This is a genomic window from Daejeonella sp., assembly GCF_049655485.1.
Taxonomy (GTDB): Bacteria; Bacteroidota; Bacteroidia; order Sphingobacteriales; family Sphingobacteriaceae; genus Daejeonella.
The window spans coordinates 1-48,616 of sequence record NZ_JBASJU010000152.1 but is presented as its reverse complement, the minus strand read 5'-3'; the positions used below and the strand labels follow the sequence as shown (position 1 = coordinate 48,616).

General features: G+C 42.5%; 47 protein-coding genes, 1 pseudogene and 1 riboswitch. Of the genes and pseudogenes, 16 read left to right on the top strand and 32 right to left on the bottom strand.

Going from position 1 to position 48,616, the window contains the following annotated elements:
- Window positions 1-29 precede the first annotated feature (29 nt).
- Complete coding sequence (locus tag WBJ10_RS06375) at window positions 30-560, top strand: DUF6580 family putative transport protein (RefSeq protein WP_424288687.1); 531 nt, start codon at window positions 30-32, stop codon at window positions 558-560.
- A 49-nt stretch (window positions 561-609) separates the two neighbouring features.
- Here WBJ10_RS06375 and WBJ10_RS06370 read toward each other — a convergent pair whose 3' ends face one another.
- Together WBJ10_RS06370 and WBJ10_RS06365 are read right to left on the bottom strand one after the other, a co-directional pair.
- A complete protein-coding gene (locus WBJ10_RS06370) occupies window positions 610-1,299 on the bottom strand; it encodes an SIR2 family NAD-dependent protein deacylase (RefSeq protein ID WP_424288686.1) in 690 nt (229 codons plus the stop codon).
- Window positions 1,300-1,597: 298 nt separating this feature from the next.
- Window positions 1,598-3,496: a TonB-dependent receptor plug domain-containing protein gene (locus WBJ10_RS06365; protein WP_424288685.1), complete on the bottom strand. Its 1,899-nt coding sequence runs from the start codon at window positions 3,494-3,496 to the stop codon at window positions 1,598-1,600.
- 102 nt (window positions 3,497-3,598) lie between these two features.
- Window positions 3,599-3,797: riboswitch (cobalamin riboswitch) on the bottom strand.
- Between the two features lie 168 nt (window positions 3,798-3,965).
- On the opposite strand from WBJ10_RS06365, the gene WBJ10_RS06360 reads away from it, so the two are divergent.
- Complete coding sequence (locus WBJ10_RS06360) at window positions 3,966-5,105, top strand: AI-2E family transporter (protein ID WP_424288684.1); 1,140 nt, start codon at window positions 3,966-3,968, stop codon at window positions 5,103-5,105.
- 97 nt (window positions 5,106-5,202) lie between these two features.
- Here the strand turns inward: WBJ10_RS06360 and WBJ10_RS06355 are convergent, their stop codons facing one another.
- The 5 genes from WBJ10_RS06355 to proS form a co-directional block, all read right to left on the bottom strand.
- On the bottom strand, window positions 5,203-6,006 hold the full coding sequence (locus WBJ10_RS06355; RefSeq protein ID WP_424288683.1) for a phosphatase PAP2 family protein: 804 nt from the start codon (window positions 6,004-6,006) through the stop codon (window positions 5,203-5,205).
- Window positions 6,003-6,932, bottom strand: a complete 930-nt coding sequence (locus tag WBJ10_RS06350; RefSeq protein WP_424288682.1) for a TIGR02757 family protein — start codon at window positions 6,930-6,932, stop codon at window positions 6,003-6,005. The genes WBJ10_RS06355 and WBJ10_RS06350 overlap by 4 nt, the downstream gene beginning before the upstream one ends.
- A 14-nt stretch (window positions 6,933-6,946) precedes the next feature.
- Window positions 6,947-8,089 (bottom strand): cystathionine gamma-synthase, encoded by a 1,143-nt coding sequence (locus tag WBJ10_RS06345; RefSeq protein WP_424288681.1) that lies wholly within the window; start codon window positions 8,087-8,089, stop codon window positions 6,947-6,949.
- A gap of 131 nt (window positions 8,090-8,220) precedes the next feature.
- Window positions 8,221-8,934 carry a hypothetical protein gene (locus WBJ10_RS06340; RefSeq protein WP_424288680.1) on the bottom strand — a complete coding sequence of 238 codons (714 nt, stop codon included), beginning with the start codon at window positions 8,932-8,934 and terminating at the stop codon, window positions 8,221-8,223.
- An 83-nt stretch (window positions 8,935-9,017) separates the two neighbouring features.
- Entirely contained in the window at window positions 9,018-10,490 is a 1,473-nt protein-coding gene (gene proS / locus WBJ10_RS06335; RefSeq protein WP_424288679.1) for a proline--tRNA ligase, read from the bottom strand.
- 157 nt (window positions 10,491-10,647) lie between these two features.
- On the opposite strand from proS, the gene WBJ10_RS06330 reads away from it, so the two are divergent.
- Together WBJ10_RS06330 and WBJ10_RS06325 are read left to right on the top strand one after the other, a co-directional pair.
- On the top strand, window positions 10,648-11,583 hold the full coding sequence (locus tag WBJ10_RS06330; RefSeq protein ID WP_424288678.1) for a hypothetical protein: 936 nt from the start codon (window positions 10,648-10,650) through the stop codon (window positions 11,581-11,583).
- A gap of 17 nt (window positions 11,584-11,600) precedes the next feature.
- Window positions 11,601-13,088: an OmpP1/FadL family transporter gene (locus tag WBJ10_RS06325; protein WP_424288677.1), complete on the top strand. Its 1,488-nt coding sequence runs from the start codon at window positions 11,601-11,603 to the stop codon at window positions 13,086-13,088.
- A gap of 152 nt (window positions 13,089-13,240) precedes the next feature.
- On the opposite strand, the gene WBJ10_RS06320 is transcribed toward WBJ10_RS06325, so the two are convergent.
- On the bottom strand, window positions 13,241-13,720 hold the full coding sequence (locus tag WBJ10_RS06320) for a Dps family protein (RefSeq protein WP_424288676.1): 480 nt from the start codon (window positions 13,718-13,720) through the stop codon (window positions 13,241-13,243).
- Between the two features lie 119 nt (window positions 13,721-13,839).
- On the opposite strand from WBJ10_RS06320, the gene WBJ10_RS06315 reads away from it, so the two are divergent.
- The 3 genes from WBJ10_RS06315 to WBJ10_RS06305 are packed head-to-tail and all read left to right on the top strand — an operon-like array spanning window position 13,840 to window position 16,138.
- Window positions 13,840-14,598: a DUF4905 domain-containing protein gene (locus WBJ10_RS06315; protein ID WP_424288675.1), complete on the top strand. Its 759-nt coding sequence runs from the start codon at window positions 13,840-13,842 to the stop codon at window positions 14,596-14,598.
- Between the two features lie 27 nt (window positions 14,599-14,625).
- Entirely contained in the window at window positions 14,626-15,507 is an 882-nt protein-coding gene (locus WBJ10_RS06310) for a LysM peptidoglycan-binding domain-containing protein (protein WP_424288674.1), read from the top strand.
- Window positions 15,500-16,138 (top strand): uridine kinase family protein, encoded by a 639-nt coding sequence (locus tag WBJ10_RS06305; RefSeq protein WP_424288673.1) that lies wholly within the window; start codon window positions 15,500-15,502, stop codon window positions 16,136-16,138. The genes WBJ10_RS06310 and WBJ10_RS06305 overlap by 8 nt, the downstream gene beginning before the upstream one ends.
- 55 nt (window positions 16,139-16,193) lie before the next feature.
- Here the strand turns inward: WBJ10_RS06305 and WBJ10_RS06300 are convergent, their stop codons facing one another.
- The 4 genes from WBJ10_RS06300 to WBJ10_RS06285 all read right to left on the bottom strand — a co-directional run bounded on the left by WBJ10_RS06300 (window position 16,194) and on the right by WBJ10_RS06285 (window position 20,548).
- Window positions 16,194-16,850: a CoA transferase subunit B gene (locus tag WBJ10_RS06300; protein ID WP_424288672.1), complete on the bottom strand. Its 657-nt coding sequence runs from the start codon at window positions 16,848-16,850 to the stop codon at window positions 16,194-16,196.
- Window positions 16,851-16,883: 33 nt separating this feature from the next.
- Window positions 16,884-17,585, bottom strand: coding sequence for a CoA transferase subunit A (locus WBJ10_RS06295; RefSeq protein ID WP_424288671.1), 702 nt, complete (start codon window positions 17,583-17,585; stop codon window positions 16,884-16,886).
- Window positions 17,586-17,804: 219 nt separating this feature from the next.
- Entirely contained in the window at window positions 17,805-20,171 is a 2,367-nt protein-coding gene (locus tag WBJ10_RS06290) for an endonuclease MutS2 (RefSeq protein ID WP_424288670.1), read from the bottom strand.
- Entirely contained in the window at window positions 20,168-20,548 is a 381-nt protein-coding gene (locus WBJ10_RS06285) for a DUF4296 domain-containing protein (protein ID WP_424288669.1), read from the bottom strand. The genes WBJ10_RS06290 and WBJ10_RS06285 overlap by 4 nt, the downstream gene beginning before the upstream one ends.
- A 119-nt stretch (window positions 20,549-20,667) precedes the next feature.
- On the opposite strand from WBJ10_RS06285, the gene WBJ10_RS06280 reads away from it, so the two are divergent.
- Genes WBJ10_RS06280 through WBJ10_RS06265 form a run of 4 tightly spaced genes read left to right on the top strand, consistent with a single transcriptional unit; the run spans window position 20,668 to window position 24,308 of the window.
- Window positions 20,668-21,354: a YggS family pyridoxal phosphate-dependent enzyme gene (locus WBJ10_RS06280; protein WP_424288668.1), complete on the top strand. Its 687-nt coding sequence runs from the start codon at window positions 20,668-20,670 to the stop codon at window positions 21,352-21,354.
- A gap of 26 nt (window positions 21,355-21,380) precedes the next feature.
- The gene (locus WBJ10_RS06275) at window positions 21,381-21,851 is read left to right on the top strand and encodes an N-acetyltransferase family protein (RefSeq protein ID WP_424288667.1); all 471 of its coding nucleotides are present in this window, start codon (window positions 21,381-21,383) and stop codon (window positions 21,849-21,851) included.
- A gap of 11 nt (window positions 21,852-21,862) precedes the next feature.
- Complete coding sequence (locus WBJ10_RS06270; RefSeq protein ID WP_424288666.1) at window positions 21,863-23,119, top strand: aspartate kinase; 1,257 nt, start codon at window positions 21,863-21,865, stop codon at window positions 23,117-23,119.
- Between the two features lie 4 nt (window positions 23,120-23,123).
- Window positions 23,124-24,308, top strand: coding sequence for a class I SAM-dependent methyltransferase (locus WBJ10_RS06265; protein WP_424288665.1), 1,185 nt, complete (start codon window positions 23,124-23,126; stop codon window positions 24,306-24,308).
- Window positions 24,309-24,348: 40 nt separating this feature from the next.
- Here the strand turns inward: WBJ10_RS06265 and WBJ10_RS06260 are convergent, their stop codons facing one another.
- The 6 genes from WBJ10_RS06260 to WBJ10_RS06235 form a co-directional block, all read right to left on the bottom strand.
- On the bottom strand, window positions 24,349-24,552 hold the full coding sequence (locus tag WBJ10_RS06260; RefSeq protein ID WP_424288664.1) for a cold-shock protein: 204 nt from the start codon (window positions 24,550-24,552) through the stop codon (window positions 24,349-24,351).
- Between the two features lie 90 nt (window positions 24,553-24,642).
- Window positions 24,643-25,278 (bottom strand): peroxiredoxin, encoded by a 636-nt coding sequence (locus tag WBJ10_RS06255; RefSeq protein WP_424288663.1) that lies wholly within the window; start codon window positions 25,276-25,278, stop codon window positions 24,643-24,645.
- A gap of 238 nt (window positions 25,279-25,516) precedes the next feature.
- A complete protein-coding gene (locus tag WBJ10_RS06250) occupies window positions 25,517-27,085 on the bottom strand; it encodes a S41 family peptidase (protein WP_424288662.1) in 1,569 nt (522 codons plus the stop codon).
- Window positions 27,086-27,131: 46 nt separating this feature from the next.
- Window positions 27,132-27,746: an HAD hydrolase-like protein gene (locus tag WBJ10_RS06245; protein ID WP_424288661.1), complete on the bottom strand. Its 615-nt coding sequence runs from the start codon at window positions 27,744-27,746 to the stop codon at window positions 27,132-27,134.
- Window position 27,747: 1 nt separating this feature from the next.
- Complete coding sequence (locus WBJ10_RS06240) at window positions 27,748-28,224, bottom strand: hypothetical protein (protein ID WP_424288660.1); 477 nt, start codon at window positions 28,222-28,224, stop codon at window positions 27,748-27,750.
- Window positions 28,225-28,226: 2 nt separating this feature from the next.
- A complete protein-coding gene (locus WBJ10_RS06235; RefSeq protein ID WP_424288659.1) occupies window positions 28,227-28,880 on the bottom strand; it encodes an ABC transporter ATP-binding protein in 654 nt (217 codons plus the stop codon).
- Between the two features lie 143 nt (window positions 28,881-29,023).
- Here WBJ10_RS06235 and sucC point away from each other — a divergent pair, with 143 nt between their 5' ends.
- A complete protein-coding gene (gene sucC / locus WBJ10_RS06230; RefSeq protein ID WP_424288658.1) occupies window positions 29,024-30,220 on the top strand; it encodes an ADP-forming succinate--CoA ligase subunit beta in 1,197 nt (398 codons plus the stop codon).
- A 230-nt stretch (window positions 30,221-30,450) separates the two neighbouring features.
- On the opposite strand, the gene WBJ10_RS06225 is transcribed toward sucC, so the two are convergent.
- Complete coding sequence (locus WBJ10_RS06225) at window positions 30,451-30,663, bottom strand: GDCCVxC domain-containing (seleno)protein (RefSeq protein ID WP_424288657.1); 213 nt, start codon at window positions 30,661-30,663, stop codon at window positions 30,451-30,453.
- Window positions 30,664-30,697: 34 nt separating this feature from the next.
- Window positions 30,698-31,726 carry a hypothetical protein gene (locus WBJ10_RS06220; protein WP_424288656.1) on the bottom strand — a complete coding sequence of 343 codons (1,029 nt, stop codon included), beginning with the start codon at window positions 31,724-31,726 and terminating at the stop codon, window positions 30,698-30,700.
- A 174-nt stretch (window positions 31,727-31,900) separates the two neighbouring features.
- On the opposite strand from WBJ10_RS06220, the gene WBJ10_RS06215 reads away from it, so the two are divergent.
- The gene (locus WBJ10_RS06215) at window positions 31,901-32,479 is read left to right on the top strand and encodes a hypothetical protein (RefSeq protein WP_424288655.1); all 579 of its coding nucleotides are present in this window, start codon (window positions 31,901-31,903) and stop codon (window positions 32,477-32,479) included.
- A 96-nt stretch (window positions 32,480-32,575) separates the two neighbouring features.
- Here WBJ10_RS06215 and WBJ10_RS06210 read toward each other — a convergent pair whose 3' ends face one another.
- The 4 genes and pseudogenes from WBJ10_RS06210 to WBJ10_RS06195 form a co-directional block, all read right to left on the bottom strand.
- Window positions 32,576-33,235, bottom strand: coding sequence for a DUF305 domain-containing protein (locus WBJ10_RS06210; protein ID WP_424288654.1), 660 nt, complete (start codon window positions 33,233-33,235; stop codon window positions 32,576-32,578).
- Window positions 33,236-33,383: 148 nt separating this feature from the next.
- Entirely contained in the window at window positions 33,384-34,595 is a 1,212-nt protein-coding gene (locus WBJ10_RS06205) for a sialidase family protein (protein WP_424288653.1), read from the bottom strand.
- A complete protein-coding gene (locus WBJ10_RS06200; RefSeq protein ID WP_424288652.1) occupies window positions 34,592-35,095 on the bottom strand; it encodes a TlpA family protein disulfide reductase in 504 nt (167 codons plus the stop codon). Before WBJ10_RS06200 ends, WBJ10_RS06205 begins: the two co-directional genes overlap by 4 nt.
- A 290-nt stretch (window positions 35,096-35,385) precedes the next feature.
- Window positions 35,386-35,739, bottom strand: a pseudogene (locus WBJ10_RS06195) (HAD-IC family P-type ATPase); the annotation flags it as partial.
- A gap of 136 nt (window positions 35,740-35,875) precedes the next feature.
- Here WBJ10_RS06195 and WBJ10_RS06190 point away from each other — a divergent pair.
- Both WBJ10_RS06190 and WBJ10_RS06185 read left to right on the top strand, forming a co-directional pair.
- A complete protein-coding gene (locus WBJ10_RS06190; RefSeq protein ID WP_424288651.1) occupies window positions 35,876-37,138 on the top strand; it encodes a TonB-dependent receptor domain-containing protein in 1,263 nt (420 codons plus the stop codon).
- A gap of 9 nt (window positions 37,139-37,147) precedes the next feature.
- Window positions 37,148-37,705, top strand: a complete 558-nt coding sequence (locus tag WBJ10_RS06185; RefSeq protein ID WP_424288650.1) for a hypothetical protein — start codon at window positions 37,148-37,150, stop codon at window positions 37,703-37,705.
- An 87-nt stretch (window positions 37,706-37,792) separates the two neighbouring features.
- Here WBJ10_RS06185 and WBJ10_RS06180 read toward each other — a convergent pair whose 3' ends face one another.
- From WBJ10_RS06180 to WBJ10_RS06155, 6 genes are all read right to left on the bottom strand, one after another.
- A complete protein-coding gene (locus WBJ10_RS06180) occupies window positions 37,793-39,064 on the bottom strand; it encodes a zinc dependent phospholipase C family protein (protein WP_424288649.1) in 1,272 nt (423 codons plus the stop codon).
- A 116-nt stretch (window positions 39,065-39,180) separates the two neighbouring features.
- Window positions 39,181-40,359: a TolC family protein gene (locus tag WBJ10_RS06175; protein ID WP_424288648.1), complete on the bottom strand. Its 1,179-nt coding sequence runs from the start codon at window positions 40,357-40,359 to the stop codon at window positions 39,181-39,183.
- Window positions 40,343-43,444, bottom strand: coding sequence for an efflux RND transporter permease subunit (locus WBJ10_RS06170; protein ID WP_424288647.1), 3,102 nt, complete (start codon window positions 43,442-43,444; stop codon window positions 40,343-40,345). The genes WBJ10_RS06175 and WBJ10_RS06170 overlap by 17 nt, the downstream gene beginning before the upstream one ends.
- Window positions 43,445-43,453: 9 nt before the next feature.
- Entirely contained in the window at window positions 43,454-44,974 is a 1,521-nt protein-coding gene (locus tag WBJ10_RS06165; protein ID WP_424288646.1) for an efflux RND transporter periplasmic adaptor subunit, read from the bottom strand.
- Window positions 44,975-44,985: 11 nt separating this feature from the next.
- On the bottom strand, window positions 44,986-45,216 hold the full coding sequence (locus WBJ10_RS06160) for a hypothetical protein (RefSeq protein ID WP_424288645.1): 231 nt from the start codon (window positions 45,214-45,216) through the stop codon (window positions 44,986-44,988).
- 157 nt (window positions 45,217-45,373) lie between these two features.
- A complete protein-coding gene (locus WBJ10_RS06155; RefSeq protein ID WP_424288644.1) occupies window positions 45,374-45,742 on the bottom strand; it encodes a hypothetical protein in 369 nt (122 codons plus the stop codon).
- Between the two features lie 214 nt (window positions 45,743-45,956).
- On the opposite strand from WBJ10_RS06155, the gene WBJ10_RS06150 reads away from it, so the two are divergent.
- Window positions 45,957-47,228 carry a hemolysin family protein gene (locus WBJ10_RS06150; protein WP_424288643.1) on the top strand — a complete coding sequence of 424 codons (1,272 nt, stop codon included), beginning with the start codon at window positions 45,957-45,959 and terminating at the stop codon, window positions 47,226-47,228.
- Between the two features lie 17 nt (window positions 47,229-47,245).
- Here the strand turns inward: WBJ10_RS06150 and WBJ10_RS06145 are convergent, their stop codons facing one another.
- Window positions 47,246-47,848 carry an HD domain-containing protein gene (locus WBJ10_RS06145; RefSeq protein ID WP_424288642.1) on the bottom strand — a complete coding sequence of 201 codons (603 nt, stop codon included), beginning with the start codon at window positions 47,846-47,848 and terminating at the stop codon, window positions 47,246-47,248.
- Window positions 47,849-47,917: 69 nt separating this feature from the next.
- A complete protein-coding gene (locus tag WBJ10_RS06140) occupies window positions 47,918-48,073 on the bottom strand; it encodes a hypothetical protein (protein ID WP_424288641.1) in 156 nt (51 codons plus the stop codon).
- Window positions 48,074-48,616 lie beyond the last annotated feature (543 nt).

Sequence of the window (48,616 nt, the reverse complement as noted above, 5' to 3'; positions counted from 1 at the left end):
AGAATTAATAATTTTCCTATTTTTGGACTATGAAAATCGACTCAACACGTTTTATTGTTTTAACTCTGATAGTTATTCTTGCGGCGCTCAGCCGCGCCCTCCCACTGGTGATTGATCATACATGGAATTTCACAGCGGTTGGTGCTTTAGCCATTTTTGCTGGTGCTCAGTTCAGCGACAAACGCCTTGCATTCATCATGCCTTTAGCAGCGATGGCACTTTCAGACCTTTTGTTCCTCAACAATGGTTTTAGTTTACTCGTTTACACAGGATTTATCGCAATGGTTGCCTGCGGGTTCTTAATAAGAAACAAGGTAAATACGATGAATGTAATACTGGCTTCGTTTATCAGTGCATCTGTATTTTTTCTGATCACCAATTTCTCATTCTTTTATCCGGTTACCATGTACCCGCGTAATATTGAAGGAGTTTTAGCATCATATACGGCTGCTTTGCCATTCTTCAGGAATATGCTTATCGCTAATCTGGTTTACTCAGCGGTAATGTTTGGAAGTTTCTATCTTCTGGGAAAACGTTTTCCGGTTCTTGCCAAAGTATAATTAAAAGATAATTGTAAAAGCCCGTCCCTTTAAATGGCGACGGGCTTTTTTATGCCTGAGATTTAAGTAGCTGCTCAACCAATTTGGGAACTCCTACCGAGGCCGGTTCATTTATCCTCACTACATCACGGGAAACAGTCGAGTCATTGAGGTCGACGATGAATTTTGAAGCATTGTGGGGAACCATATCGATCAGCCCCGCCGCGGGATAAACCTGCAGAGATGTACCTATCACAATAAACACATCGGCTTGCATGCAGATCTCTACTGCCTTTTCGATCATCGGTACAGTTTCACCGAACCACACCACATGGGGCCGTAGCTGGGTACCCAATTCACAAAGCTGTCCCATTTCTATTTCCCATCCTGGGATTTCGTAAGTCAGTTCCGGATTGATGCTGGATTGCGACCTGGTAATGATTCCATGCAGATGCAGGATATTTGAAGAACCCGCACGCTCATGAAGGTCGTCGATATTCTGTGTGATTATCGTAACATCAAACTTTTCCTCCAGCTTTACTAGAGCACGGTGGCCCTCATTCGGCTGCGCATCCCGTACAGATTTACGACGCTCATTATAGAATTGCTGAACCAGTTCCGGATTGCGCTGCCAGGCTTCAGGAGTTGCCACGTCGTATACATTATGTCCTTCCCAAAGGCCTCCTGCATCCCGAAAGGTTTTTAAACCGCTTTCGGCGGAGATGCCTGCGCCGGTGAGGATGACTGCTTTTCTTTTCATTTTGGAGGGTGTATTATGCGAAAATAGTGAAATAGGCAAAATTGTGGATGGAACAAGGAATAAGGAGCAAAGAATAAAGACTTACGGCAGACGTACGAAAGGGTGTCGGTGCGAGGAGGCACGACGAAGCAATCTCCGAAAAGTGTAAAAGAGATTGCTTCGCTATGGCTCGCAATGACAGAACGCCTAGGAAATGTTTATCGAACATCCATACGCAATAGCTTCAAAGGTAGCACGCAAATAATCTGCGCTCTTTGCGAAAACTCTGCGTCCTCTGCGGTAAAATAGTTTTCAAGTACTACCTAAAATCCAACCTAAACCCCGCATTAAAATTTAACCCTTTCGTAGTATACCCACTGAAATCAATATAATCCTCATCCAGCAGGTTCTTAATATCTGTAAACAAACTCAGTCTGGAGGATGCTTTATATTGCGCGTACAGATCCACCATATTGTAGGAATCCATATCCGTGTTAACGGTTTTGAAAGTAGAACTGTCAAAGTAGCGATCTTTACGATCACCGGTATATTTGTAGATCAGGTTGAAGCTGAAATCGCGGTTCACATTAAAACCTGCGTTTAGGCCAAACGAATCTTTGGGACGTCTGAACAGATTAAAAGTCTCGCTTGTTGGTGTAGTCACTTCCCCATTCACATGTGCGTAGAATGCCGTAAGATCGATGCGCGAAACAGGCTTAAAAGCCAGTTCCAGTTCGAATCCATTGTCTTTCTGGTTGTTCTGATTAATATACCCAAAAACACCCGGCCTTACCTGGCCGAAATCGATAACATTGTCAATGTCCCTTTTAAAATACGAGAATGCAAGATTCAATTTATCCGTCAAGTTGAAATCAAATCCAGCCTCATAAGATACTGAGGTCTCAGGCTCCAGAGTAAGATTTCCATACTGGGAAAACAATTGGTATAAAGATGGCACCCTATAAGCCGACGATAGGTTTACAAAAAGCTTGTACCTGTTGGAGATAAGATAGGAAGGGTTTATCGTGTAAGTAAAATTAGTGCCGTATTGGCTATGATCATTTACACGCCCCCCCAGTTCAGCCTGAAGACCAGAGTTCGACCGGAAAAACATAGAAGTAAACAAGCTTTTGATATTATTATCGGCAAATAAAGGAGGGCTGAATGAATTATGCTGATCGGTTTTTGAAAAACGATAACTCACACCGCTTGCAATATCAATAAACTTAGTGAAGGCAATGTTCAGATTGGATTCCAAATGGGAAATCTGCCCGCCATTATTCGTAACAGAACCCCTATTGTTATAGGTATTACGAACGCTATTCTGGCTGAGGTTAAACCCTAATGTGCCTTTATTGAACGAATACTTCCCTCCGATTCCAGCAAGAATCGCTGTTTTGTCATAGGTATAATCTTTAGCATCCGCGAAAGCGCCATTATCCAGGTCAGCCTGATTATTATTGCCCTGAAAGTTTCCCCTCAAACTAAATCTGCTGCTCAAATCCTGGCCTATATTCAGTGAAACCGACTTTTGATGGAAGCCATCCTTGTCGAAATCTGTTTCACCTTTCGCAGGAGCGGCGGTTGAGAAGGCTTTTGAATCCAGGTTCGAAGCACTGATTGCTACAGAAGTACTACCTATTTGGCCGTTCAAGCCCAATATCTGTTTAAAGGTGTCGTAACTGCCGCCAGTTGCAAGTAGATTAGCTCCAAGTTTTCCGCTGCCTTTTTTGGTGATGATATTGATGACACCGGCAACTGCATCTGAGCCATATAAAGTTGAATTACCACCTTTAAGGATCTCAACCCGCTCCACCTGATCAACGGGGATGGCCGAAATGTTATACTCCCCGGTAATTTCAGAGGCATCGTTGACGGGGATTCCATCAATTAGAATCAATGTATTTGCCGCTGATGCGCCTCGCATGTATACCGACTTGACATCCCCCGGATTATTTCCGTTGCCGCCGATGGTGATCCCTGCCACGTTGTTTAATACTTCCGGAAGCGTACGGCCCTGGCTTCGGGCAAGTGTTTCGGCCGTAATAACCCGCGCTACCTTACCAATTTCTGAGATTTTTTTGGGAGAGCGGCTGGCAGTTACTACTACTTCGCCAATAGTTTCAGAACCCCTGTCCTGCGCGATTGAATTGCTGTGAAGCAATAGTGATGGTAAAAGCCCCAGGCTTGCCATCAGGAATAATTTTGTTTTTTTCATTTTGTTGTGAGGTTTTTTATCCCACAGCAAACAGATAATGAAGGAATACAGAAATGGCCCTGTTGTACACCAATGCCATTCAAGCTTCAATCCCCGAAAGCTATGAATTGTTAAGCACAGGCAGGTCTTCTGACTTACTCCCGGCTTATCCGGCCTTCCCATCTCCGCCTTGGGCGGAAAAAGTGACCATTAGATTGGATAACCGTTGTGGAGAACACAGCAGCGGGACTGTCCGGGATTCTAACCCGGTTCCCTTTTAATCCCGATTGTGAAATCGGGAACCAAATGTGATGCAAATCTAATACAAGAATTATTAATTCCAAACCGGTTCGAAACACAACTTCAAATTTCTGGCAGAATGTTATATTTAATACCTGAAAGGGATGATAGCCGCTTGCTTTTTTATGGTAAAGCTAATATTCTATTAAGACAAACTTAAAATTGCCTTACGCGTTCAACGATTATATATATGAAAGATTTACCACTTACCGTAAGAAGATCCATTGAACTGCTCGGCCTTTTTCTGCTGGGCGCACTGCTTGTTTTAGGACAAGGTATAATAATGCCAGTACTCATGGCATTTTTCATCAGCATTATGCTGCTTCCAGTTTATCGTTTCTTACGCAAGTGGAAAGTTCCGGAGGTCCTGGCTATTTTTCTTCCCATACTGATGGTAGCCATATTCATTGCGCTTATTGTCTGGTTTTTCTCGGCGCAGGTGAGCATGCTGGTCGCAGATTTCCCCTCGATACAAAGAAATGTTTCTATTCATTTAAAATCTTTAAGCGATTGGATTAACCAAAAAACTGACTTTAGCACTCAGGAACAGGTCAAGTTTCTACAGCAGCAGAGTGCCAAGATGTTTGCAAATGCTGGCTCAATGGCTGGCGGTGCAGCCGGTTCTGTCAGTTCTGTATTTATATTTATGGGTTTAGTCCCTATATACATTTATCTATTCCTTTTCTATAAGAACCTCCTTCTCCGTTTTGTATTTATCTGGTTTGAAACAAGTCAGCACAAAAAGGTCGAGGAAGTGATGAAAGAAACTGAGGTAATCATCAAAAGCTACCTTATAGGATTGGTAATCCAGATCAGTTATATCACCATCCTTTTGGGTGGGATACTGATGCTGATCGGAATCGAACATGCGCTTCTGATCGGAGCCATATTTGCCGTGCTGAACCTTATACCTTATGTCGGCGCACTGATTGGAAATCTGATTGGTGTCCTTCTTACCCTGACCTCTTCCCCGGAGATAGGGCCGATTTTTACAGTACTCGGAGTTATAGCATTTGTTCAGTTTCTGGACAATAACATATTAATGCCCAGGATTGTAGGCTCGAAAGTAAGAATCAATGCCTTTGCTGCCATTCTTGGTGTATTCATCGGAGGAACGCTTGCAGGTATTTCCGGAATGTTCCTGGCTCTGCCAATGATCGCTGTGCTGAAAATCATATTCGACCGGTCTGATATATTTAAACCCTGGGGAGTTCTTTTGGGCGATGAAAGGCCAATCAGAAGCCCGATGTCATTCCTGCGATTAAGGAAAAAGAGTAAGAAGGTTACAGAGGAAATTCAGAAGGAAGATCATATCACCCCCGTAAAATAATTAGCAAATGAGCAAATTTGAGAATTAGCAAATCGGGAGGGCGTTTTCATCGGTTAAATACGTCCCCAATTTTCTAATTCTCTAATTCTCAAATTTTCTAATTCAGTGTATATACCATCGACGCTCCTTTATAATTTGGATTCATCGAAGGACTCAGGCTGAAGTTATTTTTGCTTCCCTTTTTGTGTAAGTGTGGTACCAAAACACCAACACCCGCTCCCAGGGCATATCCGATTAAATTGTCACTCAGGAAGTGTTGTCCTGCACGTAATCTTAAATATCCAACAGAAGCCGGAACAAGTGCTGCGGCCGCCCATACATAAGGCTTTGCTTTTGAATCAGGGTTAAAATCCTGGAATACTTTAGCAAGGAAGAAAGTTGCGGTTGCAGTTGCAGCTGTGTGACCAGCATAGAATGAACGCTGGGAGTCGCTATCCATGCGTTTCTCTAAAGGGGCAGCTGAGCCATAAACCAGAGGCCGGCTATTTTGCACAGCACCAGCAGTCAGACTAAACATAGCACCCGTAATTGCCATTGATTCAGTAAAAAGAACCATGATCTGTCCTGCCTTTTTGCTTTCATTTTTATTTAAAAGCATAACAACCGGAGCAACGAATGACGCATAGAAAGGTATGTAACTGTCTTTATCAGCTTTTTCAGAAAAATTACCGGCACTAAAACGGTCGAAGCCATTTACATCCTCAGATGATTTAGCAAGAGCTTCTGCTGCGGTTAAACCTTCCTTGTTTTTAATCATGTTAACCCCAAGATAACCCAGCCCGAGGCTTCCGAGAATAATCGGGGCTTCAACTTTAAGCGAAGTCTCATAAGGAGAATCATTTTGTGCGAATGCAGTGCAGGAAATAAGCACTGCAAGTAGAAAAGTAATGGTTTGTTTCATATCGTTTTTTGAAACTGTTCTTCAATTCCCAAGCCAAATAATGCGAAATCGTATTTTACTGGGTCACTTGGGTCGAACTGACGGAGGTTTTGTGTAAGCTCAAGTGCCGTTTGCCAATCTACCTGTTTACGTGTAATTAGTTTTAGTTTTCGGGCTACTCGTTCTACATGGAGGTCTGTCGGACAAATAAGATCTGCCGGCCTTATCGACTTCCAGATACCAAAGTCTACTCCATTATCATCATCACGTACCATCCAGCGCAAAAACATATTTAAACGCTTACAAGTCGATTTCTGTAAGGGAGAAGACACATGTTTGACGGTTCTTCGCGGGAAATCTGGTAGTGAAAAGAAGTAAGCTCTGAAATAATTCAGGGATTTCTCTACAGTGCGTGAGCCGATTTCAGCGGCGTAACAAGGTGCGGAAGATGGAATATTTGAAGTCGTATGTCCCGGTGGACTGACTATAAAATTATCCCGAAACTCTTGTGTATTGCCTCCATCAGCAAGTGGCATAAAGGCATTTTCGAGGCTATCAAATTTTTTATAGTGCTGTTTGAAAAACTCAACAAAATATAAAGTGTCCGTATCGTTAAACGTACGATGTTTAAACCCCAGGAGACGTTTCAGATCTGAATCCTCATGATTGATAATAAAATCATAAGGAGCACTATCCATCAGGCGGATGAGTTCCGTGCATTTGTTTATGATGGTTTTTCTTTGTCCCCAGGCCAGCATTGCCGACCAAAACCCCATGATCTCTATATCCTGTTTACGAGTGAACCTATGCGGAATACAAATCGGATCGTTTTCAATAAAGCCCGGGCGGTTATAGAGATCAACCTTCAGGTCCAGAAAATCCTTCAGATCCTGGAAAGAAGTATTAGATTGGAGTATTACTTCGTTTGCTAATTTACTGATTCCCAAATTTGTTTATTTTGCTAATTTGATAAGGCTTGTTTAATATCCTCCAAAAGATCCTCAATATCTTCAACCCCCACACTTAACCTAAGCAAATTTTCCGTCACCCCCACTTTCTCCCGTTCTTCCTTAGGGATCGACCCATGTGTCATAGAAACAGGGTGATTGATCAATGACTCGACACCACCGAGCGATTCCGCAAGGGCAAATACTTTAAAGGATGAAGCAACCCGATAAGTTTCTTTGAGATCGGCACCTTTCAGTGTGATAGAAATCATCCCGCCAAAATCACGCATCTGCTTCTTCGCGATATCATGATTAGGGTGGTCAGTAAAACCCGGCCAGTATATCTTATCTACTTTCGGATGATCCTTAAGAAACTCAGCAATTTGCCTTCCGTTTTCGCAATGAGCTTTCATGCGCAGATGAAGGGTTTTCAAACCACGCAAAACCAGAAAACTGTCCATTGGCCCCGGAGTAGCGCCACATGCATTGTAAATGAACCAAAGTCGTTTATAAAGCTCATCGTCATTAAGCATTAAGGCACCCATTACCACATCCGAGTGGCCGCCAAGATATTTGGTAACTGAGTGCATAACGATATCTGCACCAAGATCCATTGGATTCTGTAGATAAGGCGAAGCAAACGTATTATCAACGGCAAGCAGTAAATCTTTCGCTTTCGCGATATCAGCCACTGCCGCGATGTCTACAATCTGCATAGTAGGATTGGTTGGAGTCTCAATCCAGATTAGTTTGGTGTTTGCATTGATATATTCCTTCACATTCTCTGCCCGGGTCATGTCAATAAAATGAAACTTCACCCCGTAATTGGCAAAAATCTTTGTGAATATGCGATATGAACCGCCATATAGATCGTTACCAGTAATAACCTCATCGCCAGGGCTCAGCAATTTCATCACAGCATCAGTCGCGCCCATGCCGCTTGAGAAAGCCAAAGCATGCTTTGCATTTTCCAAAGCTGCCAAACACGACTCCAAAGCCTTCCGCGTTGGGTTAGTACCCCGCGAATATTCATAACCCTTATTATCCCCAGGCGACTTCTGCCAGTAAGTAGACGTCTGATAAATAGGAGTCATAATAGCCCCTGTTGTTGGATCAGGCTCCTGGCCCGCGTGTATTGCTTTAGTCCCGAATTTCATTTTTATACTTTTTGAATGTATCTACTATACTCCTTTTAATATCCCTACCAATTACCGAATCCTCTTAACCGTCAACTGCCAATTCTCCAATTTCAACTTTCACCTATCACCTATCACCTATCACCCTTTTTTCAACTCTTCTCACTACTAACCACAACCCCCGTATCTAACTCCGTCCTAAACTTATACCCCATTCTTTTTCCCGTAGGATAACCCGAATTAGCTCCCATAAATTGCTTCTCTTGCAGGGAAATCTGTCTAACTGTTTCAAAAGGCGGCGTAAGCAGGTCAAAATCCATACAATATATAATAGCCAGTTCCAGGATCTCAACAATTTGGGCCGGTTTGATTTTTCCCTTTCCAAATGAATTAAACAAGAAGCCAAGCTGGCTTTGTCCCTCGACAAAGAAATGTTCCTCGTAATTGATGAAGATGCGCCCAAGCAAATAACCCACGTCAGAAGTGCGATTGTATTTCAGCGAGTCAGCTAAAAAATTATGGATGTGTATTACCCCGCAATATTTTCTGGTTGGCTCATCTTTGACGTACTTCAGCTGATTTACAGCATGTTCCGGAGGAAAGCTAAACACGTTACTGTGCATGGATATTACCAGTACATCGCCTGAAAACTTCAGCTGTGCTTCAAAATCACCTTTCTCGGAATATTGGATCTCGACATCCGGATCTTTATCCTTAAAATCGGTGTGCATTTTGTCACCGATTTCTTTCAGCTGAGCTTTAAATCTCTCAAATACCGAATGTGTTGTTCTGAAAATATCTTGTTTCAAGCAAGCTTTCTGTTCCAGGAGCTTTAGGATATGGTCATATGGGGTAAGGTCTGCCACGGTAATTGGATTAAATGTTTGGTTGGACGTAGAGATAAATTACGAAATAAGGATTAAAAATTAAGAATCACTAACACTAATCACTAATAAGCTCTAGCGAATAAAACCCGCTGTATAGAAGGTTTTCCGGTAACCATACATACCCCTTCCTCCTGCTTATTATTTAAAGGAATACACCTTATAGTAGCCTTCGTTTCATCTTTAATCTGTTTTTCAGTTTCCGGGCTTCCGTCCCAATGAGCTGAAACGAATCCTGCTTTCTCATCTAAAACTGTTTTAAACTCCTCATATGAATTCACTTCACGAGTGTTTTCTTCACGGAACTTTAAAGCTTTGTTAAACATGTTTTGCTGTATGTCAACAAGTAGAGTTTCTATGTGAGCTATTAATCCTTCTCTTGAAATGGTCTGCTTTTCCTTGGTATCACGTCTCGCGATTTCGATGGTACCGTTCTCAAGGTCCCTGCCCCCTATAGCCAATCTCACAGGAACACCCTTAAGCTCGTATTCTGCAAACTTAAATCCAGGACGCAAGGTGTCACGGTCGTCAAACTTGACAGAGATATTCTTGCTTTTGAGTTCAGCTGATATTTCCTTTGCAAGCAGAGAGATCTTTTCCAGTTCTTCATCTGAGCGATAGATAGGAACAATCACCACCTGGATTGACGCAAGCTTCGGTGGAAGCACCAGCCCGGAGTCGTCTGAATGGGCCATGATCAAAGCTCCGATAAGACGCGTTGAAACGCCCCATGAGGTAGCCCAAACATGATCAAGTTTACCTTCCTTGCTCGTAAACTTGACATCAAATGCTTTCGCGAAATTTTGTCCAAGGAAGTGGCTTGTGCCTGCCTGTAATGCTTTTCCATCCTGCATCAAAGCTTCAATGCAATAGGTATCTAAAGCTCCGGCAAAGCGTTCGTTGGCGGTTTTTTTACCTCTAATAACGGGTAAAGCCATCCAGTTCTCGGCAAAATCGGCGTAGACATCAAGCATACGCTCGGTTTCCTCAATCGCTTCCTGCGATGTAGCATGGGCCGTGTGGCCTTCCTGCCATAAAAATTCAGCTGTTCTTAAGAAAAGCCTGGTCCTCATTTCCCAGCGTACTACGTTAGCCCATTGATTTACCAGGATGGGTAGATCGCGGTATGACTGTATCCAACCTTTATATGTATTCCAGATAATAGTCTCAGAAGTGGGCCTTACGATAAGTTCTTCCTCTAGTTTTGCGTCCTCGTCCACGATAATATTGCCATTGCCATCGTTCTTTAAACGATAGTGGGTTACTACCGCGCATTCTGTAGCAAAACCTTCTACATGAGAAGCTTCTTTGGAGAAGAAAGATTTGGGTATAAATAAGGGGAAGTAAGCATTACTATGCCCTGTGTCTTTAAACATCTTATCGAGCGCCGCCTGCATATTTTCCCAAATCGCATATCCATAAGGCTTTATTACCATGCAGCCACGAACAGCAGAGTGCTCGGCCATATCTGCTTTTGTAACAAGTTCATTATACCACTGTGAATAATCGTCTTCTCTGCTTGTTAAACCCTTGCTCATAACTTGAAATGGAATAGATTACGTATATTTATTAATTATAATGTTAGCCAGCAAAGTTATAAAACTAGATGAGGTATTATAGTTTTGAAATGCAACCAAATAATGAATACTATCGTCTTAAATATAATCGTTGATTAGACATCCTAATAGCACTGTTATGAAATCCAAACTTATATATCTGTGGTCAATTTCCTCACTTTTGGTAATGGGCTCATGCGCAACAAGTAATCAAACTGCTCAGCAGGTTGATCAGAACGATGATGTATACTATTCTGAAGCGAGAGCGAGAGAAGAAGTAGTCGTTATTGCCCAGGTTAAGAAAGAAGTAATCCGGGATGATGAGTATGTATCTGAACAAGAACTGTACGGAGATGTATATTCCGGGGATTATGCTTCCAGGATCCACCGGTTCCGGAACTACGCGCCTTGGAGAGGGTATTACAATGACATGTATATGAATGGATACGGAAATAGATTTGGCTATGGAAATATGTACGGGAGCTATTATGATGATTTTTACAGCCCATTCGGTTTATATGGAGGTCCGGGTTTGAGTGTGAACATAGGCTTTAATAACGGTTTCTACAATTACAATCCCTGGAGATTCTATGGATACAATTACGGAAGTAATTTCATGGGGCCATACTCCTATTACAATCCCTACGGAATGGGATTTGGACGCGGGCTATATGGCAACGGTTTTTACGGAGGCGGATACGCTGTTGGCCGTCCGGAGTATGTATCGCCGAATTATCGTGCAAGGCCTACAAGGGGCTCCGACGCATTTCCAGTTGATCCGGGTGCTGTGAATCCAAGAGATTCCCGTGGTGTTATCAGAAATGGTAATACTGGAGATGCCATTCAATCACGCGGAACCCGTGCAGAAAGATATGATGGCAGAACATCTACTACTCCGTCTTCGACCAGGCCGGCAGCAACTTCACCAAGGCCGGAAAGAGTTAGTCAGCAGCCTCAGAGAGTTTCTCAGCCTGAAAGAGTAAATTCTGCTCCTCCATCTAACAATACCGGCGGTGGTAGAAGCAGCGGTGAAAGCAGCAGTGGAAGTGGCTCACGTCCTTCAAGGGGAAATTAAGACCAGGAAACATCTTTATGAATTTCAGAATACTATTAACCGTAGGGGCCATAGTGGCTGCTACAGGACAAACATATGCGCAATATTCAGGCGATGCCCTGCGCTTTTCTCAAACGCCTTACGGAAGTACGGCAAGATTTCAGGCTGTAGGGGCTCTGACTGGTGTGGGCGGTGATCTTAGCTCTGTAGGAAGTAATCCAGCTGGGCTGGGTTTATTTACCCGTTCCGAATTCAGTATAACTCCTGAGTTCTCAAGTTTTAGTTCTGATGCCCAATATTTGGAAGACCGGAGCCTGGGTAGAAAAGATCAGATGAGCCTTGCACATGCAGCGGTTGTCTGGAATTCTACGCTTACAAAGCCAAAGGGTGCCCCTCTTGATGAAGGCTGGATAAGTGTCAATTTTGGTTTGGGATATAACCGAACTAAAGGTTATGGCAATAACGTCATCTTTTCAGGCACCAATGGTGCGAATTCTATAGCAGACTACTATTCTGAAATTGCTACAGATAATTATGGTGCTCCTTCTACCCTGCCCGCAGGTACGCTCGAACGGATGGCTTATGATAATTATCTGATAGGTTATGATGCTGCTGGCTACTATTTCCCTGAAACGGATGTAAACAGCCTTCAGGAAAATACTACTGACCGGACTGGCTCGCAGTCTGAGTTAAATTTCGCCTTCGGAGCGAATTATGGCAATAAGTTTTATATCGGTGCGAGTTTTGGCCTTGCGAGCATAAACTATAATTCATATACTGACTTCACAGAGGATGGATATAATGTAACTGAAGGAAGCGATTATGTCCTGACTTACCAGCAGCGGCAAGTAACTACCGGCTCAGGAATCAATGGGAAAATAGGTGCAATATTTCGCCCTACACCTAATATCCGACTGGGAGCTACCTTCCAGAGCCCTACCTGGTATACCATTGACGACACCTATGGCGAAAAGCTTGATACCCGCTACGCCAAAAATGTAGATGGTGCAACTGACTATACTAATGAAGAGGAAATCTATGATTATAGCTACAAGCTGCGGACCCCAACCAAATTAAGCGGTGGCATTAGCTATTTCTTCGGAACCCAGGGTTTTATCTCTGCCGATGTTGATTTTGTCGACTATTCAAGCATCAATTTTTCTCCCGCGACAAATTCCACTGATAAGGTGACCATGGATAATAACCGGGCAGTACTGGATAATTTTAAGAGTGCTGTTAATTATCGTATAGGTGCTGAGTATAAGATTGAAAGCTTCATGATTCGCGGAGGATACGGTGTTCAGGGGAATCCATATAAAAACCTTTCTGACACTGATTTGAATATAAATACCTATAGCGGGGGCGTGGGTTACCGGATTAATAATTATTACGTTGACTTAACTTATCAAAATGTGGGATACAATTCCAGCGTTACACCATACACACTTAATAATGGAACCGGGCCGGTTGCTTCCTTAAAGAATTCAAGGAATAATGTTTTCTTAACAGTAGGTTCGCGGTTTTAGGGAGTTGAGAGGTGGAAAACTGAAAACTGAAAGGGGAAGGCGCTTTGCGGGCTCTTCCCCGACTTGATCGGGGATCTACTCAATGACACGCGGCCCAAGCCGCTGTAACCGCCCCCATACTGAGGCGGTTTTTTTTTTAAATCAATCCCTTTCTAATTTTTCCCCGCAAACGATCTCAGCATCCAGGTATTCTTTTCCTTAAACTGCATAAACTTGTTGATCAGGTCGTTGGTACCGTCATCTCCTGCGTCGGAAGTGGTGGTCATTATTTCTCTTTCCAGTTCAATAAGGTTACTGAAATCGTCGAGGACTGCAAGTACCATATCATTGTCTTTCATTCCAATGGTGTCAACCTCTTTCAGCTTAGAAACCTTAATATAATCAGTAAACGTACTGTAAGGTGATTTTCCAAGGGTCAGGATACGCTCTGCTAGTTCGTCTATTGTCTGCTGCGCATTGTTATAAAGTTCTTCAAATTTAACATGAAGAGTGAAAAAGTGCGGTCCTTTTATATTCCAATGACAACCACGAAGCTTTTGGTAGTGAATATGATAATTGGCCAATAGGTCATTCAACTGGTCAACAATAGGTTTAACTTCTTTTTCTTCCAGGCTAATTTCTTTTGCATTCATGTTATTTACTTTAGTTAATATAATTTTCGAAAATTGCGTACAAATTTCTTCACGGAATAATTCTGATTTTAGAACATGAAAGTCGTTCAAAAGTTTCAATTGGTGTATTTTTGCCGACCATGGCTGCAAGAGTAAACTTAACCAAACCGTGTTTATCAGAGAGGTTTTCTGGCCTGATATGGAAAGTGCAGGTACATCAATCCGGGGTTTTAGGTATTGAAACCCGGAATACGGAACTTAAACAGGTTTCTTTCAGCGCATTTAACTTTAAAACTGGAGAAACTTATTTCAAGGACCAGACATATGATGAGAAGTGGAATCTAAGCCTCGCTTTTGCGGGCGAACGAAACCTGATTCTATCCGCCCGGGAACATTCGGAAACACCGGAGAATAAGGGAGTAATATCAATCCATACATTAGACGGCAGCATACGCTGGCAAAAATTCAATATCTCCCTAAATCAGGTTGGGGAAGCTGGGCTCCAGGTATATGATTCGAGATTTCAGCCCAGAAAATACTTTTGGGTTGACCACATCAGCGGGGAAATAATAACTGCCCCCCTCCTTCATGAAGCAGTTGAGAATCTTTTTTTTCCAGAAACTGATCCTTTCTTCGTTATACCATCATTTATTGAACATGGGTTTTTAGTCGGTGAATTAGTGGTTTTAACGCACTCAGGCAAGGTTTTCCTAAGTTTTCATGAACGGGATGGAGAGTTTTTTAAACAAAGATTAGTTGTCTATCAGGATGATAAGGTGCTTATAGACGATATATTAATTTCGGGTATACAAAAATTGCAGCCGGAAGCGTTCTTTATCCAGCAAAACCATCTCTTCTATATCAGGCAAAAGGAAGAAATGGTTACTTATTTAGTATAATTGCAAACTTTTAACAAATTTCATTAAATGCTAACAAGACTAGTTTTATCACTTTGTTTTGCAATATTCTTTTGCACAGCAAATGCCGCAATAAAAATAGATTCAATCAGTGTAGAGAACTTAAACGGGAAAAAGACAATAGTTCATAAGGTTGAAGCCAAAGAAACTTACTATTCCATCGGTCGTAAATATAATGTCACCCCCCAATCTATTATCCAGTTCAACAGCAACCGTACACTACAGATTGGAACTATACTGAGGGTACCGACAGACCGTTCTTTTGCAGCCGCTCCGGTTCAGAAGGCACCCGAAAGGAAAGAGACCGCTCAGCCTTCAAAAACAGCGGTAATAGATTACAAAGTAGGCCCCCGGGAATATCTGATTGCTATCGCCAGAAAATTCAACACCACTGTTGAAGACATAAAGACACTGAATAATTTAACAAGCAATAATCTCGCTGTTGGCCAGATTATCAAGGTTCCTTACGGATCCACAAACGCTGTGAGCGTTCCTCCGCCCGTACGACTCGATTCCCCCAGGGTGGAAACCAGGAGATCTTCCACAGAGATTGATAGTAGCTTAAATGCAGTGGATCGTTTAAAACTGCCGCCAGCAAGATATGGCTTAAGAGAGGTTGATGAACGCGGAGTTGCTATCTGGATAACTGACGAAAATCTGGATGGTTCGAAGATGCTGGCCCTACATATGACTGCTCCAATAGGTACAGTGGTAAAGGTCACCAATCCCATGTCTGGGAAAAGCACCTTTGTTAAGGTTGTTGGTAAATTTACTCAGAATGAATCTACAAAAGATGCTATCATTGTAATTACCAAAGCGGCCGCGAATCTTGTAGATGCGCTGGACAAAAGATTTCAGGCAACGATAGTATACGGAGTACCTCATGAATAAAAAGCCATTTGTAATTGGTATTGCTGGCGGAAGTGGATCAGGAAAGACCTTTTTTCTGAAATGTTTTCTCAATCATTTTAAAGACAGTGAAGTGTGTCTGGTTTCCCAGGATGACTATTATTTCCGGGTTGCTCATAATATGACGGCAGAAGAAAATAAGCTTTATAATTTTGACGAGCCCTGTACCATCGACAACGACCTTTTTATGAGCGACATAAGCAAGCTCATAAATGGTGAAACTGTTCTTCAGAAAGAGTACACCTTCAATAATCCAAATGCTGAACCAAGGCTTCTGGAGATTAAACCTGCTCCAATAGTCATTGTAGAAGGCTTATTTATTCTTCACTTCGAAAAGATTGCCCAGCTTTTAGATCTTAAGATTTTCATAGACACCGAGGAAGAAATTGCTCTTCAACGCCGATTAAGACGTGATTTAATTGAAAGAGGTTATCCCGAGGATGCCGTTTTATATAAGTGGAATAATCACGTGGTACCTGCCTATAAAACCTATCTTCTGCCTTATAAGGATGGATGTGATCAGGTGATAACGAATAATACCCATGTAGCTGAGGATATTATCACGATCACAGATGAGATTTCGGAGAGATTGAGGGCGACGGTTTTAGGGTAACCTCACGTACCGTTCGTAAGAGATTGCCGCACTGCGCTCGCAATGACACCCTCAATTACAACACCATCTCCGGCACATCCCCCTCAATAACCAACTTCCCAGCCGTAGCTTTCTTTATATCCTCAACACTAATACCTGGTGCACGTTCCAGTAATTTAAAACCACCTTCCGGCAAAACCTCAAGTACAGCCAGCTCTGTAACGATCTTTTTCACACACCTTACCCCTGTTAGTGGCAAACTGCACTCTGCCAGCAACTTACTTTCACCAGCTTTGTTTACATGCTGCATGGCAACAATGATATTCTTTGCCGAAGCGACCAGATCCATTGCACCTCCCATTCCTTTTACCATTTTACCGGGAATCTTCCAGTTAGCAATATCACCCTTTTCGGAAACTTCCATCGCACCCAATATGGTCAGATCCACTTTTTGGGAACGAATCATTCCGAAACTTAGAGCCGAATCAAAAATGGCTGACCCAGGCAAGGTGGTGATTGTTTGCTTCCCTGCATTAATCAGGTCGGCATCCTCTTCTCCTTCAAAAGGAAATGGACCCATACCTAATAAGCCGTTTTCCGACTGTAAAACCACATTTATCCCCTCAGGGATATAATTAGCCACCAGAGTAGGGATACCAATCCCCAGGTTTACATAATATCCGTCCTTTATTTCTTTCGCAATACGCTTTGCGATACCGTCTTTATCTAACATTTTAATTTGTCGATTTGTTAATTTGTCAATTAGCTACACTCTTGCCCTAACCGTCCTCTGCTCAATCCTCTTCTCATAATCCTTCCCCTGGAAAATACGGTGAATATAAATCCCCGGCGTATGCACATGATCCGGATCCAGTTCCCCTACTTCTACCAATTCCTCCACTTCAGCGATTGTTATCTTACCTGCCATCGCCATCACCGGATTGAAATTACGGGCCGTTGAACGGTATATTAAGTTTCCTGCGGTATCGCCCTTCCAGGCTTTAACAATGGCGAAGTCAGCTTCGAAGGCCAGCTCCATGAGGTAATCCTTACCATTGAAATTCCGGGTTTCTTTACCTTCTGCAACCTCTGTTCCTACACCCGCAGGCGTAAAAATTGCCGGCATGCCATAACCTGAAGCCATACAGCGTGTAGCTAAGGTGCCCTGCGGGATGAGTTCAACTTCTAATTCTCCGCTTAGCAGCTGTCTTTCGAATTCCGCATTCTCTCCCACATAGGAGGAAATCATTTTCCTTACCTGCTTTTGCTTTAGCATCAGCCCAATGCCGAAATCGTCGACCCCGGCATTATTAGAAATACAGGTGAGATCCCTTACTCCTTTTCTGACAAGCGCATTAATACAATTTTCGGGTATGCCGCACAAGCCAAACCCCCCGAGCATGAGGGTCATGCCATTACTAATATCCCTGATTGCTTCATCAGCATCAGTAACTACTTTATTGATCATAATTTATTGGTTAGTACGCGAAAATAGTAAAAGCCGGGAACTTATTTCCTCATCAGAACAATGATCTTATCGTTGTTACCAGTATTGTCGGATTTGTTAAAGTAGTGCCGGAGTAAGTATACCGCACAATTTTCTCCATATAAGTGCCGGATCGATCGTAATTGTACACAACGAAAACATTATTTTCCTCTTTAACGTGTTGCTTTATAATTTGTTCTCCTATTTCAGATGCACATAGGTAATGCCATCGCCGCCGCGATCGGCATGCTCATCTTCAATCCGTGCAACCTGGGGGTATTTACTCAAATAGCCCCGTATCAATTTACGTAAAATACCATCGCCCTTGCCGTGAATTATTTTAAGTGTACTTAATCCCATCATTACTGCCCGGTCAAGGTATTTTTCAATCTCATGTAAAGCTTCTTCACCCCTGCGGCCGCGAAGGTCGAGCTCTGTGCTGAAGCTGGAAAAATCCTGTGTTAGGTCGTGTGCATAGGACTTGCGAATTTCTTTAGGAACCGACTTATTAGATATTTTCTCTACGCGCTTCAGCTTGACAACCGACCTCAAATCGCCCATAGCCATAATAACATTGTCGCGCGCAATTTCCATGACCTGTCCTATAGTTTCAGAGTCGATCAATTTTACCCAATCGCCTTTTTGAAGTTCTGGAGGGGCGGTGTCTGCTTTCACCACCTTTTTAACCGGGACACTATGCTTTTTTAATTCTTGCTCAAGGTTCTGCCGGAGTTTTTGTGTCTGCTCTTTTTCCGCTTTGTTCTCTTTGATCTCAGAAATGGTATTTTCAATCAATTTATTGGCATTCCTGATAATATTTTGTGCTTCAATCTTAGCGTCCTTCAGGATAGTTTTCTTATTCTCCTCCAGATAAGATTTTAGCTGCTCATTCTCCGCCAGCATCACTTTTAATCCCCGCTCCTTTTTCTCCAGGGATATCCGTGTATCAATCAGTTCTTTTTTGTCTCTTTCGAGATCAACTAAAAGAGTGTCAACTTTCTTCTGATAATCACCGATTTTATTCTTCGCCGAAGCCAGTACTTTCTGGCTCAGCCCGATCTTTTGAGCAATCTCAAAAGCATACGAGCTCCCCGGCTTGCCAAGCGATAAAATATACAAGGGCTGCATCTCCTGATTATTGAAGAGCATGGATGCGTTTTCCAACCCGGGGGTAGAGTTTGCAAAGGTCTTTAAGTTCGAATAGTGCGTTGTAACCACACCCCGGACCATTTTCTGATTCAACTCTTCAAGAACAGCTTCGGCTATAGGCCCCCCAAACTGCGGGTCGGTGCCTGTACCAAACTCATCAATTAAGATAAGAGTCCTTGAATTGGCCATCTCCAGGAAATTCTTCATTTTCGAGAGGTGGGCACTATAAGTACTCAAGTCGCTTTCTATCGACTGATCATCACCAATATCGGCGAATATTTGCTTGAATAATCCAATTTTGGAATGTTCGTCGGCGGGAATAAGCAGACCCGCCTGTACCATGATCTGAAGTAAACCAACGGTTTTCATACAAACCGATTTACCTCCTGCATTGGGCCCGGAGACCACTATTACCCTTTGCTGCTCGTCGATTTTAATATTGAGGGGGACCACCGTGTGATGATCCTTTTTAAAGTTCAGAAATAATAAAGGGTGACGCGCATTGATTAAATCAATCTCCGCTTCTTTAACAAGCACAGGCATTTCTGCCTCAATACTGATTGCAAACAGCGCTTTGGCCCTGACAAAATCCAGTTTTGTGAGAAGCCCATGATAGGATAATAACAAAGGCACATAAGGCCTCAGTTCATCGGTCAGTGCTACGAGGATCTTGATAATCTCACGCCGTTTCTCAAATTCCAGGTCGCGGATAATATTATTCAACTGAAAAACCTCCTCAGGTTCCATATAAACAGTTTGCCCGGATGAAGACTCATCATGAATAAAACCCTTGATTTTCCTTTTATTTTCCGCGAGTACCGGGATGCATAAACGCCCGTCGCGTACTGTTAAGCTTCCATCCGCCGTCCAGCCACTGTTCTGAGCGCTTTTAAAGATCTGATCTATTCTTTTTCTTGCTTCCTGTTCCGCTTTCGCGATGTTGGTGGTGATATCCTGAAGTTCTGAAGAGGCATTGCTTCTGATCTTTCCCTTCGGATCTAATATCTTATCGATCTTAACGAGGATGGACTTCTCGATAGGCAAATGCTCGAATAAGGCTTCCAGATTGGGATACTGCCCTTCTCGTTCGGTAAAATAGTGAATAACGGCAAAGACTGTGGCAAGCGACAATGAGACCTTGAAAAACTCATCTTCGGAAAGATAGACCCCTTCAACCCGGGCTTTTTCCGCCATTACCTTGATATCAAAAAAATTAGTGATCGGTAATGGTGAGTCGTTAATAAGGATGTTTTTGAATTCCTTAGTCTGGCGCAGAAACTTATTGATATGATCGAAGTTATTCATCACACTGATCTTATCAACCATCTGCTGCCCCATTGTACTCAGGCAATAAGATTTAATCAATTCTTTAATATCCAGAAAACCAAGCTTCTCTGCTGCGTTGTGCGGGTATATCATTTAGGAGCCTTCTGAAATGTCTTTATCTGTTCCTTCATTTGAAGTTTATTCAGAGTTTTTTCTTTGGCTTCCAGTTTTTTGGTCACCCTGGTGTACATACTATCAAGCAGTGCAGGCTGCATGCTGTAATACTTCAGACTCTTGTCGAATGCAGCCTTACTTATATTATGGTTTTTATACACGGTTGCGTAGTAATTTTTTCCTGATGTTCTAAGCGTATCAGTATACATCAAAGTCGACATATAACCATCAATTACGGTCATGTCTGTTAATACGTTCACCATTTTTTGTTGGTCAAGTACACCTTCGGGAAGCTCCTCGGTAGAGCAAGCTGTCAATAGAAAGAGGGAAATGATTAATAGTTTTAGTCGATTCATATTATATATATGGGTATGAAGTAAACTACCCATCCAATGTCTTGATACTTGATACTTGCTACTTGATACTAATTCCTGTACTTTTAACATTTTAATTTCCTCACAAAATTACGCATTTAATGAGCATTGGAGCTAATATATCAGCTATAAAGGAAGAACTGAAAAATACAAAGGTCAAGTTAATTGCCGTATCCAAGACCAAACCAGCAGAGAGTATCGCCGAAGCATATGCTGCCGGTCAGAGGGTTTTCGGTGAAAATACAGTGCAGGAGCTGGTTGAAAAGTATGACACGCTACCTAAAGATATCGAATGGCACCTCATCGGGCACCTGCAAAGCAATAAGGTAAAGTATATTGCACCGTTCATTAGCATGATCCATTCTGTCGACAGTTTAAAGCTGGCACAGGAAATTAATAAGCAGGCAGTAAAAAATGGGCGGGTTATCGACTGCCTGCTTCAGATCTATATTGCTGATGAAGACACTAAATTCGGTCTGGATTTCGCAGAGGCGATAGAATTGCTCCGCTCCGAGGAGTTTGTGGAACTTAAGAATATCCGAATCCGTGGAGTGATGGGTATTGCAACCTTAACCGAAAACCAGCGCATGATTAAAGATGAGTTTTACGAACTAAAAACCTTCTTTACAGGTTTAAAAGAAACCTTTTACAGGAAAGACGCCGATTTTACCGAAATATCCATGGGGATGTCGGGCGATTATAAACTTGCCATTGAGCAGGGTAGCACGTTGATCAGGCTTGGAAGCACCTTATTTGGTGTGAGGGCCAAAAAGACTAAGACAGCATAGATTTGACATAGAAATTATCAGAATAGATGGATATAAAAATACGGGTAGCCAGGATTGAAGATTGCGGGCGATTATTGGAACTTATACATGAGTTGGCAGTTTATGAAAAGGCCCCCGATGAAGTGAGCGTAACGCTTAAAGAGTTTGAAGATGCCGGATTCGGTCCTAATCCAGTTTGGAAAGCTTTTGTAGCTGAAGCTGATGGAATCATCCATGGATTCGGATTGTACTACGTCCGCTACTCCACCTGGAAAGGGTGTCGTTTGTATCTGGAAGACCTTTTAGTTACTGAGCAAATGCGCGGTAAAGGAATCGGCAAAATCATTTTCGACAGGCTGATTCAGGAAGCTGTTGAAAAGGGATTCAATGGCATGTCATGGCAGGTCTTAGACTGGAACGAACCGGCGATAAACTTCTATAAAAAGTACAATGCACCATTGGACGGCGGATGGCTGAATGTTTCACTTTCAAAGGAACAGCTTGCAAATTTCCACTAATTCTAAGATTTGTGATTAAGGTATTTAAATTCGGGGGGGCGTCCGTTAAGGATGCAGAAGGAGTAAAAATCCTGGCAAGTATTCTATCCTCTTATCAGGAGGGCCAGATTTTGATTGTAGTGTCGGCGATGGGTAAGACCACTAATTCACTGGAAGATTTAGCTGACTTATATGCAAAACAAAACCCTGATGCACATCAAGCCTTTCAAGAAATTAAGCAATACCACTACAATATATTAAACGGGCTGTTCGATGATCCACAAAATCCGGTATTTGATGATATTGAAAACGCTTTTATAGAAATCGACTGGATCCTGGAAGAGGAGCCTCACCCTGATTACGACTTCAACTATGACCAGATCGTTTCTATTGGCGAATTAGTTTCGAGTAAAATAGTCGGAGCATACCTGAATTCCATAGGCTTAAAAACCAAATGGATCGACGCAAGGGGTTTTATACATACCGATAACAGCTACCGTGAAGGAAGAATTGACCAGGTTAAGACTGCTGCTTCTATACAAAGCCTGAGCGAGACCCTTGTTGATCAGTTCATAATCACCCAGGGCTTTATTGGCGGCACTTCCGAAAACTTTACCACTACTCTTGGACGAGAAGGCTCAGATTATTCAGCGGCTATATTTGCCTCCGGGCTTAAAGCCGATTCCCTGACCATCTGGAAAGATGTTCCGGGAGTGTTGAATGCCGATCCTAAGGTTTTTGGTGATACTAAGGTTTACAGCCATATCCCCTATGTAGAAGCTCTTGAAATGGCATATTATGGTGCGTCAGTAATTCATCCGAAAACAATAAAGCCACTTCAAAACGCTGGTATACCTTTGTTTGTGAAATCCTTTACCCATACTGGAGATCCGGGGACCAGAATCGATAGCGAGTCGACTTTTGATAAAAGTTTCCCTGCCATTATTCTAAAAAAAGAGCAGGTATTGCTTTCGCTGAGATCGCCGGATCTGTCATTTATTGACGAATCGGTGCTGGGAAGCATTTTCAGTACTTTGGCGCTTGCCAGTATTAAAATCAATATGATGCAGGTATCCGCTTTAAGTTTATCAATCTGCACGGATTACAATGAAGCGAAATTCAGCCGGCTACTTAAGCAACTCTCTGCATTCGAAATAAAATATAATACCGGCCTGGAACTGCTCACAATAAGGCATTATACCCGTCCGGATATTGAAAAGCTTGTTTCCGGCAGGAAGGTTCTGCTTGAACAGCTTAGCCGCAATACCGCTCAATTTGTTTTAAAATAAGCCATTGAATAAGGCAATTTTAGATAAAAAGGTACAGGAATATATCCGGAGCAATGTCCGCTCGGATATTGCAAGGATCAGCCTTTCTAAAAGCCCTTTTCCAGAGGTCAGCCCAAAAGAGCTGGCTCAACAGATTGACGGGTTGAAACGCTGCGAAATCAAGCTGCCTTTATGGTACACTACCGAAGGAATCTATTTTCCTGAAAAACTGGCCCTTGAGCAATGCTCGTCACAAACGACCGCAGAGTATAAAGCGGGTTTACTCTTTGGAAATTACGTAATTGACTTGACAGGTGGTTTTGGAGTAGATACGGCCTCTTTCGCCCAGGTTGTTGAAGAAGTGACGCATTGCGAGATCAATCAGGAACTCTCCGAAATTGCGGCACACAACTCGGGTGTTCTTGGCTTAAAGGTGAAATACATACCTGGTGATGGAATTGAGTATATCACCGCGGGCAGCCGCCGCTACGACACCATGTATATTGATCCTTCCCGAAGAGCTGGTTCCAGGAAAGTCTTTATGCTCAAAGACTGTGAGCCGGATATAATCAGCCATAAGAAACTGCTTTCCCAAAAATGTCAACGACTTATCATTAAAACAGCACCCCTACTCGATTTGCAATCCACAATTAAAGAATTGGGAACCGTTAGCAGCATTCACATCATTAGCATCAAAAATGAATGCAAAGAAGTGCTGTACTTGATTGATCAGGATGCACCCGAGGAAACCGATCCGCCGATAACATGTGCTGCATTTTATCAGGGCCAGGCAGAAGTCTTCACTTTCCGGGCATCGGAGGAATCAGCTTTTGTCCCCGATCATTATTCCAAGCCCCTCGCCTATGTGTATGAACCCGATGTTTCTTTGCTAAAAGCAGGATGTTTCAAGTTAGTTAGCAGAGATTTTTCTGTGAAGAAGCTCCATCAGCACACCCATCTCTATACTTCGGAAAATTTGCAGGAAAACTTTATTGGGAGGAAGTTCAAAGTATTGAATACCTGGGAATATGGAAGTTTTACAAAGCAACAAAAGTTCCTTAAGGCAAATATCATTTGCCGGAACTTTCCGTTGGATCCTGAGAAAATCAGGAAAAAACTACGAATCACTGATGGCGGTGCTGATTATCTGTTGTTCTGCACTGGGCCAGGTAATGAATTACTCGTGATTCATTGTGAAAGATTATTTTAAAGGTGGCTATTTTATATTAGCCGACCCTTAAGGAGTATATCTATTGTGTTCTCCGTACGTGGGTTGCCTGAAGGCCTTTCTTGCCCTCTTCTACAGTAAATTCAACTTCGTCATTTTCTCTGATACTGTTCGCTCCACCATCAATGTCTTTGAAATGCACAAAGATCTCTTTGTTATCCTCATCATTGACGATAAATCCATACCCTTTTTGAGTATTAAACCATTTTACTTTTCCAGTTGCCATAATTTTACCAAATTAAGCTCTATGTATCAAATACATAGAGCTATTAGAATAACATAAATATAACGAATGATATTATTTGATCAAACCAAATTATTTATTTGGCTGCGGGGTCATCCTTAAGTATGGCTTAATTTCTTTGAAGCCTTTCGGGAACTTAGCAGGGATATCTTCCGTCTTAATTGCAGGCACAACTACCACATCTTCACCTTCTTTCCAATCGGCAGGTGTAGCAACACTATAATTAGCCGTTAACTGAAGGGAATCGATAACCCTTAAAACTTCCTGGAAGTTACGGCCTGTTGAAGCCGGGTAAGTAATCATCAATTTGATTTTTTTATCCGGGCCAATTATAAATAGCGACCTTACCGTAAAAGTTTCAGAAGCATTAGGATGGATCATCCCATATAATTCAGAAATCTCTCTGTTTTCATCTGCCAGGATTGGGAAATTTACCACCACATTCTGCGTTTCGTTAATATCATTAATCCAGCCCATGTGAGATTCAGCACTATCCACGCTCAATGCAATTACCTTCACATTGCGTTTCGCGAACTCATCTTTAAGAGATGCTGTCTTTCCTAATTCCGTCGTACAAACAGGAGTATAATCAGCCGGGTGTGAAAACAAAACAACCCAGCTATCTCCTATATATTCGTAAAAATCTATCTCGCCCTGAGAAGATTGTGTTTTAAAGTTTGGGGCAATATCGCCCAGTTTTAAACTCATAATACGTTAATTTTATAATTCCTTATTCAATAATAATAGTATACTAATTTACTAGATATGGAGGGCCATTCCAAAAAAAATACCCCTTAATTGAGATTAGGGGGTATTCTTGACAATATCGTGAAGAAGAGTTGTAAGTTGTAGGTTATAAGTTATAAGTCACTAGACGCTAGGTTAGCCATGTAGATGTAACCTGGATATCGTTTAACCTATTACTTACAACTTATTACTTACAACTCTATTTCTTCTTCAATTTAAACTTATCGTACTTCATCCCATTGAATTTATCTTTCTCAAATTCTTCAGTCATGGCACGTGCTTCTTCAGCAGACATGCCGCGAGTACTGCTGATCGAATTGTTTGGTTTACCAAGGCTGAAGGTTCCCTTTTCAGAGAAACTTAACGCTGCAGCAAGCAATTTCTCTGTTCTGTCGCCAAAATCTTTAGTAACATCATCCTTGACCTCGAAATCAACAGTCATACCATTATAATAACCTCCCACATTATTCGAGTTTTTCGTTTCAAACTGCGGTACATAAAGTTCGATGTTGTCAATATTTATAGCAAAAAATCCTACTGGCTTGCCAAAAGTTTTTTCACCAATTAACTTGACATCAAGGTGTGGTTTCAAGTTATTAATCACCAGCTCACTTGCCGAAGCTGTACCCCCAAGAACCAAAAAGTAGACCTTGGTGAACATTGCCGAGCCGACTTTTTCAAACTCAGTACGATTTTCTGCTGGTGAATAATCAATATCAGCATAGGTCGCATATACCCCGTTTACTCCACCTGTAAAAGGCCTTAATTTACCTTTCTCGTCAGTTAGTGGTTGATTTGCTAATATACTTGCTTTCCTTTCCGTCGCGGTTCTCAGATTTTGCATGGATTTAGTCCAGAACGTAGTATACATGGTAGTCCCGTTGAGTGAAGCGGGTGCAATTAAATTCGTCAGGACGTCTGCAGTAGCTACTGAGCCTCCCCCATTGTATCTTAGGTCGACAACCAATTCAGTTGCTCCTGCCGTAGCGAATTCTGCAATTTTAGTAGTCAAGGCATCCTTTGAGTTGGTCGTGAAACTATTGTATACAATATAACCGACCTTTTTACTGCCGACAGTTATGATCGATGAATGATAAATCGGATTATTGGAATAACTTCCTCTGCTTATCGTCATATCTACGGATGTACCATCGGGTTTTTGAACGGTCAATTCGACAGATGTCGCAGAACCGAATACCGCATTACCGACAAAGGTAACATTGGCATCCGAAGCAGTAGTCAAATCGGTCCGGCCATTTAATTTTGTTATCCTATAACCCCGTTTCAGTCCTTTTTCAGCAGCCGGCGAATTCGGTGAAACATACTTTATACGGAGATCGCCAGTCGGACTTTCAGAGGTGTTGTAAAAAACGGAAAAGCCATAATCCCCGCTTACCCCGCTTAACTGGGAAGACACAGAACCATCGTCAAGGAAAGAATATTTTTCTCTCGGTACAGGATCGTTGGCAGTGGTAACAAGTGGCTTACCTGTTCCTGGCAAAGCCCTTATCGCATCTAATAAAGCTTTATTAGTTGCATAGGATCTTGGCTTGAATGCTTCGTAGGTAGGGAACGGCTCATTCCAATAATAAGTCTCTTTTGCGTACAAAAATATTGAATCTTTGGTAAGCTCAGCCCTCGTTGGAGGGGTAGTAACAATCGGTGTTGTCCCCGGTTGTACCTTCGGATCCTTCTTACAGGAAGAAAATCCTGCTAGCAAGGCAAAGCTCAATATCAGTACCTTTTGGAAATGGGTTTTTATGATCATTGGTTGATTTTATAATTGGTTTGTTGTTCGTTTTTATTAATTCAATTTACAGAAAATCAGCGACATTGATATAGTCGGCTCCACAGCTGGCAGCAAATTCTTCATCAATCTCTGTAGTTCCGATAACCATAACATCTTTTCTTAGTAAATTATTGTCGTTCAATATATACGTTAATATATCGGGCTCGGGTTTTAGTTTTGTCTCTTCTGCGTAAAATACTTTCAAATAGGGTTCCAGCCCGTTCCACTCCATCTGACGGATCTTATTCAGCTGAATTTCAGGCTTACCGTTGGTGATAATAAATATCTGTTTTCTGTCAATAATTATTTCCTGCATTAGCTTTAAAACTCCGCTGAACATCAGGAGCTTTAATGGCAAAATTGCGGTGTAATGCAAACGGTCGAAATTCTCCCGATACTTTTCGTCAATTCCGAAAGCTTCCTGGGCTTTATCAAAAATCCCCTCCTCCCCATGATGATCATAAACATTCTTGAAGAATGCCGTAAGTTCAGCTGAGGAAGGAACACCTTCTGTAAACTCAATAAAATTTGAAAACAAATAGTAAACCTGCAGCAGGTAGTCTTTTTCAGGATAAATAACATCATCTAACTCGAACACGAAAGCTTTCTTTCGTGGATCGAGATCTTTGTAATCCAGCATCTTAAACTAAATATAAGCTATACTCTAATTCTTGCCCTTTGGTTGCCCATGTAAAAACCCCCGTCTCTCCCGCTAAGGGTAAATTATGCGTGAGATTACTTCCAGCCAGAAGTTTTCCATGCTCTATTACTGAAATATGTTCCAGCCTGCCGTAACTTTTACTGGCATGGTCCCTTAGCCAGATTTCCGAGGGTATCATTAATACAATACCGTATTCCATGAATAATGTTCGGGCTTTCGACAATTCCAGTACTTCGCCTAAATTTAAGGGATAAACACGTATAATGTCCAGATCGAGACAAGCTTTAAGGAGTTCATGAACAAAACTTGCTGTTTCATGGTGCGGAAGCACGGTACTGCGTGTGCCGGGTATATGGGGAAGCGTGACTGTATCGGCGAAAACCAAATCATTCGTATCCAATACCCGCTGGAGGCGATAGGCTTCGGGGCTTAAGCCGGCAGTAATTAATACGGACATCTCTACAGGATAATTTGGCCGTCTTTCATGACTATTTTTCGGTCGGCCATATTAGCGAGATTTTCGTTATGTGTTACGATAACGAAAGTCTGCTGCAGGCGGTCGCGCAGATCTTTGAATAAAAGGTGCAGGCTCTCCGCATTGTTTGAATCGAGGTTCCCGGAGGGCTCATCAGCAAGGATAATGGAAGGATTATTGATCATAGCCCTCGCAACCGAGACGCGCTGTTGCTCACCGCCGGAGAGCTCATTGGGTTTATGATGGGCACGATCACGAAGTCCCAGCATATCCAATAGCTCATAAGCGCGGTCTTCAGTTTGCTTCCGTGGCTTTTTTGCGATATAGGCCGGAATAGCGATATTTTCAAGAGCTGTAAATTCGGGAAGTAGGTGGTGGAACTGGAAAATGAAACCAATTTGTTCGTTGCGGAAAGCACTCAATTTTTTCGAAGACAAAGAACGGACATCCACGTTATTCAGCTTCACGGTTCCTGCATCCTGTTTGTCGAGCGTACCAATAATATGAAGCAAGGTGCTCTTCCCCGCTCCGGATGCTCCCACAATAGTAATAATCTCACCTTTTTGCACTTCGAGGTCAACACCTTTAAGTATATGAAGCTTTCCGTATGATTTATGAATTCCTGTAGCCTGGAGCATATCTGATCTATTGTGTTCACAAAGGTGCAAAATTTTGCTATTGGTTTCCAGACTGCAACAAAAACATGATTTTTTAAGATTTGCTCTTTGAGTATTTTCAGGTTCGCACATAAAAACGTAGTTTTACTCCAAATAATAAGTACATGAACATTCACGAATATCAGGGTAAAGCAATATTAAAAAGCTTCGGCGTCAGGGTTCAGGAAGGCATTGTCGCTTCCACTGCTGAAGAAGCTGTTGAAGCAGCAAAAAAGCTGAAGACAGAATACAATTCAGATTGGGTTGTTGTAAAAGCACAAATCCACGCAGGTGGCCGCGGAAAAGGCGGAGGTGTTAAACTTGCTAAAAATCTTGAAGAAGTGAAGGAAAAAGCTGGCCAGATCCTTGGCATGCAGCTAATCACGCCACAAACGGGCCCGGAAGGCAAGTTGGTAAGCAAAGTATTGGTTGCCCAGGATGTTTATTATCCGGGCGAAAGCGAAACCAAAGAATTTTATATCAGCGTTTTACTTGACCGCGCGAAAGGCCGTAATATCATCATGTATTCTACAGAAGGCGGAATGGACATTGAAGAGGTTGCAGAGCACACCCCTCACCTGATATTTAAAGAAGAAATCGATCCTAAAGTTGGCCTTCAGGGCTTCCAGGCACGTAAAATAGCCTTTAATCTTGGCCTTAGCGGCGATGCATTTAAGGATATGACGAAATTTATCGCTGCTTTATATAGAGCATATGACGAAACAGATTCTGCCATGTTTGAGATCAACCCTGTCCTGAAAACTTCAGACAATAAGATCCTTGCAGTAGATGCGAAAGTCAATCTTGATGATAATGCATTGTTCCGTCATAAAGATTATGAAGCTATGCGTGACACCGCTGAGGAAGATCCAACAGAGGTTGAAGCGAGTAAGTCAAACCTGAATTATGTTAAACTTGACGGAAACGTTGGTTGTATGGTTAACGGTGCTGGACTTGCCATGGCAACGATGGATATTATTAAACTTGCAGGCGGTGAGCCGGCAAACTTCCTTGACGTAGGGGGAACTGCAAATGCAGAAACTGTTAAAGCTGGATTCAATATCATCCTTTCAGATCCAAACGTTAAAGCTATCCTTATCAATATTTTCGGTGGTATCGTTCGCTGCGACCGTGTAGCGCAAGGAGTTATTGACGCTTATAAAGAAATCGGAAACATCCCGGTGCCTATTATCGTTCGCCTTCAGGGAACGAATGCTGTAGAAGCTAAGAAGCTTATTGACGAGTCAGGCCTGAAGGTTTACTCGGCTATTTTGCTGAAAGAGGCGGCGGCGTTGGTAACGAAGGTGCTGGAGGAGAAATAGTATCCGGTAGTAAGTATTAAGAGACGCGGCAGGTGATTTTTTGGGGCGCCACGGGTTGTACCCGTGGTTACTGCTGTTCAAGCCCTTCAGGCTTGGGATTGAATTCCATACAAGCCTGAAAGGCTTGAATAGCCATAGCCACAGGCGTAGCCTGTGGTATCTATGACGTTGTCGTTTTCACAACCCTGAAAGGGTTGAACTCTTTTAAAATATTTAGTGAATTGTTCAGTTTATGAACAGCAAGAATTCCCCGCCTGTATCGGAGGGCATTTAACACTCCCATAAGAACAAAAAACACAACAGTCGCCTTTTATAGGTTTTAAGACTGTTTCACAACTTTCACATTTATAAAAGTAAGCACATGCATCGGTGCACATGGTTTCTTCTTTTCTGAAACCACAGAGAGGACATTCAATTAGTGATTCTAAGGTTATTTCTGCCATAAATTACAATATGCTTATTGGCCGGACTTTGATATTAAATCACCTTAAACCTAACCGTCTTATCATCTTCCCATACACAAATCACCTTCCCATTATCCAAAGCATACACCCTTGGTGAGATACCATTGCCTATATCGCTGACTTTATCTTTTTTAAGATCCATAACCTTAATCTTGTTTTTATCCTGCCATGATACAAAGGTGTTGTTTTTGTTTTGCGCCATACTCACATCGCGTCCCGTACCCAGCCTTTGCTCCTTTTGATTTTCAGCCCAATAATACACGTCGCTATTACGTCTCCAGGCCGTAGAAGTAAGGCCATTTTCACTAATAGCTAAACCACCACCATCCATAGGACAGGCGTTAAGTCGCCAGGTACCGGTTCCTGATTTTTTGGGAGCGTTAAATGTCTTGCCTTTATTTGTAGAAACCGCGTAGTAAATATCCCTCGATCCCATCAGCCAATTTCGGAAGCCTATGACTACCCTACCATTATTAGCAGTGATATTTGGTTTACAGCATTCACACACATTTCCCTCAGGGGATTTATAGACCATCAGATTTTTCGACCAGGATGATGACTTGCCATTAACAGAGGAAAAGAAAATGTTGTTTTTTTTGTCCATACGGATATCCAGCCAAACCGCATAAAAGTTATCTCCGTCATCTGCAGTAACAGCCATAAGGCCTTCAACTGCGGATTCTTTTTTATCATTTACATTTCCAAGTTTGGTCCATTTTCCAGACTCATGGCTAAGGCGATACGAATGTATCGCACCATCTTTATCAATTGCCGAAACAAGTGTGTAATTTTTGGACGAAGCAATTTGCGGGCCCCTGGTATGTCCCAAATGCATATCATCGATCTGACCTACTAATACCGGGTTAGAAAAACTGCTGCCGTTATTAGTAGAAGTTATGCAATAAATCTTTTCACCATCACCATAAACCATTCGTATAATACCCTTATTATCAATACCAATATTAGGTTGTTGCCCGCGAATTTCTGCCGCCTGGCTGGCAAATGGGAGAATCAAAAATAAAAGAAGAAGGGATCTTAGCATATGTGTAGTGGTTAGTAAGGTTTAAAGATACCTTCTTCTTACATTATCTGAAGAAAAGCAGTTAGATTTTTTTTACCGGTAGCAGGAATTTAATTTGTTGGAAATTTTATTTTGCAATCTTCATGTTGCCTTCATCTTGCTGGACTAAGTTTGATTATACTAAAAACCAAAAAAATGAAAAAGATATTTCTTTCCGCGTTGATTACAGTGTTTGCTGTATCCGCATTTGCCCAGACAGGTAAAAACAAAAATGAGCAGAATAAAATGAGAAAAGCTGACGCCAAGGAAGCTAAAATTGAAAGACAAGAAGTAGAGCCAGCAGATGATGATTCTAAGGTTAAATTCGATAATGATGGCACCCGGTTCGATGTAAATAATGATGGCATACTTTCTCCGGAAGAAAAAACAGCCCGCAAAACGGCGAAAAGAGCGTATAAATCAGACCGCGCTGACCGTGCAGACGATGGTATCTTAAACGGTTCAGCTGGAGATCATAATACCCATGGTAAGGATGTAAGCGGACTTGCAAAAGAAACTACACTTGAAGGAAGAGAAAAAGGAAAAGCTGTAAGCGATATGGCGGGTTCAAAATCTAAAAATACGGATCAGGTTCGACCTGCTGGTGGCGATAAAAAACCACAACACACGGAAGGTCATATGGGAGCGGGGAAACCGGCTACTAAAGCCCGTCCTGCGGGAGCCGGAAAACCATCTGCTAAAGGCCGACCAATGGGTGCTGGACGTAAGCAGTAAGATTTTCATAAATACATAAAAAGGTTGCCTTTTATCAAAGGCAACCTTTTTTATGTATAGTCACTGAACACTTATCATTTTTAATGAACAAATTTATTACTCAGTCCATTTTTTAAACTGCTCAATCTCCATTTTCTGGTCCGATATCATTTTCTTTGCCATAGCGATAAGTTCCGAATCTTTACCATATTGAATATAACCTTCTGACATCTGTATGGCACCCTGATGATGAGGAATCATCATCTGTACAAAGTGTTTGTCTGTCGACGAGCTGTTATCCATTTCAGGCATATCCATCATCATAGTCATGTTTTGAGCCATTACTTTAGAAAAGCCCTGATCTTTCACAGCCGGATCATAATTTTTTTCAGGATTTTTATGGCTATCCAAAAAGGACTGCAACTTACTTATTTCGCCTTTTTGGGCATCGATAATTTTTTGGGCCATAGCCTTCAACTCTTCGTCTTTGCCGGATTCAATTTCTACCTGCGCCATTTCAACCGCAGCCTGGTGGTGACTTTTCATCATCATTGCGAAGTCGTGATCGACATTTCCGGTCATTGTCATTTGATGCATATCAGTCATCATATTGTCCATTGCCCCCTGCATTCCCGAGTTCATGGGCATTGAACTCATGTCCATATCCGTGCTATCCATGGTTGAATGATCGCCTTGAGTTTTGGAGGCATTATTCTGACATGATGAATAACTAAGTGTCAGCGCGAGGGCGCCAATAATTAAAGTGTTTGATTTCATGATTTATTATTTAGATTGATTTAAATAATACGATGCTCGCCTTTAGACCTTTTATTTAGGTTTATCGATTGAGACTTTTCTTATAGACAAACAAAAAGGAAATTTGTTCTGATTTGAAATCTGTTCATAATATGGCGGATAGACTTTGTTAATTTAACATGAGACTAGCAGTCCTAATGTTTTTTTCTTTAGTATCAGACCATGCAAAAATAACCCTCTTTCCTGATTTTGTCATTTGCGGAAATCCGCCTGACCTGGATTCGGATGAAGAAGCTATAACCATTGAGGGGTCTTTTTTACCATCACTATAGACCCTGGCTGCTTTTATTTGTGAGCCTTCCATCCAGCTGACCATTGCACTTCTATCATCCAGCATAAGGAGATCTACACGGCCAATAGTTTCAGATTCATTAATTTTAACAGGGTTATTAAACGTAGCTCCCCCATCTTTTGAGAAAACTACCTGAACTTTCCCAATTTTGTCTGGCGACGAAAACCATGCGATTGCCAGGTTGTTTCCCTGAGCGTCCGCCCGTGGACCGTTAACGGGACACCCCGAAATTTTCCAATTATCAGAAAATATAGCTTTGGGCTTGGTCCATATGCCATCCACCAGTCTAACGATTGAAACATCCCGAATTTCATCTTCTGAACGGTCTCGGTAAACCACTACAGGGCCGTTTGCTGTTAATGTCGCACTTGTTTGGCAGCAATCGCAAACTCTGTTATCCAGCTCCCACTCATCTGATTTCAAACCTGTTTTTTTAATGGTTGCTGCCCTTAAGGACATTGCTCCATGATGTGCCTCACCATGGCCTGTGCTGCCTTCCATTGCCGTATTTCTGCCGTCGAGCCATGAGGCAAAATAATGTGCTCCATCGGAGAGTAATGAAACAAAGCCGTGTTCTGCTTTTTTACCATCATCATGCAGTATCCCTGAGGGACTCCATTTTACTCCTTTGTCTGAAGAAACAAAGAGCTTGACATCATACGTATAAGTACCATTTTCGCTTTTTTCCAAAATGTGGGCTATCATGTTACCTTCCCCGTCAGATGCCAGCATCGGGTAATCTGCCCAGTTGACAAACCAGTTATCGCCCGAAGCTATCGCCACTGGTTTCGACCACTCATCCTTAATCAAACTAGAAAATTTTAGGAAACTCGTATCTTTTGCTATTTCAATCCATGACAGATACACCATACCGTTCTTATCGGTAAACAAATAAGGTTCAGCACTCGCAGAATCGGCTGGAGAAGGGAGTAATTTTAAAGTCTCTTTTTCTTTGCGTGCACTCTTTTCCGGATTGTTACAGGCAAATAGGAAAATTGATATAAGTAAGGTTAGAAGATGTCTACTCATTTCGTTTTTATAATTTTTAGAATCATATTAATATTTGCAGAATCGTCCCATTTTCTTTCGCCCGGCTCTGAAAACACGAGATGACCCTCCGGACTATAAATAAAAGTAGTTGGAAGCGCTTGAATATCCATGTCCTCACTGTTTTCTATTCTAAAATAATTGAATTTATAATCATGCCTGGTTCGAAACTCAGCAATTTGTTCAACACTTTCATCTGATGCAAGTAGAAATATTATCTCCTCGTTGCGGAGTAGATTCTGCGCTTTTTCAATGGAAGGCATTTCTAAAAGGCAGGGCTTACACCAGGTTGCCCAAAAGTTAATGACAACGGTTTTGCCTTTGTATTTTCCCAAATCTACGGCTTGTTGATCTAAACCAGTTAAGCGAATATTGGTTAGTTCCGTTTTATTCTCGTACGATACAGCCCTGGGTTTCTCTGCATTATTACAGGCTGCTGTGCCCAATAAACCAATAAGTGCCAATGTTCGAGTTCTATTCATTAACCTTTTTTTATCTGCATACTATTCATAAGTAACCTCATTTCTAGCCGTTTACCATGATGTTTTTCATAATGCCCGCTACTTTTACATCAGGTACTCTCTCCGTTGCCTGGATAGAAGACAGTAAAATAACTCCTGAAATCTTTGCCATTATAACGTCTAAAATACATCACATAAAACAATCGACATAATTAAGAGCCAAATGAATTAATAAATTGATAGCTTCAGTAACTCTCATCCCAAAAGAACTGCTAAGCCTTTTGGAATAGACCAACGGGTCATAAAATACATTAAGACTTCACTTTTAACATACTTGCATTAATAGCTACAACTATGGTGCTGACAGTCATAAGCACAGCCCCTGCAGCCGGACTTGATAAAACTCCCTGGTTATAGAGAACACCGGCTGCCAAAGGCAATGCAATGATATTATAACCCGTTGCCCAAACCAGATTTTGAACCATCTTACGGTAGGTGGCCTTCCCAAACAAAATCAGGTTCACCACATCCTTTGGATTACTATTAACTAAAATTATTCCGGCCGTTTCCGCTGCGATATCACTGCCGCTGCCTACAGCGATACCTACATCCGCAATGGCTAAAGCCGGCGCGTCGTTTACACCATCACCGGTCATTGCCAGTACCTTCAATTCGAAACTAGGTATTTTCAGCGGATCGCACAATGGAAGTACTACAGATCTGCTTAATGCCATTGAAAGGGACCAACCCCTGCCTTCCGACCAATCTACATTGCTGTATACTATCGAGCGTCCAAACCAAGTGGCACAGCACAATGTACTTAAATTACGTTCTGGCTATCTGATTGAAGGATTAGGCAAACTAAATCTACAGTACAGTATACAGAACAATAACCGGGAAGAGTATGATCTGGTTAGACGATCAAATGAGGATAATTACCAGCTCCGTTTTGATCTGACCACGCAGGCTTTAGATTTATACCTCGACCACGAACCTGTTGCTGGTTTTACCGGAAGGATTGGGGTTAGCAACATGTTCCAGCAAAACTTTTATGACGGAAGGTACCTCATTCCCTTTTTTGATAGTTACAATGGGGGTTTGTTCCTTATTGAAAAGAGGGTTTTCAGCAACTGGGAACTTGAAGCAGGTTTAAGATATGACTATAAATGGATGCAGGCGAGGCTGCGAGAAAACGTCTTAGACTCCTCCATCCCGGAAATTAGGCCGCAATTCAATTTTAATCAGCTATCCGGAACTGTGGGCGCATCCTATCATATGGGGAAAGGTTATCGCCTGACCTCTACTTTGGCAAAGGCATGGAGCCCTCCCGCCATCAATGAACTTTTTAATAACGGAGTACACCATGGTAGTGCTACCTATGAAAAAGGAGACGCTAACCTTAGGGAAGAATCTTCAATTAACCTCACGGCTGGAATTATTAAGCAAAGTGAAAAGTTTAGTGCCGAAATCAGCGGGTATTATAACCGGATCGAAGATTATATATACCTAAAATCTTGGCTGGCACCGGTGTTGACTATCAGAGGCGCATTCCCTGCATTCCACTATGTTCAGGTAGATTCCCGTTTCACAGGTGCAGATTTCCTTGGCTCATGGCAATTAAATAAACACGTATCTGCGACAGCTAAATATTCATTTGTTCGGGCTTATAACACGGTTACAAACCAGCATTTAGAGTTTATTCCAGCCGATAGATTCTCTGGAAATCTGAGCTTTCATTTACCGGAAACCAAAGCCTTTAAAGCAAGTTCATTTGACCTAACCGCCATTCACGTGGCGAAGCAGAATTTGATTCAGGCTTCCCAGGATTTTGCACCAGTGCCAAATGCCTACACTTTAATCAACATGAACCTGGCGACCTCAATGAATGTTTTTGGCCAGGCATTAAACCTGAGTTTTAGTGTCCAGAACGCGCTGAACACACGATATCGCGATTACTTAAACCGGTTCAGGTATTATGCCGACGACACCGGGAGAAATTTTATAATCAGGCTGAAAATGCCTTTTGGAAAAGCAAATAACCTTAACAATAACAACAATCATTAAATTAAAACTATGTTTCAGAAACAATTAAGATTCGGACTTATGGCAGCTATGGTAGCCGCAGTAAGCTTTGCAGGATGTAAAAAAGATCAAGCACTCCCTGATGTGGAGGAGGAAGAGTTAATCACCACACTTCGCCTGAAATTTGTTAATAAAGCGATCGCAACGGATGTGCGGACATTCTCTTATAAAGATCTGGATGGTGATGGAGGCAACGCAGCGGTCATAGATGAAATCAGACTGGCAGCCAATTCTTCGTATACGATGACCGTTGACGCGGTATTAAATGAATCGGCTTCTCCGGCAGAAGACATCAAAGCCGAGATTCTTGAAGAAGCGGACGAACATTTGTTTGTTTACAAGCCAACGGCTGGCTTGAACCTGGCCATTGCCATCACCGATAAGGATGCAAAAAACCTACCAATCGGTTTAACGGGTAACGCAACCACGGGCTCAGCTTCGACCGGAAAAGTTCAGGTACTGTTGCGCCACCAGCCGGGAACTAAAAATGGTACGGAAACTCCTGGTGGATCCGATATTGATGCTACTTTTAATGTAGTGGTTCAGTAAGGAATTAAATTGACGAGAGTGCCGGTCCTCAGCGAACCGGCACTCTTATTATTAAATGTGCAACACCTGTTTGGATGAGAAATTTCTTTACTCAGAAGTAAATTCATTCAAACCGTCCAAAGCTGTTTTTATTTCACTCCATTTTTTTAAGTCTCTCTTTTTTGACCAAACTGGATTGGCGTTTTTATAGTATTCCAGCAAGTTTCTTGCGACCAGAGGACTCAGGTTCTCAAAATTCTTCTTATGCAATTTCAACAGCAAATCTGCGTGGCTTTCATCGGTAATCGAATACTTGCCAAAAATTGCTTCTCCTCCTGTATCAAGGGTCTTGTTAGTAAGATGCGGTAGTTTTGAATTCAGTTTCCCCAGGTACGCCTGATAGTTGACTAAGGTACTGTCAAAGCTTTTTATAAACAATCGTTCAGCTTCAGCGGAAGGGGGTTTGTATTTTAATTTAGAAAGCGGCCCCAGCTTAGGTAAAATCGGGATAATGAAAGAAATGATGGTTGGTATGAAGCCCGCCTTTTGAAGATCTCTTCCATATTGATGATAATAGGTGCTATTTTTCATTTTGAAGGAAAACTTTTGTGCCTTAATTCCAGGTTCTGCCTGTTTTAGCGCAGATTTCTTTGTCGCCCATGCAGCTCTTACAATATTTGGAAGCAGTGACTTAATAACCCACCTGTAAGTGCTTATGGCAAGTGCCAAACTTCGAAAAACATCCGTAACCTGTAAACCATAGGTTTTATAGAACGCCCTTTCTACGACCTCCCGTGATACATCAAATCCAATAAAATCATGGTACGCCTTTGTCGCGTAATTCCCGCGGGCTGTTTGCAGGACATCAAACGAGACTTCCACTCGTGAATGCGACTTATGATGATCCGCGTAAGTTACCAGATCGCCGAATTCTGCCCTCAGTTTCTCATAAGTTATGGGCACAGCAACATTCGTCCCGACCGAATGCCCATATACATCGGCCATATAATGTGAGAGAGAACCCAGAGCAAAGGCATATTCATTGAGGTTTTGGGCCTCATCCAATAATGCCTGTATATAATCCCCGGAACTAACATTATGCACTAAGTTTGTATAAAGCATACTCCCGAATGGGGAATATCCAATATCCGGCATTACAGCCCCTCCATAAGCATGAGCATGTGCTTTCACCAATTCCTCTGCACTCGAGCCCGGGTATTTCTTCAGCAGCAGTGGTTCAATCGACTTCTTCCAACTCACATCGATTATCGCTTCATGAGTTAGTAATGAGTACGCATTCGCCCTTATTGAGCTAATCAATATTGCAAACAAAACGATGAATACATATTTGCTTCTCAGCGTATTGGACTTCTCTTGCATTTACGGATTGGGAAATGGGTCAAACTATTTCTAGTGATGTATAACGAATGGAAGCGCTGAAAGTTATTAATTTATAAAGCAATGGATACTCTCCAGATTTTCAAGACATTTTCGTATCAATTCAGCATAAATTTATATAGCCTTGCCAGTGCTTTATGATATTCGGCTTCCATCTGTAAATACCTTAAATAGGAATCAAAATAAAACCGTTCATCCTGCGCATACTGAATGATGGTTATTTGCCCAAATTTTAGTGCCTTGTCTAATAAGGCGGCATTATTCAGAGATGAAAGTAAAGTGCGGTATTCTGCCATTGCATTCTCACGAACCTCCAGCTGATCATAGTATTGTTTGTTCTCAAGCTGATGTTCCAGTTTATGGTTAACTGCATTAAAGTTGGCATAATTAAGATTTGCTTCTGCTGCCTTTACCCGGTTCCTGTTTTCCCAAAGGGGAATGCTGATTCCTCCATGTACACCTTTGTAACTCTGTCCCAGGATCGCCTGAGAGTGATACCCAGTTTCAATCTTCGGAAGATTCAATCGTTTTTGAACGGTTATCTGCTGCTGCCGGATTAGCTGCTCCTGCTCGTAGACCTGAAGAAGAGGGTCATTGGCTTCGATTAAACTGTCTAATGTTCTAAAGTTGGGTACTTGGGCTACGAAGGGATAAATAGTGTCAGTAAGGCTTATTTCCATCCCACCATTAAGTTCCTGCAGTCGTGTTAGTGTCTGGCTGATGGCATTATCGTTCAACAGGACATCCTGCTGTATATTCAACAATTGCAGTTTAGCTTTATTTACATCGAGAATAATGGCGTCGCCTTTATCAAGCTTCTTTTGATAATCGGACACCAAAGCTTGTGTTCGTTCCAACCTGTGTTTCAACTCTGCTGACAGCTTATTCAGGTAGATTAATTCCAGGGCTTCCAGTTTTGCCTTAAGCAGAATATCCTGGGAAAAGACGCGGTGCTGAAGGTCCGATTGTATGCCCTGCTGGACAGAGAGTTTCCGTTTGCTTCCATATACCGATGGGAAATCCAGCTGCTGGGTCACTGCGAAATCACGCTGGTTCCCCGCTCCTGCCGGTGATCCCGAAAGGTAATCGTACTCCACCGTGGGGTCGTAAGGTGTGAGGCCGGTTTTAAATTCTGCTTTTCTGGCTAGTTCAAATTCCCGCTTCGCCTGTATGGCTTTATTGTTCCTGCTTACCTGCGACAGAAGACTATCAATACCCGTTTGAGAATACACCGTAGTGCTGATCAGCAGGCAATATAAGCTAGCTATTAACTTCATTTTCTTTCTTATTTCTGATCGTCATGTAATAGACTATCGGTACAACAAATAAATTGAGCAAGGTGGAACTCAGTAATCCGCCAAGGATTACTTTCGCCATAGGACTCTGAATCTCATTGCCCGGAAGAGCGCCACCCATTGCCAGAGGTATCAGTGCCAGCCCAGCTGTGAGTGCAGTCATTAAAATAGGACTCAACCTGTCTTTAGATCCTTTCACGACGGTATCGTAAGGGTTTAGACCTTCAGTACCAAGAGTCTTATAATGAGATACTAATAATATGCCATTCCGTGTTGCAATCCCGAAGAGAGTAATAAAACCAATAATTGCCGGGATGCTCAAGATGCCGGAAGTCAGCCAAATACTTAATACCCCTCCTATCAGAGCTAGTGGCAAGTTCAACAGGATGATCGAAGAAACTTTCAGATCTTTAAACTCATGGAACAGCAAAAAGAAAATGATTAGCAAAGCCAGTAGTGATGCGACAATCAATGTTTGGGATGCTTCGGCCTCTGCTTCAAACTGGCCGCCATATTCAATGCGGTAACCCTGCGGAAGCTTGACACTCGACTCAATTTTACCCTTAATCTCATCCACGACACTTTTCTGGTCCCTTTCGGTGACATTTGCGGACACCACAGTTTTACGCTGGACATTTTCCCTGTTAATGGTATTCGGGCCGGTTGCTGAAACGATTTCAGCCACATAGCTTAATGGTATTTTCTGACCGTCGTGAGTGTCGATTAATGAATTCCGTATATTCTCAATATTACCCCGATTGGCATCATCGAAACGCAGAAGAAGGTCAAAACGTTGTGCCCCTTCATATACTTCTGATACCTTTTCGCCAGCAAAGGCGATGTCGACAAATTCGGTGAACTCCCCGATGGTAATGCCGTATTTGCTCAGCATAGCACGATTAGCCTTGATCTGGACCTGTGGGATTTCTATTTGCTGCTCAACACTTAAATCTACCAGTCCTTCAGTGCCCTCTATCGCACTTTTGACCTGGTTTGAAATGTTAAACAAGGTGTTCAGATCAGTTCCGAATATCTTGATGGCGATGTTGGCACGGGTACCTGAAAGCATGTGGTCAATACGGTGGCCAATGGGCTGTCCGATGGTGATATTTGCTTCCGTGATTCCCGCCATTTTTTCGCGAACGGCTTCCATAAACTCTTCCCGGCTCCTCTCGTCAAGTGTGAAAGGAGCATCAATTTCTGATGCATTTACTCCTTGCGCATGTTCATCTAATTCAGCCCGGCCGGTTCTGCGGGTGGTTGTTCTTACCTCTGGTACCGTTAATAATGCTTTTTCGACACGATTACCGATTGCATTGCTTTCCTGAAGGGAAATTCCCGGCATACTGGTAACGCTGACAACCAGCGAACCTTCGTTAAATTCAGGCAGGAAGCTTCTTCCGAGCGTAAAGAATAAAATCGCCGCGAATACGAATAAGGCCAGCGCCCCTCCCAGAATTAACTTCTTAGCTTTCATTGCTTTTTCAAGGGATCGTTCATACCAGCCGTTCAGCCGCTGTACCAGCCAGCTGTCGCGGTGCTGGCGCAGCAGCATCTCATCTTTCGTGAGAAGATAACTGCATAGCACGGGAGTAACGGTGATAGCCACAACCAGTGAAGCAAAAAGGGCAACAATGAATGCGATACCAAGCGGTGCGAGCAAGCGGCCTTCCATCCCCGAAAGGAAGAATAAAGGAAGAAAGGCCACGATGATGATAAAAGTTGCATTGATCACTGAGGTACGGATCTCCACAGAAGCATCATAGATCACCGTCAGTTTATTTTGCCGTTCGGCCAGAGGTTTGGCAGCATTCTCCTTCAACCGTTTAAAGACATTTTCCACATCGATAATCGCATCATCTACTAAATCACCGATTGCGATGGCCATCCCGCCAAGGCTCATGGTATTAATTGAAAAACCTAAATACTTCAAAGTAAGTACAGCCGTAAGAAGGGAAATTGGGATGGCTATCAATGAAATGGCAGTAGCCCGCCAGTTCATCAGAAATAAGAATAAAATGATAACCACGAAGATGGAGCCTTCAATTAGCGTCTTCTGAATGTTGCTGACGGATGCATTGATAAAATCTGCCTGTCGGAATATTTTGGTGTTAATGTCCAGATCGGCCGGAAGCGTTTTTTTAAGATCAGCAATCGCAGTGTCAATCTGATTAGTTAGCTCCAGCGTGTTTACATTGGGCTGTTTCATTACTGTCATGATCACAGCAGGTTCACCTTTTAATGAGCCATCGCCAATCTTGACTGATGAGCCTATTTTTAGTTCTGCGACATCTTCAATCTTTATTGGAACCCCATTACTGGTTTTGATTACCGAGCTGCCCATTTCATTCAGGTCGCTGGTACGTCCAATTCCCCGAACAATATATTCGTTGCTGTACTCACTCATGAAACCACCTGCAGCGTTCTTATTTGCTTGCTGTGCAGCCTCCAGCAATTCATTTAGAGAAACATTGTAATAGCCCATCTTCTGCGGAGATGCCAGAACCTGGTACTGTTTGTAATCGCCGCCTATAACCACAACCTGTGAAACTCCGCCAATAGATAATAAGCGGGGACGTATATTCCAATCGGTTATCGTACGCACATCCATCATGCTTGTTTTCGTGCCTGTGACGCTGATCAGCATAATTTCACCCATGATGGAAGATTGCGGTGCCATAACCGGGGCACTCACACCCAAAGGCAACTGATTGCCGACAACGGTTAGTTTCTCGCTGACTGTCTGCCGTGCACGATAAATATCTGTTCCCCATTCAAACTCCACCCAGACGATAGAGATTCCTGCTGATGAAGAAGAGCGGACCCGCCGGACATTGCCAGCGCCGTTAACGGCAGTTTCTACCGGAAAAGTAACCAACCTTTCCACTTCCTCAGGGGCCATGCCATGGGCTTCGGTTAACACTACAACTGTAGGCGCGGTTAAATCCGGGAATACGTCCACCTCCATTCTGGTTGCAGTATAAGCCCCCATCAGCATAAGCAGTGCCGCTGCCGTTAACACGATCAATCGGTTATGCAGCGAAAATTGTATAATTCGGTTTAGCATTGCTTTTCCTTAATGTTCATGTCCGTGAGCAGGCATGGCCCCGCTCATTGTTGCCAGTTTAATTTGATAAGCGCCTTTATCAACCACACGTTCACCTTCAGTAATTCCCGACAGGATTTGTATGTTCCTACCATCGCTGGCACCGGTTTTTACTTCACGTTTCTGGAATGACTCCCCTGCGGTTTGCACATACACATAAAACACCCCCTGCTCTTCAATCAAGGCAGATTCCGGAATCGCCAGAGCGTTATTAATAGGCGTTGTTTGCAGGTAAACCTGGGCAAATGATCCGGGAATTATACCTGACTTGCTGTCAATTTCGAAATGTACGGGGATATAGGGTGTGTTATCACCCGTTGTCTTTGCGACCGAAAGCAGCCTGCCATTGAGCTCCCGTGTACTGTAAGTTTGTTTGTTTTGGATAATCGTGAAATTAGCCTGGTTGATTAAATTCATCCGGCCTGCGTCTTTCAGCGACACATCAGCCCTTAACATCAGCCGGTTATTTTTAGTAATGGTGGCGAGTGGCTGGCCTGCCGAGACATACTGCCCCTCAGTCACCAATAGTTCTTTAATAAATCCGCTGGTCGGTGCAACAGCGCTTTTGCCCCCGGCACCATAACTACGCGAAAGGTTGCTCAGGGCAATCTGGCTTTGCTGATACCGCAGCCTCGCCTGCTGAAATTCAGCCTGGGTAATTAATTTATCCTTAATTAGTTCCGAAGTACGATAAAATTCCGCCTTAGCCGCGTTTTGTTCGGCCCTGGCGGTGCGGATGGCAGCATCAATGTTGTCGACTGCAATATCACCTCCCGACACATTAAATAAAGCCTGTCCGGATCGAACGGGTAAGCCTGCGAGCATATTAGTCCCTCGGAATTTAACTATTCCCGCAGTTTTGGCAATTACCATAGCTTCATCGCCGGGAGCTGCCATAACCTGGCCAGTGGTTTTGATTACATCGTAAATCGTTTCACGCACCACGGGCATATTAGAAAACTCTACTTTCCAGGCCTGCTCTTTCAGATAGGAAATATCTGTTCCAGCCTCTTCCTTTGGCTGTGCAGCGATCGCAGTTTTCTCATTAGCATATATGGGAATGCTGTCGATAACGATCTGGTCGTTAAAGTCTTTCGTTTTGATATCGAATATCAGTTTGCCCAATCCAGCTTTCGTGGGCTGTAGGGCTAGCCTGAATATCCCGGGCGAAGCTGGAGTATCGGCGCTGTGCTTAATCCCTGTATTGCCGGTAATCAGACTTACGGTTACGTATCCTTCTGTATAAGGCGTGAAATACTCGCCCAGATGCGTAAGATGGGCTGCAAACTTGGAAATTTCTCCCACAACCAGAGGTTTGAACTCTACAAAGAGTTCCGACTTATCGGTATAAAGGGTGTAAGATAGTGCCTGTAGTGCTTCCTCACCGGGGTGACTACCATCGGCAGCGTGCGCATGTTCTTCTTCTGTTGAAGTTCTTGTACACGACATCAAACCTGCGAAGAGCACACAGGCAACTATTAAACGTTTCATATGATATAATCTTAGTGAGAGTGATTCTCCCCGTTTTCGTGGGTATGGCCACCCGTTGTGTCCGCGTGTGCTGAGTCTACATTAAATTCTTCCTGTTTCACTGAAGCTGTATCGGTAGCATGGTCATCATGCGTGGAACCGTCCTCATGAATATGGGAATCTTCTTTTTTCTCTTGATTGGAGCACGCAGCAATACTAAATGAAGCGGTAAATAAGGCTGCAATTAAAAATGTCTTTTTCATTTCTTTTACGTTTTTGGTTTATGATGTAGCCTGGTTAATGATCAGGCAGGTTTAATTCGTTAAAAAATCAACACGAATTGGAATGCCATAGTTTGACAAATAATTCGGAGAGATTAAAAATAAACGAATCTTAAAATCCGGACAGGGACAAGATTAATCAGATCGAAGAAGGGGGGCCTCTTAAAGCGATCCCTTGTAAATTGGGATCAGGAGGTAGCAGATATCCTGGCAATGCAGAACTAAGCTGTGGTATAAAACTATATAAATCGCTTATTTCTGGCAGAGATGCCGGCGCAGGATAAGGAGTAATTTTCAGTGGCGTCAGCTCGTACTTGGTGTTAACTGGCTTAACTAAGGCATTCCCGAATTCGGCGTTATGATCAGTATTATCAGTTGGATTTGCAGGTTGATCATGGTGATGATGATCACTACCATCGTGACCATGTGTGCTAGTTTTAGGAACTTCGTGCTTATGAGGCATTAGATTATGAGCCTGAAGCATAAAAAATGCTACAAGCAGAATCATCGATATGGTGGCGCTTTTTAACACTGGATGTAAAAATAGATATTTAAATCTAATTAAACAGGCTTGCAAGTCAATATTACAGGTACCAAGCCTTGTATTTGTATAATGCGGAAGTCACGCGGTGCATACCAGAAAATTTAGGAATAACATTAAAATTACCTGTTCTTTTCGAAAAGACATTCAGAGCAGAACTAAATTCCCGTAGCTTTGTCGAATGGAAATTATGATCATTGGTTTTCTTATTCTCTTGAACGGAGTTTTTTCAATGAGTGAAATTGCGCTGGTATCCGCACGCAAGTTTAAGCTCGAAAGTGCAGCAAAGAAAGGGAACACGAATGCGAGAAAAGCACTGGACCTGGCTGGAAATCCCAATACGTTTTTATCTACAGTACAAATCGGAATAACATTAATCGGGATACTGACTGGTATCTTCAGCGGGGAGAAACTGACCGACGACCTCCGCGTTATGCTTGAATCGGTGCCCCTCTTGGCACCCTATGCTCAATCGCTGGCTGTCGTTCTCATAGTGATTGTCTTAACCTATTTTTCTATTGTTTTCGGAGAATTGCTTCCAAAACGAATTGGATTGAGCTTCCCGGAAAAAATAGCGATGATCATGGCAGGACCTATGGGAATTATTTCGACCATTACCAAACCATTTATATGGCTGCTGGCTAAAACGAACGACCTATTCCTGCGCCTTTTGGGTATTAAAGAGAATAATGATGGAATTGTATCAGAAGAAGAGATCAAATCAATTATTGCACAGAGTACAACGAGCGGCGAAATACAGGAAATCGAAGAAGACATTGTGAAAAGGGTTTTTGCTTTGGGCGATCGCAAGGCCAATGAATTAATGACCCATCGCTCAGATATTATCTATTTCGATATCCGCGACGGCATAAAAGAAATTTCAGATAAAATGGGTTTGTATCCTCACGCCGCCTATCCGGTAATTGATAATTCTCCCGATAAGTTTTTGGGGATCGTTTCCTCCAGCCATATTTTACCGAAAACCTTTGAAGCCGGAGATTTTAGCCTGAACGATCTGGTTAAGAAACCATTATTCGTTCACGAAAGCATGGCGGTGTACAAAGTCCTGGAGCAATTCAAAGAGCATAACACCCATATCGCTGCCGTGGTAGATGAATATGGTTCCTTTCAGGGTATCTTACTGGTGAACGATGTGGTGGATGCGCTTATTGGAGATATCAGCACTAAAGTCGGAATCGAACCTGCTATCATTCAAAGGGGCGATAATTCCTGGCTCCTCGACGGGCAATTTCCGTTCTATGAATTTGTCCAGTATTTTAACCTTCCAGATACCGATCAAACTGAAGGTTTTACCACGATTGGCGGGTTGATTCTTCACCTCTTACAGCGTTTCCCGGAAACAGGAGAAAAAGTCAGATGGAAGAATTTTGAGTTTGAAATTGTGGATATGGATGATCAGAGGATTGATAAGATATTATTGACGAAGGTCTAAGCCGATCTTTATGGCGTCTAGCACTCAAGCGCCTTGCTTCTGACACGTTCCATATTAACGTCTTTAAACTTTTGCAAAGTTTCCTTTCCGTAGTCCGTAAAATATTCGTGATTCTCAAGCATTAAACAGTTGGTACGTGCCCATTCGATATCAGAATACTGGTTTTCGAAGTAAGTTTCCAGCTCTAAACGCAATGCGTTTTCGTAGCGATGGTAATCCGGCCTGGTAAAATGGTATAAATCAGCATCGCATATTATTTTGGAGGCAATTGACTGGGGATTTTGTGGATAGCGGGTGGCTTCGATGCAATCCAAAACTTGACTAATCGCATTTTCGGGATAATTGTGTTCCTGTAAAAAATCCCTTGCTAACGACTTACTTAGGGTCTCATGGTCAGTGTATAACTGTGAATAACCACAGTCGTGGAACCATGCCGCGATTTCAATGTTATTACGCTGTTCATCCGACAAGTCATATTCTAGAGATATCTCCCTCGCTGCCCGCACCACTTCAAAAGTATGGTCGGCATTATGAAAGGTTAATTCGGGAGACAGATTAACCTTTAAAAATTTAGAAACATGACTTTTAACGGCATCCAGTATTTCTTCGGATGTTAACATAAAAACTTGCATTTTTTATAATTCTAAAATAGCCCACAGGGAAACCCTGTCTCCGTCACCTATAAAACGCTAAGCAAATTCTGCCTTTGAGATAATCATCGGTGTAGTTATAACAAAGGCAATTGATATCGGTTTGTTTTTTTGTGTGAACATAATGTTAAATGCCATTAAACTCCCAGTCGTGCCGGAAAAGCCTCCATTAGCTCCTTTTCTAATTCTTCTCATTTTTTTGATTTTAAGGGTTAATAATTAGGTTAAGTACCGGTATTGCACAAAAATGAGCAGAAGCCGGGGTCAACCGAAATTTTGAGACGAGTTGAGACGAATTGAGACGATTCTGGGACGATTCCGGGAATGGACCGTGGCTTGGTCTCATCTTGCATTCCACAATCAGTAGGCCCACAGCAATTGCAGGCAGACAGATTTCACACAGATTTAAGATAATTCCGAGTGTTCAGTGCCAGGCGTTCGCTTTCTCTTCGGTTTGGTTTCGAAATACGCTGGAGCCCGACGAAGCCGGGGCAGAGAAAAATCGGCTTTTACAGACATCCCGACCGAAAGCGGACCGAAGAAATACCGAAGCCCGACCGAAGACTAAGCGAAGAAATAGCGAAAAAACACCGAAAAAAAAGCAGTAAAACTTCGAAGACAGACCGGAACTGTAGCGGTGCTATAGCAAATCTGTATAGGAGAAGAGTCAGAGAATTACCGAAGACGTGGCGAAGAATTACCGAAAATATTTTAATCCGACGCACCAATTTTACTGAC

Excerpts from the sequence above, each read along its gene's own strand:
- WBJ10_RS06275 (WP_424288667.1), top strand. The coding sequence starts at position 21,381 with ATGGATATAAAAATACGGGTAGCCAGGATTGAAGATTGCGGGCGATTA.
- WBJ10_RS06205 (WP_424288653.1), bottom strand. The coding sequence starts at position 34,595 with ATGAGTAGACATCTTCTAACCTTACTTATATCAATTTTCCTATTTGCC.
- proS (WP_424288679.1), bottom strand. The coding sequence starts at position 10,490 with ATGAGCAAGGGTTTAACAAGCAGAGAAGACGATTATTCACAGTGGTAT.
- WBJ10_RS06365 (WP_424288685.1), bottom strand. The coding sequence starts at position 3,496 with ATGAAAAAAACAAAATTATTCCTGATGGCAAGCCTGGGGCTTTTACCA.
- WBJ10_RS06315 (WP_424288675.1), top strand. The coding sequence starts at position 13,840 with ATGGCTGCAAGAGTAAACTTAACCAAACCGTGTTTATCAGAGAGGTTT.
- WBJ10_RS06185 (WP_424288650.1), top strand. The coding sequence starts at position 37,148 with ATGTTTCAGAAACAATTAAGATTCGGACTTATGGCAGCTATGGTAGCC.
- WBJ10_RS06215 (WP_424288655.1), top strand. The coding sequence starts at position 31,901 with ATGAAAAAGATATTTCTTTCCGCGTTGATTACAGTGTTTGCTGTATCC.
- WBJ10_RS06310 (WP_424288674.1), top strand. The coding sequence starts at position 14,626 with ATGCTAACAAGACTAGTTTTATCACTTTGTTTTGCAATATTCTTTTGC.
- WBJ10_RS06200 (WP_424288652.1), bottom strand. The coding sequence starts at position 35,095 with ATGAATAGAACTCGAACATTGGCACTTATTGGTTTATTGGGCACAGCA.
- WBJ10_RS06290 (WP_424288670.1), bottom strand. The coding sequence starts at position 20,171 with ATGATATACCCGCACAACGCAGCAGAGAAGCTTGGTTTTCTGGATATT.
- WBJ10_RS06220 (WP_424288656.1), bottom strand. The coding sequence starts at position 31,726 with ATGCTAAGATCCCTTCTTCTTTTATTTTTGATTCTCCCATTTGCCAGC.
- WBJ10_RS06155 (WP_424288644.1), bottom strand. The coding sequence starts at position 45,742 with ATGATTCTGCTTGTAGCATTTTTTATGCTTCAGGCTCATAATCTAATG.
- WBJ10_RS06295 (WP_424288671.1), bottom strand. The coding sequence starts at position 17,585 with ATGATCAATAAAGTAGTTACTGATGCTGATGAAGCAATCAGGGATATT.
- WBJ10_RS06140 (WP_424288641.1), bottom strand. The coding sequence starts at position 48,073 with ATGAGAAGAATTAGAAAAGGAGCTAATGGAGGCTTTTCCGGCACGACT.
- WBJ10_RS06305 (WP_424288673.1), top strand. The coding sequence starts at position 15,500 with ATGAATAAAAAGCCATTTGTAATTGGTATTGCTGGCGGAAGTGGATCA.
- WBJ10_RS06165 (WP_424288646.1), bottom strand. The coding sequence starts at position 44,974 with ATGAAACGTTTAATAGTTGCCTGTGTGCTCTTCGCAGGTTTGATGTCG.
- WBJ10_RS06160 (WP_424288645.1), bottom strand. The coding sequence starts at position 45,216 with ATGAAAAAGACATTTTTAATTGCAGCCTTATTTACCGCTTCATTTAGT.
- WBJ10_RS06210 (WP_424288654.1), bottom strand. The coding sequence starts at position 33,235 with ATGAAATCAAACACTTTAATTATTGGCGCCCTCGCGCTGACACTTAGT.
- WBJ10_RS06150 (WP_424288643.1), top strand. The coding sequence starts at position 45,957 with ATGGAAATTATGATCATTGGTTTTCTTATTCTCTTGAACGGAGTTTTT.
- WBJ10_RS06320 (WP_424288676.1), bottom strand. The coding sequence starts at position 13,720 with ATGAATGCAAAAGAAATTAGCCTGGAAGAAAAAGAAGTTAAACCTATT.
- WBJ10_RS06255 (WP_424288663.1), bottom strand. The coding sequence starts at position 25,278 with ATGAGTTTAAAACTGGGCGATATTGCCCCAAACTTTAAAACACAATCT.
- WBJ10_RS06325 (WP_424288677.1), top strand. The coding sequence starts at position 11,601 with ATGAATTTCAGAATACTATTAACCGTAGGGGCCATAGTGGCTGCTACA.
- WBJ10_RS06285 (WP_424288669.1), bottom strand. The coding sequence starts at position 20,548 with ATGAATCGACTAAAACTATTAATCATTTCCCTCTTTCTATTGACAGCT.
- WBJ10_RS06250 (WP_424288662.1), bottom strand. The coding sequence starts at position 27,085 with ATGATCATAAAAACCCATTTCCAAAAGGTACTGATATTGAGCTTTGCC.
- WBJ10_RS06280 (WP_424288668.1), top strand. The coding sequence starts at position 20,668 with ATGAGCATTGGAGCTAATATATCAGCTATAAAGGAAGAACTGAAAAAT.
- WBJ10_RS06345 (WP_424288681.1), bottom strand. The coding sequence starts at position 8,089 with ATGAAATTCGGGACTAAAGCAATACACGCGGGCCAGGAGCCTGATCCA.
- WBJ10_RS06355 (WP_424288683.1), bottom strand. The coding sequence starts at position 6,006 with ATGAAACAAACCATTACTTTTCTACTTGCAGTGCTTATTTCCTGCACT.
- WBJ10_RS06225 (WP_424288657.1), bottom strand. The coding sequence starts at position 30,663 with ATGGCAGAAATAACCTTAGAATCACTAATTGAATGTCCTCTCTGTGGT.
- WBJ10_RS06370 (WP_424288686.1), bottom strand. The coding sequence starts at position 1,299 with ATGAAAAGAAAAGCAGTCATCCTCACCGGCGCAGGCATCTCCGCCGAA.
- WBJ10_RS06175 (WP_424288648.1), bottom strand. The coding sequence starts at position 40,359 with ATGAAGTTAATAGCTAGCTTATATTGCCTGCTGATCAGCACTACGGTG.
- sucC (WP_424288658.1), top strand. The coding sequence starts at position 29,024 with ATGAACATTCACGAATATCAGGGTAAAGCAATATTAAAAAGCTTCGGC.
- WBJ10_RS06235 (WP_424288659.1), bottom strand. The coding sequence starts at position 28,880 with ATGCTCCAGGCTACAGGAATTCATAAATCATACGGAAAGCTTCATATA.
- WBJ10_RS06300 (WP_424288672.1), bottom strand. The coding sequence starts at position 16,850 with ATGTTAGATAAAGACGGTATCGCAAAGCGTATTGCGAAAGAAATAAAG.
- WBJ10_RS06260 (WP_424288664.1), bottom strand. The coding sequence starts at position 24,552 with ATGGCAACTGGAAAAGTAAAATGGTTTAATACTCAAAAAGGGTATGGA.
- WBJ10_RS06170 (WP_424288647.1), bottom strand. The coding sequence starts at position 43,444 with ATGCTAAACCGAATTATACAATTTTCGCTGCATAACCGATTGATCGTG.
- WBJ10_RS06240 (WP_424288660.1), bottom strand. The coding sequence starts at position 28,224 with ATGTCCGTATTAATTACTGCCGGCTTAAGCCCCGAAGCCTATCGCCTC.
- WBJ10_RS06145 (WP_424288642.1), bottom strand. The coding sequence starts at position 47,848 with ATGTTAACATCCGAAGAAATACTGGATGCCGTTAAAAGTCATGTTTCT.
- WBJ10_RS06375 (WP_424288687.1), top strand. The coding sequence starts at position 30 with ATGAAAATCGACTCAACACGTTTTATTGTTTTAACTCTGATAGTTATT.
- WBJ10_RS06330 (WP_424288678.1), top strand. The coding sequence starts at position 10,648 with ATGAAATCCAAACTTATATATCTGTGGTCAATTTCCTCACTTTTGGTA.
- WBJ10_RS06180 (WP_424288649.1), bottom strand. The coding sequence starts at position 39,064 with ATGCAAGAGAAGTCCAATACGCTGAGAAGCAAATATGTATTCATCGTT.
- WBJ10_RS06360 (WP_424288684.1), top strand. The coding sequence starts at position 3,966 with ATGAAAGATTTACCACTTACCGTAAGAAGATCCATTGAACTGCTCGGC.
- WBJ10_RS06245 (WP_424288661.1), bottom strand. The coding sequence starts at position 27,746 with ATGCTGGATTACAAAGATCTCGATCCACGAAAGAAAGCTTTCGTGTTC.